A 41,739-nucleotide genomic window follows, 5' to 3' on the forward strand; every position below is an offset into this window, starting at 1 on the left:
CGCCCGGTTACATTCCGAACCCGGAAGCTAAGCCTCACAGCGCCGATGGTACTGCAGGGGGGACCCTGTGGGAGAGTAGGACGCCGCCGAACAATCATTCTAGAGAAGCCCCCGCCGGGTGAACCGGTCGGGGGCTTCTCTGTTGTAGGGTCAACATGCAATTGTCGTCATACGGGACAGGAGGCCCCCGGGTGGAGGTCCAGGAGACGCGGGTCCAGACCGATCGCGTCCTCACCATCCCCAACATGCTGAGCATGGGCCGGCTGGTCGGTGTTCCGCTCTTTCTCTGGCTCATCCTGTGGCCGGTCTTCGACGGGCCCAACAATGATGGTTGGGCACTGTTGATCCTGGCGCTGAGCGGGGTCAGCGACTACCTGGACGGAAAGCTCGCCCGCAGGTGGGGGCAGATCAGCCGGGTGGGGCAGCTGCTCGATCCGCTGGCCGACCGGCTCTATGTGCTGTCCACGCTGGTCGGATTGACCTGGCGTGAGATTCTGCCGTGGTGGCTCACCGCGATCCTGTTGGCCCGTGAGGTATTCATCGCCGCGCTGCTGCCGATTCTGAACCGGCACGGCTACGGACCGCTCCAGGTGAGTTTCCTGGGCAAGGCCGCGACCTTCAATCTGATGTACGCGTTTCCGCTTCTGCTGCTCGGCAGCGTGGACAGCTGGATCGCCCGGCCGGCCGAGGTGGTGAGCTGGGCGTTCATCTGGTGGGGGACGACGCTGTACTGGTGGGCCGCGATTCTTTACGCGGTTCAGGCGCGGCGGATCATCAGGGCGAGCGCCGCGGGCTCCGCGTCCACGGTCTGAGACGTGATCTGAGAGAAGCCCCACGCCTCATCGGTGCGTCGGACGATACCTTCCGGGTAGAGAACCTTCTGGAACGCTTTGATGGACCTGCTGGTCCACCACCGCGAAGGAGGACGCACCCGTAATGAAAGCCGTTGTAATGGCAGGGGGCGAGGGCACCCGACTCCGCCCGATGACCTCCAGCATGCCGAAGCCGCTGCTTCCGGTCGCCAACAGGCCGATCATGGAGCACGTGCTTCGGCTGCTGAAGCGGCACGGCCTCTCCGACACCGTCGTCACCGTGCAGTTCCTGGCGTCGCTGGTCAAAAACTATTTCGGTGACGGCGAAGAGCTGGGCATGCATCTGACCTATGCCCACGAGGAGACGCCGCTGGGCACTGCGGGGAGTGTCAAGAACGCCGAGGACGCGCTCAAGGACGATTCCTTTCTGGTGATCTCCGGTGACGCGCTGACCGACTTCGATCTATCGGAATTGATCGACTTTCACCGCAGCAAGAACGCTCTGGTCACCGTCTGTCTCACGAGGGTGCCGAATCCACTGGAGTTCGGGATCACGATCACGGACGACGAGGGGAGGGTCGAGCGTTTCCTGGAGAAGCCGACCTGGGGGCAGGTCTTCTCCGACACGGTGAACACCGGTATCTACGTGATGGAGCCCGAGGTCTTCGACTACGTCGCGGCGGGTGAGTCCGTCGACTGGTCGAGTGACGTCTTTCCACAGCTGCTGAAGGAGGGCAAGCGGGTCTACGGCTACGTCGCCGAGGGCTACTGGGAGGACGTGGGCACCCACGAGAGCTACGGCAAGGCCCAGGCCGACGTCCTGGAGGGCAAGGTCGACGTCGAGCTGGACGGTTTCGAGATCTCCCCGGGCGTCTGGGTCGCCGAGGGCGCCGAGGTCGACCCGGAGGCGGTGCTGCGCGGTCCGCTGTACATCGGGGACTACGCCAAGGTCGAGGCCGGCGTGGAGATCCGCGAGCACACCGTGCTGGGCAGCAACGTCGTCGTCAAGCGCGGCGCGTTCCTGCACAAGGCGGTGGTGCACGACAACGTCTACGTCGGGCCGCAGAGCAATCTGCGGGGCTGCGTGGTCGGCAAGAACACCGACGTGATGCGGGCCGCGCGGATCGAGGACGGCGCGGTGATCGGGGACGAGTGCCTGGTCGGCGAGGAGTCGATCATCGGGGCGAACGTCCGCGTCTACCCGTTCAAGACCATCGAGGCCGGCGCCGTCGTCAACACCTCGGTGATCTGGGAGTCGCGCGGCCAGGAGCACCTGTTCGGCGTCCGTGGCGTCTCGGGCATCCTGAACGTCGAGATCACTCCTGAACTGGCCGTGCGGCTGGCCGGGGCGTACGCGACGACGCTGAAGAAGGGTGCCACCGTCACCATCGCGCGTGACCACTCGCGTGGTGCGCGTGCGCTCAAACGGGCGATGATCTCGGGGCTCCAGACCTCCGCGATCGACGTCCGCGACCTCGAGAACGTGCCCATGCCGGTGGCCCGGCAGCACACGGCGCGGGGGAGCGCGGGCGGGATCTTCCTGCGGACCACGCCGGGTGTGCCGGACTCGCTGGACATCCTGTTCTTCGACGAGCGCGGGGCGGACCTCTCACAGGCCGGCCAGCGCAAGCTGGACCGCGTCTACGCACGTCAGGAGTACCGGCGGGCGTTCCCGGGGGAGATCGGGGACCTGACCTTCCCGTCCAGCGTCTTCGACTCCTACGCGGGCAACCTGCTGCGGACGGTGGACACCACCGGCGTCCGGGAGGCCGGGCTGAAGGTGGTCGTGGACACCGCGCACGGCAGCGCGGGCCTGGTCCTGCCGAGCATCCTCGGCCGGCTCGGGGTCGAGGCGCTGACCGTCTCCACCGGGCTGGACGAGGCCCGGCCGACCGAGGACGCGGAGGAGCGCAGGGCCGGTCTGGCCAGGCTGGGCGAGCTGGTCGCCTCCTCGCGGGCGGCCTTCGGTGTGCGGTTCGACCCGGTGGGTGAGCGCGTCGCGTTCGTGGACGAGCTCGGCCGGGTGATCGACGACGACCGGGCGCTGCTGGTGCTGCTGGACCTGGTCGCGGCCGAGCGGCGCAGCGGGCAGGTGGCACTGCCGGTGACCACGACCCGGATCGCCGAGCAGGTCGCCGCCTACCACGGCACCCAGGTCATCTGGACCACGACGACGCCGGACGACCTCGCGAAGGCGGCCTCCGCCGAGGGCACGGTGTTCGGCGGGGACGGACGCGGCGGCTTCGTGGTGCCGGAGTTCAGCGGGGTGCTGGACGGCGCCGCGGCGTTCGTGCGGCTGGTCGGCCTGGTGGCGCGGACCCAGCTCACGCTGAGCCAGATCGACGCGCGGATTCCGCAGGCGCACATCCGGCGCCGGGACATCGCGACGCCGTGGGCGGCCAAGGGCATGGTCATGCGCTCGGTGGTGGAGGCGGCCGGCAGCCGTCGGCTGGACACCACCGACGGCGTCCGGGTGGTCGAGGCCGACGGGCGGTGGACGCTCGTGCTGCCGGACCCGGCCGAGGCGGTCACCCACCTGTGGGCGGAGGGCCCGGACGACGAGGCCACCGAGACGCTGCTGGACGAGTGGGCGGCCGTGGTCGACGGAGCGGGGCGGTGACCGTCCGGACCTGAGCGCCGCTGAAGCCCGGAACCACCCCGAACGGCGGGGCGCGCGGTGTGACCCGCGCGCCCCGCCGTCCGTTTTCACACTATTCGGAACAATCCGTCACTTTCCGTCATGTGTGCAGCGTGTGTGCAGCTCAGGGGCCGTGCACGGGGCCCGTCGGCGACATGGGACGATGGTCTCCATGCCAGCGACGCCGACACCGAGTGCCCCGAACGGACGGTACAACCGTCCGGACGCCTCGATGTCCTTGCTGACCAATGTGATGGACCACAGCCTGGACGAGGGCTACGCGGAGGCGGCCGCCGCCCGCGGCGGTGCCCGCGACAGCCGGATACCCCGCACCTGGCAGGGGCTGCTCACGCTCGGCGCCGGGCTGGCGCTGGTCGGCGGGGTGGTGACGGTGGGCGCGGTGAACGCCCACGAGGCCGAGCCGTCGCTGGCCAAGGAGCGGGACGCGCTGATCCACCGGATCAACGACAGCAACACCTCGGCCGACCAGCTGCAGAAGCAGGTGCAGGAGCTGCGACTCAAGGTCGACAGCACCCAGCAGCAGGCGCTCGCCTCGGGCGACGCCGATCCCGGCGGGGTGAGCGGGGCCGTCGGCCTCGGCCAGGTCACCGGACCGGGCGTGAAGCTGGTCCTGGAGGACGCCGCGGGCACGGGCCTCGGCGGCAACGTCGACCCGCGGGCCGGGCAGGGCTTCTCCAACAGCGGACGGCTGCGGGACCGTGACCTGCAGCTGGTGGTGAACGGCCTCTGGGGAGCCGGCGCCGAGGCGATCGCGATCAACGGCCAGCGGCTGACCGCCCTGTCCGCGATCCGGGCCGCGGGCGAGGCGGTGCTGGTGGACAACCGGCCGCTGGTGCCGCCGTACAGCATCCAGGCGATCGGGGACGGCTCGAAGCTCCTCACGGCCTTCGAGCGGGACATGGCCGGGCAGTACCTGCGGCTGCTCCAGGAGCAGTACGGCATCAAGTCGACGCTCTCCGTGCAGAAGAACCTGACGCTGCCGGCGGCGGTGGGGGTGACGCTGCGGACCGCGCAGCCGGTGGCGCCCGACACCTCGCCCACGGCCTCCCCGACGGCCCCGGGCGGCACGCCGTCGGCCGGAGCCGGAACCCAGGAGAGCCCCGGCGCCTCCGTCTCGCCGTCGGCCTCGCCTTCCGCGTCCACCTCGCCGACCGTGCCGGGCGGTACGTCCACCGCCAAGCGGCGTCCGTCGACCGGACCCACCAAGACCACGACAGGGACAGGAGCAGCCAGACCGTGATTGCCGTACTGGGTCTTGTGATCGGGGTGGTCGTCGGCCTCTTCGTCCAACCCGAGGTGCCGGACGCCGTCGTGCCCTACCTGCCGATCGCGGTGGTGGCGGCGCTGGACGCCGTGTTCGGCGGCGTCCGGGCGATGCTCGACGGGATCTTCAACGACAAGGTGTTCATCGTCTCGTTCCTGTCGAACGTGGTGGTCGCGGCACTGATCGTCTTCCTCGGCGACCAGCTGGGCGTCGGCTCGCAGCTGTCCACCGGTGTGGTCGTCGTCCTCGGCATCCGCATCTTCTCCAACGCGGCCGCGATCCGGCGCCATGTCTTCCGCGCCTGAGCCGGGCCGCGAGGCGGCGGTGGAGGAGGAGCGCGAGCCGGCGGTGGCCGAGCAGGCCGTCGGGAAGACGGGCGCGGAGCCGGGGAAGAGCGCGGGCGACGAGGCGGCTGCGAAGCCCGCCGGGAAGGCCGTGGACGCCCCAGTGTCGGAGGCGGACCGGGAGTCCGATCCGGACGGCTCGGAGGACGCCGCCGAGGCTGCCGAGGAGGCCGGGGGGACCCCCGCCGCGGAGGAGCCGGCGGAGAAGTCCGACGCCACGGCTGAGCCTGAGGCCGATTCGGCGCCCCAGCCGACGCTGCGGCTCACGAAGGTCACCGAGCCGGCGCCAGTGGCCGAGGCGCGGGCCGAAGTGAAGGTCGAGTCGAAGGTCGAGCCGAAGGTTGGGACCGGGGCTGCGGCGAAGCCCGAGCCGGCCCCCGCGCCTGCTGCTGAGCCCGAGCCCGTGTCCGAGCCGGAGGCCGAGCCGCAAGCAGCACCCGAGCCCGGGCCCACCCCCGACCGGAACACCGGCCGACGGCGCCTGAAGGCGGCGCTCTGGCCGCCGCGGCTGTCGCGCGGGCAACTGGTGGTGGCGCTGCTGCTGTTCTCGCTCGGTCTGGGGCTGGCGATCCAGGTGCGGTCGACCAACGACCACCACAGCCAGCTGCGCGGGGCCCGCCAGGAGGACCTGGTGCGGATCCTCGACGAACTGGACAGCCGTCAGCAGCGTCTCCAGCAGGAGAAGGCGGAGCTGGAGCAGTCCCTGGCGAAGTTGGAGAACAGCTCCAACCAGGCCAAGGAGGCGCAGGAGCAGACCAGGAAGAAGGTGACGGAGCTCGGTGTGCTGGCCGGTACCGTCAAAGCCACTGGTCCGGGCATCGTACTCACGGTCGATGATCCCCAAGGGCAGGTGAAGGCAGATATGCTGCTGGACACCCTGCAAGAACTTCGAGCGGCGGGGGCGGAGGCGATTCAGATCAACGATGTGCGCGTGGTGGTCAACACCTACTTCACCGACCTGTCGGCCGGTGGGGTGCAGATCGACGGGAAGAAGGTCTCGCAGCCCTACCGCTTCACGGTCGTGGGGAACCCGCAGGACCTGACGCCCGCGCTGAACATCCCGGGTGGTGTCGTCCGCACGCTGGAGAGCCACCAGGCGCGGGCGACGATCACCCAGCAGCAGAAGGTGGTCGTCGACGCCCTCGTGGACCCGAAGTCGCCGCAGTACGCCAAGCCGGCTTCGAAGTGACGGGGCGCCCGACGAACGGCCCGTCAAGGGCGGGCGGCACCCGCCGGGGGACGCCGCCGTCGCATGGGCGAGACTGGTTCGCACCAGTACGCTCCGGAGCAACAACCGCAGTACCAACCGCCGGAGTACCACTCCGGCGGGCCCGAGCCGCAACGACCGGGCTCGCAGCATGTCCGAGGTTCTCACCCTGCCCCGCGGGCGGGTCTGTCACACGCAAGGGGATTCGCCCGTGAGTTTCTTCTCGAAGTTGTTCGGTCGCAACAAGGGCCGTGACGCGGCCGCCGTCGAGGCACCCACCGCGCGTCACCGCCGACCGGAGGACGAGCCCGCAGTGCCGGGCATGCGGCCGGCCCCCGAGGCCGGGCCGTACGCAGGTCAGCAGCTGTACCGGGACGGCGGCGCCGCCCAGTACGCGGGGAATCCGGCGGGCTACGGCGCGTCGGTTGACCCCTCCGGCGAGCCGCGCATAGGTTTCCCGTCAGGACCCTCAACCTCTGGTGGAGGGTTTGCCCCGGATCCGTACGCCGGGCACAACCCGTCGGGTGTGCCGCGCCAGGAGGCTGTGAACATGGCTGGCCCCACTCCGTGCCCCAGGTGCGGCAACCAGAACCCGGCCTCGGCCCGGTTCTGTTCCAACTGCGGCACGGCGCTGCGCGGCGGCCTGCTCCCGGAGGGGGCGGCGGAGACCACGTCGACCATCTCCATCTCCGGCCTGGAGTCGTACGACCCCACCACCACGACCGGCACCGGCGCCACGCCGGCCCTGTCGGCCGAGGTGCTGTCGGCGATCGACGCGCTGCCGCCGGGCTCGGCCCTGCTGATCGTGCAGCGCGGCCCGAACTCCGGCAGCCGCTTCCTGCTGGACTCGGACGTCACCACGGCGGGTCGCCACCCGCAGGGTGACATCTTCCTGGACGACGTCACGGTCTCGCGCCGTCACGTGGAGTTCCGCCGCACCCCGGCCGGCTTCAGCGTCGCGGACGTGGGCAGCCTCAACGGCACCTACGTGAACCGGGAGCGGATCGACGAGGTGCCGCTGAACAACGGCGACGAGGTGCAGATCGGGAAGTACCGGCTGGTGTTCTTCGCCGGCCACAACCGGGGGTACTGAAAGCGACGTCGGCAGGAGCCCGAGTGAACACGAATACCCCTTCCTCTTCTCTCGGGGCGGCCACCCCCACCCCGTCCGGTCCGTCGGCGGACCGCGGCGGGCGCGGGGTGGTCGCGGGCCCGCGGCAGCCGCTCCGGGGCGAGCGGCCCGCCGGGCGGCGGCGCGGCGGTGACGAACTGCTGAGCATCGGCGCGGTGCTGGCCTTCCTGCGCGACGACTTCCCCGAGGTCACCATCTCCAAGATCCGCTTCCTGGAGGCGGAGGGCCTGGTCGAGCCGCAGCGCACGCCCTCGGGGTACCGCAAGTTCAGCCCGGCCGACGTCGAGCGGCTGGCCTACGTCCTGCGCATGCAGCGGGACCACTACCTGCCGCTGCGGGTGATCCGGGAGCACCTGGACGCCATCGAGCGCGGCGAGAACCCGCCCGCGCTGCCCTCCGCCGCCGACACCCGGCCCGGGCCGCTGGAAGAGGCGGACCGGGAGCTGGTGGCCGCCGGCGAGGTGCCCTCCGGCGTTCGGCTGGGGCGCGCCGAGCTGCTCGCGGCGGCCGAGGCCGGGGAAGCGGAGCTGGCCGAGTGGGAGTCCTACGGGCTGGTCGCCCCGGGCCCGGACGGCGGCTACGACGGCGAGGCGCTCCAGGTGGCCCGGCTCGTCTCGGAGCTCGGCCGGTACGGGCTGGAGCCCCGGCACCTGCGCGCCATGAAGGCCGCGGCGGACCGCGAGATCGCCTTGGTGGAGCAGGTGGTGGCGCCGCTGCGCCGGCACCGGAACCCGCAGACCAGGGCGCACGCCGAGGCCACGGCCCGGGAGCTCGCGACCTTGTCGGTACGGCTGCACGCGGCGATGGTCCAGGCCGGTCTGAAGGCCCGGGGATAGTGGCCGCGGCGTTCCTGCGGCACCGGCCGCACCGCGCTGACCAGCGGCGTCCGCTCTGCGCTTTCATATCCGGGAGCGGAGCCATAGGGTTGCCTGTGTGAATGAGCTCGACGTCGTGGGTGTCCGAGTGGAGATGCCTTCCAACCAGCCGATCGTGCTGCTGCGGGAGGTCGGGGGAGATCGCTACCTGCCGATCTGGATCGGCCCCGGCGAGGCGACCGCGATCGCCTTCGCCCAGCAGGGCATGACTCCGGTGCGCCCGTTGACGCACGACCTGTTCAAGGACGTCCTGGAGGCGCTCGGCCAGCAGCTCACCGAGGTCCGGATCACCGACCTTCGGGAGGGCGTGTTCTACGCCGAGCTGGTGTTCGCCGGCGGGGTCGAGGTGAGCGCCCGGCCGTCCGACGCCATAGCGCTGGCGCTGCGCACCGGCACGCCGATCTACGGGAGCGAGGAGGTGCTCGCCGAGGCGGGCATCGCGATCCCGGACGAGCAGGAGGACGAGGTCGAGAAGTTCCGCGAGTTCCTCGACCAGGTGTCGCCCGAGGACTTCGGCGGCAGCGGTCCCCAGTAGGGGGTCCAGTAGCGGGGGCGCGCGGCCGATTGGCCGACCGTTTTGCGAAAAACCGTCCATCTACCCACACTAGGGGCACGAAAAACCACTCTCCTGAGTGATGTGGTTTGTCTGGCCCGGCGTGGCGATCGTTGACGGGTCATAGGGGACTGCCTACCGTCAGGAGTGGCTGTCCGGGTGGCCGATGCCCGCAGTCGGGTTGCCCGCAGCACAAGTGGACGGAGGCAGGCATGAGCAGCACCGGCGATGACGCGGCCGTGGGAGGCCGGTGCGCCGTGCACATGCCGCGCACCGCTCGCACCGTCACCGATCTCCCCCGGATGGGCAGGTTTCCGGCCGTGCAACCGGGCCAGCCGGCCATCGAGCGGCTGACCCCGACGTCCGACCTGCTCGGTTTCCGCGGCCCGACGGCCTGTGCGGCGGCCGGCATCACCTACCGCCAGCTGGACTACTGGGCCCGCACCGGACTGCTGGAGCCCAGCGTCCGCACCGCGTACCCGTCGACCAGTCAGCGGCTCTACAGCTTCCGCGACATCCTGCTGCTGAAGATCGTGAAGCGGCTGCTCGACGCGGGTGTCTCGCTGCAGAACATCCGGGTGGCGGTCGCCCACCTCCAGGCCGCCGCCCAGGCCGACCTGGCCGGGCTGACGCTGATGTGCGACGGCGCGACGGTGTACGAGTGCACCACGCCGCAGCAGGTGGTGGACCTCCTGAAGGGCGGTCAAGGCGTCTTCGGCATCGCGGTGGGAGCGGTCTGGCAGGAGCTGGAGCTCACCCTCGGCCGACTGCACGCCGAGCGCACCGACACCGGCGAGACCCTGGTCGGGAACGACCCGGCCGACGAGCTGGCCCAGCGGCGCAACCGGGCGGTCTGAGCAGACGTACGACGAGGCCGCGGGCCCGGACGGGGAACCGTCCGGACCCGCGGCCTCGTCGTGTTGCCTGGTTGACGTGATCGAGGGAGGGCACGTGGAGGTCGGCACCGGGATAGCGGGGCTGCTGCGGCGCAGGGCCGGGCTGCTGGGGGCGCGCCTGCGGCAGCGGCGGACGCAGCGCAGGGTGTTCCAGAGCACAGCGGTGCTCTGCTCGCTGGCGCTGGCGCCGAGCGCCTGGGTGTGGTTCGCCGCCGGCGACCGGGTGGGCACGGTGGAGAGCGCGCCCGCCGCGCCGGTCGCCGTGGTCTTCGGCGCCGGGCTGGACCAGGGCAAGCCCTCCCCGTACCTGGAGCACCGGCTGGTCGCGGCGGTGGACCTGTACCGGGAGGGGAAGGTGCAGGCGATCCTGGTGACCGGGGACAACGGGCGGGTCGAGTACGACGAGCCCGACGCGATGTACACCTACCTGATCCAGCACGGGGTGCCCGAGGACCGGGTGGTCCGCGACTACGCGGGCTTCGACACCTGGGACTCCTGCACCCGGGCGCGCCGGATCTTCGGGGTGGACCACGCCGTGCTGGTCAGCCAGGACTTCCACGTCCGCCGGGCGCTGGCCCTGTGCGAGGCGGCGGGCATCCGCTCGTACGCCGTCGGGGTGCCGGAACCGCACGACGCGACCTGGCTGTACGGCGGGCTGCGGGAGGTCGCCGGGGCGGGCAAGGCGGCGGGCGACGCCCTGCTGCGTCCGGACCCGCTGTTCCTGGGGCCCGAGGAGGACGGCATCCCCAAGGCGCTGGCGGCAGGGAGGTAGGGCCCGCCGAGGGCCGTCCGGCCGGGTTCGTACGCACTGTCGGACCCGTACGCGATGATCGGCGGGTGCGATCTCTGCCGAGCATCATCCACCTCGACATGGACGCCTTCTTCGCGGCGGTGGAGCAGGCGGCCAAGCCGAGCCTGCGCGGCAAGCCGGTGATCGTCGGCGGGCTCGGCGGGCGAGGGGTGGTCTCCACGGCCTCGTACGAGGCGCGCAGGTTCGGGGTGCACTCGGCGATGCCGATGGCGCAGGCGCGCCGGCTCTGCCCCAACGCCGCCTTCCTGGCGGGGCGGTTCGAGGCCTACCGGCAGAGCAGCGAGATCGTGATGGGGTTGCTGCGGGAGCTCTCCCCGCTGGTGCAGCCGCTCAGCCTGGACGAGGCCTTCGTGGACCTGGAGGCCGGTCCGTACGGCCCGGCGCTGCTGGAGGCGGACCACGAGACCGGCGAGCGGCTGGTGCTGGCGCTGGCGGAGGACCTGCGGGCGGACATCCATCGGTTGAGCGGGCTGACCGGATCGGTCGGGGCGGCCGGGTCCAAGCTGATGGCCAAGATCGCCTCCGAGCGGGCCAAGCCGGACGGGCTGGTCATGATCGAGCCCGGGCAGGAGCGGGCCGTGCTCGGCCCGATGCCGGTGCGGGCACTGCCCGGGATCGGGCCGGCCACCGAGCAGGTGCTGCGCCGGGCCGGGCTGAACACGGTGGCCGACCTCGCGGAGGCGGGGGAGGCGGAGCTGGTGCAGCTGGTCGGGCGGGCGCACGGCGCCGGGATCTTCCAGATGTCCATAGGACTGGACGAGCGGCCGGTGATCGCCGACCAGGACGCCAAGTCGGTGTCGGTGGAGGACACCTACGAGGTGGACCTGGCCGACCGGGAGCGGGTGCTGCGCGAGGTGGAGGCGCTGGCCGGACGGTGCGTGCGGCGGCTGCGGGCGGCCGGGCGGTCCGGGCGGACGGTGGTGCTCAAGGTCCGGCGGTTCGACTTCTCGACGCTGACCCGCTCGGAAACGCTCGGCGGGCCCACCGACGACGAGACGGTGATCACCGCGACGGCGCGCCGGCTGGCCGAGCAGGTGGACATCACGGGCGGGGTCCGGCTGCTCGGCGTGGGCGTCGCCCAACTCGCCGACTACACCCAGGAGGACCTGTTCGCCCAGACGCTGCGCGAGGAGGCCGCGGAGCACGCCGAGGCGGTGGCCGAGGCCGAGGAGGCCGAGGAGGAGCCGGAGGCCGTCGCGGTGCGGCGCTGGATGCCGGGGCAGGACGTCCGGCACGAGGAGTTCGGCCCGGGCTGGGTGCAGGGCAGCGGCGTCGGGAGGGTCACCGTACGGTTCGAGACGCCGTGGAGCGAGCGGGGGCGGGTGCGGACCTTCGCGGTGGACGACCCGGCGCTCGAACCCTCCCGGCCGCTGCCGCTGCGCCGCCACGAGGGGGCGGACGGTGCGCCGGAGGCGGGGGGCGGCCCGGTGGAGGGCGCCTGAAACGCGAAGCGACCCCACCCGGCGGGGGAGCACCGGGTGGGGCCGATCACCGTGCCGGCCCCGTACGTTCGTGATGCCCTCGCGACGTACGGAGGCCGGGGCCCCGCGCCCTGTCCCTGAGCGCGGGGGCCGGACGCCTCGTCAGGCGTCGGTCTTGACCAGCGCGGGGCTGGAGTCCTGCTGGGCCGAGCCGCCGGCGACCGTCGCGGTGGCGGCCGCCGTGCCGCCGCGGATCAGGAACGGGACGACGCCGGCGACGACGCAGACCACGGCCGCGGTCCAGAACGCGTGCTTGTAGGCGTCCAGGGTGGGCAGGGAGAGCGGGATCTGCGGCGGCAGCTTCATGGTGTTGCCGGTCAGGATGGCGGCCATGACGGCGGTGCCGATCGCGCCACCGACCGTGCGCAGCACGGAGTTCATGCCGTTGGCGATGCCGCTCTGCTCGACCGGCACGGCGCCGTTGATGAAGGCCGGCATCGCGGCGAAGGCCAGGCCGACGCCGAGACCGAAGATCGCCGAGGCGGTGTAGATGTCGCCCTCCTGCCCGTGGCGCACGGCCAGGTAGGCCATCGCGACGGCGCCGAGGACGCCACCGAGGACCAGCGGCAGGCGCGGGCCGCGGCGGGCGATCAGCAGGGCGCCGACCGGGGCGGCGACCATCGAGCCGATGGCGGACGGCAGCAGCAGGAGGCCGGCGTGCAGCACGCTGGCGGTGAAGCCGTAATGGGTCAGCTTCTCCGGGGTCTGGGCGAAGTTGCTGATGACCATGAAGGAGCCGTACATGCCGAAGCCGATGAGCAGGCCGGCCACGTTGGTGAAGGCGACGGCCGGACGGGCCATCATCTTCATGTCCACCAGCGGGTGCGCGACCTTGGTCTCGATGATCCCCCAGACCAGGGCGACCACGGCGGCGACGGCGAACAGGCCGAGCGTCTTGTTGGAGGTCCAGCCCCAGTGGTTGCCCTGGCTGACCGCGACCAGCAGTGCGGAGAGCCAGCCGGCCAGGGTGAGGGCGCCGAGCGGGTCGGCGCCGCCCTCCTTGTCGGTGACCGGGTCGGTCGGGACGCGGAAGGCGACCAGGGCGATCGCGATCAGGCCGAAGACCAGGCCCATCCAGAAGATCGACTTGTAGTCCCAGTGCTCCAGCAGGAGGCCGGTGGCGACCAGGCCGAGGCCGGAGCCGACGCCCATCGAGGCGCTGATGGCGGCGACGCCGCCGGTCACCTTCTGCTTGGGCAGCTCGTCACGGACGATGCTGATCGCCAGCGGCAGGACGCCACCGCCGGCGCCCTGGAGGACACGGGCGACGACCAGCCAGGTGAAGGAGTGGGTGCTGACCGCCAGCGCCGAACCGGCGACCAGGCCGGCCAGCGAGATCAGCAGCATCGGCTTGCGGCCCCGGAGGTCGCCGAAGCGGCCCAGGAGGGGAGTCAGCACGGCTGCGGAGAGCAGGTTGGCGGTCATCAGCCAGGTGATGCTGGAGGCGGAGACGCTCAGTTCCTTGGCCAGCGAGGGCAGGATCGGGACGACCGCGGTCTGCACCACGCTGAACGACAGCATCGCCAGGATGAGGGCCGGCAGGACCCGGGCGCTGCTCTGCTTCTCGGCCGCGGTGGTGGGCTGTGGTGCCTCACTCACGGTTGCTTCCTCCCGTACATAGTGAATGAACTGAAGTAACCATGCAGGGAGATACTTCAGAGTGTCAAATATCGAGTGGTTAAGCTTTGGCAAAGGCGAATGGTCGGGTGCGCGACAAGTGCTGGTCGAGCGCACGACAAGGGCCCCGGACGTGTCCGGGGCCCTTTGTGTCGGGGTGTTGTCGCCGCTGTCAGACGAGTGGCCGCAGGCCGGCGGGGTGGGACGAGGCGGAGGGCGGCGCGGAGGCGGAGAAGGGGGAGGGGGTGGTCGGGGCCGGTGTCGAGGTGGAGAAGGGGGAGGCTGGGGTCGGCGTCGAGGCCGGGGGCTGGGGCTGGGGCTGGGCGGCGGTGGTGTCGTGGACCTCGACGTTCTCGCGGCGGAGTTCCTCCCGGATCACCTCCTCGGTCGTGTACCGCTCGACGACCAGACGGACCCGCTCGATGGGGGCCAGGTACTTGCGGACCACCGGGCGCTCCTCGCGGAGCGTGACCTCCTCGACGGCTTCGGCGATCTCCTTCTCGCTGAGTGTGGCGCGCTCGGCGTCGCTGATCGGCGTCCGCTCGACCCGGACGCGTTCGCGGACCACCGGGACGCGGCGCTCGAACTGCTCGGTCGTCACGTACTTGCGCAGCTTCGCCGTGCCGAGGGTGTGCCACTCGGTGGTGATCTCCAGTCGCTCCTCCCGGCAGGTGATCTCCACCGGGCTGCTGGGGGCGGACGAGGGGGCGCCGGTGTGGGTGGGGGCGGTCGTGGCGGTCGACGCCGGGGCGGGCATGGGGGCGGGCTGCGGCTTCGGCTCCACGACGGGCGCGGCGGCGGGGGCGGTGGCGGCGGCGGCGGGCGCGGTGGTGATGGGCGCGGTGGTGGCGGGCGGCGCGGCGGAGGTGTGCGCGGCCGGCGGGGAGCCGACGGGTGTGACGGGTGTGACGGGTGTGCTGAGGGTCCGCATGTCGGCCTCCGGGGCGGTCCTGGCGGTTTCGGCGATGGTGGGGATGGCGGCGGCGGGGGCGGCGGCAGCGGGGGCCCGCTCGGTGGGACGTTCGGAGGCCCGCTCGGAGGCCCGCTCGGGCGTGTGGAAGGTGAGCGACTTGGCCGGGGACGCCGCGGTCGTCGCGGCGGCGGCGGCCGCCGTGGTGCCGAAGTCGAGGTCGGGCTGCTTGGCCCGGCTCCCGTTCTCGCCGTTCGGGCGGCTGTCCATCGGGGTGTCGAGCCCGTAGTAGCGGTAGAGCTGGAGCTCCTGGGCGGGGGACAGGTGCTGGCCGACGCCGAAGTCCGGCGACTCCTTCACCAGCGACTTGTCGTACGGCACCCGGAGCTCGTCGCCGGCGAACTCGCTCGTGGTCAGTGGGACGAAGGCGTCCCGGCCGAAGATGCCCGTCCGGACCGCGGCCCACTCGGGCCGGCCGGTGGCATCGTCCAGGTAGACCTCGTCGACCGTGCCGATCTTGTCTCCGTTGCGGTCGACGGCCTTGTGGCCGATGAGGTCCCGGGGGTCGATGTCGGTCTGCACGTCTTTCCTCCCGCGCGCTGAACCTGCGGAACTCCCGCAGGGAGGCGGCCGGAGCACCCGATTCCGTCCGCCACTTCACACCAAAAGCCATGAATCGGACGGGCGCGACCCGGGTGCGCCGTACGGGGTTCGCGCTGGACTGTCCGGGGGACGCGCGTAGACCTCACGCGTAGACCTCAACTGACCTGATGCACCCGTGATCGGGCGGCCTCCCGCTGGTACCCTGGGCGGCGACCGCAGAGCCCGCTCGGGAGAGTCTCCGACCGCGAAAAGCGCTGGTCGGAGCGCCGAAGGAGCAACTCCTCCCCGGAATCTCTCAGGCATCCGTACCGTGTGGGGTAGGTCACTCTGGAAAGCAGGGCAGGAGCGTCGGCACGGGAGCCGGCGATCACCACCCTCACCGACGGTGCAAGCCGGCGGAGCGCCCACAGCGCCCCGTGCGGGTGAAGCTCTCAGGTCCCGATGACAGAGGGGGAGGCCTGTCGGGTCCGCCCGCCCAGGCTCGTCCGCTGCCCGCAGCGGCGAAGGCCGGTCGGCGTGCGTACCCCCGCCGGTCCGTGACCAGGAGGCCTCGACCACCATGAACGCCCAGCCGAACGCGGGACGCCCCACCGGCGCCTCGACCCTCACCGAGCTTGAGCTGGCCAGCCCCTTCGAGAACCGCCACATCGGCCCCGACGCCGCCGCGCAGGAGAAGATGCTGGCGTCCGTCGGCTACGGCTCGCTGGACGAGCTCGCCGCCACCGCCGTGCCCGAGGCGATCCGCTCCATCACCGCCCTGGACCTGCCCGCGGGCCGGACCGAGGCCCAGGTCCTCGCCGAGCTGCGCGAGCTGGCCGACCGCAACCAGGTGCTCCAGCCGATGATCGGCCTGGGCTACTACGGCACCTTCACCCCGCCGGTGATCCTGCGCAACGTCATGGAGAACCCGGCCTGGTACACCGCCTACACCCCGTACCAGCCGGAGATCTCGCAGGGCCGCCTGGAGGCGCTGCTGAACTTCCAGACCCTGGTCTCCGACCTGACCGGCCTGCCGACCTCCGGCTCCTCGCTGCTGGACGAGGGCACCGCGGCCGCCGAGGCGATGGCGCTGGCCCGCCGCGTCACCAAGGTCAAGGGCGGCGTCTTCCTGGTCGACGCCGAGACCCTGCCGCAGACCGTCGCGGTGATCAACACCCGCGCCGTGCCGACCGGCGTCGAGGTCGTCGTCGCCGACCTGTCCGAGGGCATCCCGGCCGAGATCGCCGAGCGCGGCGTCTTCGGCGTGCTGCTCCAGTACCCGGGCGCCACCGGCGTCGTCCGCGACCTCGCCCCGGTGATCGAGCAGGCGCACGGCCTGGGCGCGATCGTCGCCGTCGCCGCCGACCTGCTCGCGCTGACCCTGCTCAAGTCCCCGGGCTCGCTGGGCGCCGACATCGCCTGCGGCACCTCGCAGCGCTTCGGCGTGCCGATGGGCTTCGGCGGCCCGCACGCCGGCTACCTGTCGGTGCGCGCCGAGTACGCCCGCTCGCTGCCCGGCCGCCTGGTCGGCGTCTCCATCGACGCCGACGGCAACCGCGCCTACCGCCTGGCGCTGCAGACCCGCGAGCAGCACATCCGCCGCGAGAAGGCCACCAGCAACATCTGCACCGCCCAGGTGCTGCTCGCCGTGATGGCCTCGATGTACGCCGTCTACCACGGCCCGGACGGCCTGGCCGACATCGCCCGCCGCACCCACCGCTACGCCGCCGCCCTCGCCGAGGGCCTGCGGGCCGGCGGCGTCGAGCTGCTGCACGGCGAGTTCTTCGACACCGTCACCGCCGTCGTCCCGGGCCGCGCCGCCGAGATCGCCGCCGCCGCCCGTGCCAACGGCATCAACGTCCACCAGGACGGCGCGGACCGCATCTCCGTCTCCACCGACGAGACCACCACCCGCGAGCACCTGGCCGGTGTCTGGGCCGCGTTCGGCGTCTCCGCCGTCGAGGTCGCCGAGGCCGCCGACGCGCTGCCCGCCGCGCTGCTGCGTGAGGACGAGTACCTGACCCACCCGGTCTTCCACAGCCACCGCTCGGAGACCGCCATGCTGCGCTACCTGCGCCGCCTGTCGGACCGGGACTACGCGCTGGACCGCGGCATGATCCCGCTGGGCTCCTGCACCATGAAGCTCAACGCGACCACCGAGATGGAGGCGGTGACCTGGCCCGAGTTCGGCCAGATGCACCCCTTCGCCCCGATCGACCAGGCCCAGGGCTTCCTGACCCTGATCCGCCAGCTGGAGCAGCAGCTGGTCGAGGTGACCGGCTACGACGCCGTGTCGATCCAGCCGAACGCGGGCTCGCAGGGCGAGTTCGCCGGCCTGCTGGCCGTGCGCGCCTACCACCACGCCAACGGCGACGCCCAGCGCGACGTCTGCCTGATCCCGTCCTCGGCGCACGGCACCAACGCGGCCTCCGCGGTGATGGCCGGCATGCGCGTGGTCGTGGTGAAGACCCTGGTCGACGGCGACGTGGACGTCGAGGACCTGAAGGCCAAGATCGAGCAGCACCGCGACAACCTCGCCGTGCTGATGGTCACCTACCCGTCCACCCACGGCGTGTACGAGACCCAGATCACCGACATCTGCGCCCTGGTGCACGAGGCCGGCGGCCAGGTGTACGTGGACGGCGCCAACCTGAACGCCCTGGTCGGCCTGGCCAAGCCGGGCAAGTTCGGCGCGGACGTCTCGCACCTGAACCTGCACAAGACCTTCTGCATCCCGCACGGCGGTGGCGGCCCGGGCGTCGGCCCGGTCGCGGTGCGCGCCCACCTGGCGCCCTACCTGCCGAACCACCCGCTGCAGGCGGAGGCCGGCCCGGCCACCGGCGTGGGCCCGATCTCGGCCGCGCCGTGGGGCTCGGCGGCCATCCTGCCGATCTCCTGGGCGTACGTCCGGCTGATGGGCGGCGAGGGCCTCAAGCACGCGACCCAGGTCGCGGTGCTGAACGCCAACTACATCGCCAAGCGCCTGGCGCCGCACTTCCCGGTGCTCTACACCGGTCCGGGCGGGCTGGTCGCGCACGAGTGCATCATCGACCTGCGTCCGCTGACCAAGGAGACGGGCGTGACGGTGGACGACATCGCCAAGCGCCTGATCGACTACGGCTTCCACGCGCCGACGATGTCCTTCCCGGTGGCCGGCACGCTGATGATCGAGCCGACCGAGTCCGAGGACCTGCACGAGATCGACCGGTTCTGCGACGCGATGATCACCATCCGGGCGGAGATCGACAAGGTCGGCTCGGGTGAGTGGGCGGCCGACGACAACCCGCTGCGCAACGCCCCGCACACCGCCGCCACGCTGGCCGGCGACTGGGAGCACGGCTACTCGCGCCAGGAGGCCGTCTTCCCGGCGGGCGTGAACCCGGCGGACAAGTACTGGCCGCCGGTGAGCCGGATCGACGGCGCGTACGGCGACCGCAACCTGATCTGCTCCTGCCCGCCGCTGGACGAGTTCGGCGTCTGACCGGACCGGGCCGGACCCTCGGAGGTCCGGCCCGGACGACAGGGCCCCGGCGGAGCATCCGCCGGGGCCCTGCCCGTTGTGCTGTCGAGTGGCGGCTGCCCCCGCCGTACGGCCGGACGGGTGGTCAGGCCGCGTGGGCGACGGGTCGGCGCGGGGCGATCACCCGGCCGTCGGGCAGCAGCTCTCCGGTGTCCTCGAACAGGACGACGCCGTTGCAGAGCAGGCTCCAGCCCTGCTCCGGGTGGCAGGCCACCGACACGGCCGCCTCGCGGTCCTCGGACTCGGCCGACGGGCACTCAGGACGGTGCTGGCACATACGCGTACCCTCGCTTCGCTCTGCGATCCTCCCCGTGGTGCGGTCGCCGGAGGTCGTACCGTCCGGAACCGCCGCGGTGGTCGGATCCTGTCCGCGCGCCGGCCAGGTGTGGACCGGCGCTCAAGTGGGTAGGACAGGTGGTCCTTCCACGCTGGTTCCCAGTGTCGGCATCCCGGGACCCGCGCGCCAGGGATTTCGTGACATGCGCCACAACTCCCGGGCAGAGATCACCCGTTCAGGTGGGGCCGACGGGAACGGGTGCACCAGTGGGTCAGTCGGGGCATGGCCCGATGGGGTCATGCCGGATGGCCCGATCGGGTGGTCGCCGTTCGGATGAGGAGTCGCTGGGGCGAGTGCGCGGGCGTGTGGGTGAGGAGCCACTGGGGCGGGTGCGCGGGGTGCGAGGGCGTGCGGGCGCGGCCTCGGGCCGCCGGGCGGGTGGGTCCGGTGGCCCGAGGGGGCGGCGGGTCAGGAGGAACCGAGCAGCAGCGGCCTGGCGAGCGGGGCGCGGGCGAGCAGCGGCAGCAGTTCGGCGGCCGGGCAGGCGCGGTGTGCGGTGACGCCGAGCGGGGCCGGGGCCAGCGGGATCAGCAGGTCGGCGGCCGGGCCGGCGTCGGGGCTGTGCAGCCACAGCGCCGTCGCGTACTGGCCGGGGAAGGTCAGCAGCCGGGGCTGCTGGCGGGTCCGGGAGGACTGGGCGAGCTGCCAGGCCTCGCGCAGCGCCCGGACCGTCGAGTCGAGGTACGGGCCCGCGGTGAAGTGGGAGAAGGTGTGGCCCTCGGCGCTCTGCACCACCTCGGCGGCGGCGGCCACCTCGGTGCCGTCCTTGATCAGGAAGCGCCAGCCGGTGCGGCGGGCGGCCGTGAGCTCCGGGCGCCCGCCGGTCAGGACGTGCACCGCGAGCGGGTGGGCGGGGAGCAGTGGGCCGGTCGGATGAAGCAGCGCTGCGGCGGCGGGCTGGCGCAGCGCGGTCTCCGAGTCGAGCGCGCCCAGGACGGCGCGCAGCGCGCTCGGCGGGGGCTGGGGGGTTTGCAGAGTCATGGCGGGGTCCGCCTCTCCAAGCGAGATCGGCGTGCGAGTGCGGCATACCGGCGTGGCGGGTGACGCGTCTTCGGTGACGGGGCCCGACCGTGTCCGGTTGTGCAGGATCGCGGTGCCGGCGCGGTCGTCGCCGTCGACGAGGCTTCGGGGCGAGGCGGACCGGCCGGAGCGCTGTACCAATTCGAACAGACGCGCAGGGTGATCTGTTTATCACAGGCTGTGGTGCCGGGCAAGTCTGCAGTTCGCCTGATTTTCCGTCAGATGCCTTGCAATGCAAGCCAGTCCGGGCGATCGGGTATCGATCTTCGCGATGGGCATGATGCTTGCACGGTCGGTCGACCGGGTGCTCGACGGGGTGGCTCTGGAGGAGGAGACCGTGGGCGAGAAGGTCGTGGCGACTCGGGCGGAACTGGCGGACCGGCAGCTGTACCGGCGCAAGCTCCACGCGTGTCTCGAAGCGCTCGGACGGATGCTCCGGGAGGACCGCTTCGACCGGCCGCGGGCGGTGATGGGCCTGGAGATCGAGCTCAACCTGGCCGACGAGCAGGGCCTGCCGGCCATGAACAACGCGCAGGTGCTGAGTGCGATCGGCTCCAGCGACTTCCAGACCGAACTGGGCCGCTTCAACATCGAGGTCAACATCACGCCGCACCGGCTCTGCGGCCACGTCTTCGAGGAGCTGCGCGAGGAGATCGACACCGGGCTGCGCTACGCCGACCGGCGGGCGGCCGAGGCGGGCGCCCGGATCGTCATGGTGGGCATCCTGCCGACCCTGGAGCACGCCCACACCGGGCTGGACGCGATGAGCCACAACCAGCGGTACAGCCTGCTCAGCGACCAGATCCTGGCCGCCCGCGGGGAGGACATCGCGCTGGACATCGAGGGGGTCGAGCACCTCCAGCTGGAGTCCATCACCATGGTGGCCGAGGCCGCCGCCACCTCGCTCCAGCTGCACCTCCAGGTGACCCCGGAGCGGTTCTCCTCGGTGTGGAACGCGGCCCAGGCGATCTGCGGGCCGCAGCTCGCGCTCGGCGCCAACTCGCCGTTTTTGTTCGGGCGGGAGCTGTGGCGGGAGACCCGTCCGGTGCTCTTCCAGCAGGCCTGTGACACCCGTACGGCGGAGCTCAAGGCGCAGGGCGTGCGCCCGATCACCTGGTTCGGCGAGCGCTGGGTGGACTCGGCGTACGACCTGTTCGAGGAGAACCTGCGGTACTTCCCCGCGCTGCTGCCGATCTGCGACGACGAGGACCCGCTGAAGGTGCTGTCCTCCGGCGGCGCGCCCAGGCTCGCCGAGATGAGGCTGCACAACGGGACCATCTACCGCTGGAACCGCCCGGTGTACGACATCGCGGGCGGGGTGGCGCACCTGCGGGTGGAGAACCGGGCACTGCCGGCCGGGCCGACGGTGGCCGACACGCTGGCCAACGCCGCCTTCTACTACGGGCTGGTGCGGGTGCTCGCCGAGCAGCCCCGGCCGATCTGGACCAGGCTGCCGTTCGAGCGGGCGGACGAGAACTTCCAGCAGGGCGCCCGGTACGGCATCGACGCGGTGTTCCAGTGGCCGCGTTCCGGGCGGGCCGGGCGCGGCGGGCTGCAGACCGTGTCCGCCGTCGACCTGGTGCTGAACGAGCTGCTCCCGATGGCCCACCAGGGCCTCGACGAGTGGGGCGTGGAGCCCGCCGACCGGGACCGCTACCTGGGCATCATCGAGCAGCGCTGCCTGCGCCGCACCAACGGCGCGTCCTGGCAGGTCGCGACCTTCCACCGGCTGCGCGAGCAGTACGGGATGGACCGGCCGGCCGCGCTCGCGGCGATGACCAGGCGCTACGCCGAGCTGATGCGCGGCGGCGAGCCGGTGCACACCTGGCCGGTGGGCTGACCGCGGGGACCGGCCTCCCCGCCGGGGCCGGCCGCGGGGGACCGGCCTCCCCGCCGGGGCTGATCGGCGGTTGTGTCAGGATGATCGCTCCGGCGGTCGGCCGACGGCCGGAGCGACCGCCCGTCCGCTGGAGCCCCCGTGACCACCGTCCCGACCGCGCCGGAGACGGCGAAGCCCATCCGTCGGCTGTTCGGCGCGGAGCTGCTGATCGTCCTCGGCCTCTCCCTCGGGGCCAGCGGGATCGGCGCGCTGATCAGCTTCGCCGGCTCGCTCACCGAACCGCTCAAGCTGGGCCAGCAGGTCGCCACGCTGAACGGCTCGCGGGCGCCCGGGCGGCCCTGGCTGGACCTCACCTGGCAGCTGTACTACATCGGGCGCGGACTGATGCCGGTGGCGCTGGTCGGCTACCTGCTGGTGCGCGAGGGGGTCGCGCCGCGGGTGCTGGGCTTCGACCTCGGGCAGAAGCTGCGCGACCTGGGGCGGGGCGCCGCCGTCGCGGCCGCGATCGGCGGGTCGGGGCTGGCGCTCTACCTGGCGTCGCAGGCGGCCGGGTACAACCTGACGGTGGCGCCGTCCGGGCTGCCGGACGTGTGGTGGCGGGTACCGGTGCTGGTGCTGTCGGCCTGGCAGAACGCCATCCTGGAGGAGGTCGTCGTCCTCGGCTACCTGCTGCGCCGGCTGGGGCAGCTGGGGTGGTCGTGGCCGGCGGCGGTGGTGGCGAGTTCGGTGCTGCGCGGCTCGTACCACCTGTACCAGGGGGTCGGCGGGCTGGTCGGCAACATGGTGATGGGCGTGGTGTTCTGCCTGCTGTACCGGCGCTGGGGGCGGGTGATGCCGCTGGTGGTGGCGCACGCGCTGATCGACACGGTGGCCTTCGTCGGGTACGCGCTGCTGGCCGGGCACGTCAGCTGGCTGCCGACCCCTTGAGCGGGACGTGGGTGCGCGGCGGACGGGCGAGCAGTCGCTCGACGTGCCGGCGTTCCAGGCCCTGGCCGGGGTCGACGGGCAGCAGCAGGCGGTCCCGGCGCCACAGGGCGCGGCGGACCAGCCGCGGCGGGATGACGTCGTCCACCCAGGCGAACGGCCGGCCCTCGGCGTAGCGCAGCAGCGGGGCCCACTTGGCGGCGGAGAGCAGCTCCATCAGCGGGACGCGCGGGTCACCGGGCTGCGGGACGTAGCCGGTGAAGGTGACCACGGGGAGCGGGTCCAGCCCGATCGCCGGGGCGATGTGGGTGTTGGCGTGCTCCTCCCAGGTGGTCGCCCACACGAGGTCGTACGTTCCGGCGAGCTCGCGCAGCCAGGCGCCGTGCCGGGCGGACAGCAGGACGGTGTAGCCGAACAGGGTGTGGGCGTCGAACCCGGAGTCCGGGTGCGGGCGGACCGGGTTCAGGACGCCGTCGACGTCCAGGAACAGCAGTGGCTTCGGCACCGGTGGCCTCTCGGATACGGTGGTGTTTCCCGACTGTTCGGACGACCCTCGCACACCTCCGGTTGCTCACGGGTGGGCGCACGCGGGGCGCACGGGGCGCTCAGGGGGTGGGCGCGGGCTCGCTGACGGGCACCGGTGCGTCCGTCGTGCTCCGACGGCTCAGCCGGCGCACCTGCGGATCCAGCAGGACCACCGCGCTGAGCACCAGACAGGCGACGGCGCACGCCCAGAGCGCGCCGGACAGGCCGAGCGTCACGGCGGCGGGGCCGGCCAGCGCGGTGCCGACCGGGGCCAGGGAGTAGGAGCCGAGTTCGTCGTACGCGGTGACCCGGGAGAACATCTCCTCGGGTATCTCCTGCTGGAGCGCGACCATCCAGTTGACGCCGAAGACGGTGACGCCGACGCCGGACAGGAACATCGCGACGACCAGCAGCGGCAGCGGCACCTCGGCGGCGAGGGCCACGGCGGGCAGGCCGAACAGGAAGACCCCCCAGTTGCCGGCCAGCAGGATCCGGCGGGGCCGCCAGCGGGTCATCAGCACGCCGGTGGCCACCAGGCCGACGCCGTAGGCGGACATCGCCAGGCCCCAGGCGCCGGCGCCGCCGAGCCGCTCCTTGGCGGCCGTCGGCCCGTAGACCGACTCCACCGCGTTGACGCAGGCGACCAGCACGGAGAACTGGAGCACGATCACCCGGAGCCAGCGGCGGGAGGCGAACTCCCGCCAGCCCTCGCGCAGGTCGCGCAGCATGCTGCCGCCGGTGGGCGCGGGGCCCCGGTCCGGCTCCAGGAAGAAGCGGAGGGCGGCGGCGACCAGGAAGCACAGGGCGTCCACCGCGAGCACCCAGCCGGGGCCGACGGCGGCGGTGAGGGCGCCGCCGAGGGCGGCACCGCCGATCTGGGAGGCGTTGAGGCCCATCCGGAAGACCGCGAAGGCACGGGCGGCGTGCTCCTGCGGGACGGCCTGCATGATCATGCCGCCGGAGGCGGGGGTGTAGAGGGCGTAGCCGGCCCCGCCGGCCGCGGAGAGCGCCAGCATCTGCCAGAGCCGGACGTCCCCGGTCAGCACCAGCGCGGCCAGGACGGCCTGGGAGAGCCCGCTGAACACGTTGGCGGCGACCATGATCAGGTGGCGCGGCAGCCGGTCGGCGAGGGTGCCGCCGATCACCAGGAGCAGCACGGTGGGCACCAGCCGGGCGGCGGTGACGTAGCCGACCTCGGTGGTGGTGCCGCCGGTGCCGAGTACGGCGAAGGCGGTCGCGATGGGGGCGCCGGCGTTGCCGAGGCCGCTGATCACGGTGGCGGCGGTCTGGACGCGGAAGTTGCGGCTCGCCCAGGCGAAGCGGCGCGGGGTCGGGGTCGGGAGCGGGGTCGGGAGCGGGGTCGGCACCCGGCGACTATGCCGTGGGGTCGTACGGGTGTCCATCGCCTTTCCCCGCACAGCCGCCGGAGCGCGGGGTTTCAGCCGAGGTGGCCCCGGAGGAAGGTGAGGGTCCGGCGCCAGGCGATCCGGGCCTGGAGCGGGTCGTGGGTGCCGATCAGGTTCTCGTCGTTCATGAAGGCGTGCCCGGCCGGGTAGAAGTGGATCTCCGGGCGGACGTCGGTGGCCTCGCCGATCCGGATCGCGGCCTCGTCCACGGCGGTCATCGGGATCGAGCCGTCCAGCTCGCCGAAGTGGCCGAGCACATGGGCGGTCAGACCGCGGTAGTCGAAGTCCGGATCGGGCGGCAGGCCGTAGAACGGGACCACGGCGGCCACCTTGTCGCCGGCCCGGGAGGCCAGCAGCAGGGCGAAGCCGCCGCCCATGCAGAAGCCGACCACGCCGACCGCGTCACCGACCACGCCGTCCAGGGCGAGCAGGTGGTCGACGGCCCCGGCCAGGTCCTCCACCGCCCGGTCGACCGGGAGCTCGCGCTTGAACCGGGCGGCCTCGGAGCCGTCGTGGGTGGTGGCGCCGCCGAACAGGTCGGGAGCCAGGACGGTGAACCCCTCGGCGGCGAAGCGGTCGGCCATGTCGGCGATGTGCGAGGTGAGCCCCCACCACTCCTGCACCACCACCAGCCCCGGCCCGACCCCCTGCGGCGGGCGGGCCAGGTATCCGTGCGCGGTGCGGCCGTTGCTCGGGAAGGTGACGTTCTGCCGGGAGCCGCCCTGGTCAGGCATGGCTTCCTCTCGGTGGGTCGGGCCGCGTGCGGCGGGGGTTCGGCGGGGCGGGCCGGGTCAGCCCATCTCTTCCAGGGCACGGCCCTTGGTCTCCTTGATGCAGAAGACCACGAACGGGACGGAGAGCAGGGCGAAGGCCGCGTAGATGACGTACGTCGCCGAGAGGTTCCAGTCGGCGAGGTCCGGGAAGCTGACGGTGATCGCCCAGTTGGCGATCCACTGCGCCGAGGCGGCGACGGACAGCGCCAGCGCGCGGATCCGGTTGGGGAACATCTCGCCGAGCAGGACCCAGACCACCACGCCCCAGGAGAAGGCGAAGCAGAGCACGAAGACGTGCGCGGCGATCAGGGCGACGGTGGCGTGGGTGTTGTCCAGGGTGGCGGTGTCGCCGGTGCCCACCCGGTAGGAGAACGCCCAGGCGGCGGTGCCCAGCGCGGCCGCCATGCCGATCGAGCCCGCCAGGGCGAGCGGCTTGCGGCCGATCCGGTCCACCAGGGCCATCGCGATCACCGTGCCGATCACGTTGATGATCGAGGTGGAGAGGCTGATCAGCAGCGAGTTGGACTCGTTGATGCCGACCGACTGCCACAGGAAGGACGAGTAGTAGAAGATCACGTTGATGCCGACGAACTGTTGGAAGACGGAGGCGCCGATGCCGACCCAGACGATCGGCAGCAGACCGAAGCGCCCGCCGAGCAGGTCCTTGAGCCGGGGCTTGTGGGAGGACTCCAGCACCGCGCGGATCTCCGCCACCCGGGCGTCCAGGTCCACGCCCTCGCCCTCCACCTCGACCAGCACCTTGCGGGCCTGCGGCTCGCGGTGGTCGGCGATCAGGAAGCGCGGCGACTCCGGGATGGCGAGCGCCATCAGCCCGTACACCAGGGCCGGGATGGTCTCGACGCCTAGCATCCACTGCCAGGCCTGGACGCCGCCGAGGTGGTTGGTGGACTCGCCGCCGGCCGCCTGGTTGAGGGCCCAGTTGGCGAGCTGGGAGACGGTGATGCCGAGCACGATCGCCATCTGCTGGAAGGAGGCGAGCCGGCCTCGGTAGGCGGTCGGGGCGACCTCGGCGATGTAGGTGGGGGCGATCACCGAGGCGATGCCGATCGCGATGCCGCCGACGACGCGCCAGGTGGCGAGGATCTCGATGTTCGGCGGGAACATCGAGCCGATGCCGCTGGCCGCGAACAGCACGGCGGCCAGCAGCATCGTGCGGACCCGGCCGAGGTGGTCGGCCAGCCGGCCGGCGATCACCGCCCCCACCGCCGAGCCGAGCAGGGCGATGGCCACCACGAAGGCGGTGGTGCCGTGGCCGACCCCGAAGTGCTTCTGGATGCCCGTCACGGCGCCGTTGATCACCGCGCTGTCGTAGCCGAACAGGAAGCCGCCCATGGCGGCGGCCGCCGAGATGAACACCACGTGGCCGAGGTGGGCCTCGCCGGCCGCCCGTTGGCTGTTGACCGATGACACGCGCGCTCCCGGGGGTCGACGGGCCCGCTCCGACGCCGAGTGGGCAGGGCTCGTCTCACATTCGATCAGCGCGGCGGCCGCCGTGCGCGGGTTGGCGGCCGACCGGGTGATCCTGGGTCAGCCGGTGGTGCGCGGTCCGGTGGCGCGCGGGGCGTCGGTGCGCCGCCGGTGACGGCGGAGCAACTGGGCACGGGCGGCGGCGTACTGGTCGCGGCCGCGCCCCGGGCCGTCGGCGCGCTCGGCGAGCCGGTCGGCGATCGCGTACTGCGCCTCGGCCGGCTTCTTGTCGTCGTACTTGAACTTGGCCCGCACCTCGTCGACCGTCAGCCGGAGCCCGCGCAGTCCGGGCAGCTGCCGGGCCAACTCGCCCTCGCCCGGTACCACCCGGACCTCCGGCGTCTCGGGCTGGAAGTGCGCCAGCTGACGGTTGAGGATCTCCGCCTTGCCGGCCGCGGACTCCACCACCTCGGCGGTGCAGTGGAAGTGGACCGAGGCGTAGTAGCTGGTGGGTGTACCCGGTGCGCCGCGCCAGTGGCCCGGGGCGAAGGCGTAGCCGTCGGTGACCGCGAGGGTGACCTTCGGATCGGCTCGGACGGCGGCCAGCAGCGGGTTGGGCGCGGCGAGGTGGAGCAGGATCTCGCCGCGCTCGACGTCCAGCAGGAAGTGGGTCGGGACCAGCACCGGGCCCTCGCCGGGGCCGCCGTTGGCGGCGAGCAGGCCGAAGTCGCGGCCCTCGGCGAGCCAGGCGCGCCACTCGGCCTCGTCGCCGCGGTCCCAGGATCGGATCAGCACGGAGGTGCCTCCCGTCAGCGGGGGTAGCCGCGCAGGTGCGCGGGGAGCGGGACGGTGGTGCCGGGGTGCGGCTCGGGGGTGCCGTGCACGGTGGTGACCGGGATCAGGCCGGACCAGTGCGGCAGGCCGACGTCCTCCGGGTCGTCGTCGGCGGCGTCATCGCGGGTCTTGGCCGAGACCTCGTCCAGCTCCAGCCGGAGGACGGCGGTGGCGGCCAGCTCCTTGGCGTTCGCCGGACGGACCTCGGCGGAGCGCCCCGGCACCGCGTGGTCGACCAGCGCGGCGAGCGCGACGTCCAGTTCCTCGGGGTCGGTGACCTGGTGCGCGGTGCCGTGGGCGACCACCGAGCGGAAGTTCACCGAGTGATTGAACGCGGACTTGGTCAGCACCAGTGCGTCGACCTGGGTGACGGTGACGCAGACCGGCATGCCCTGCTCGCCGGAGGCGTTGCGCATCGGACGGCTGCCGGTGGAGCCGTGGACGTAGAGCCGGCTGCCGACCCGGGCGAAGATCGTCGGCAGGACCACGGGGGCGCCGTCGACCACGAAGCCGAGGTGGCAGATGTAGGCACTGTCGAGGATGGCGTGGATCGCCTCCTGCTCCCAGGTGGCCCGCTCCCGGTAACGGGTGGGCGTGGTCCTGGGGGTGCGGGAGTAGGCGGGCGAACCTTCCGGACTGGCTGACATGACATCCTCTACGTACTAGTGCATAATTTGCTTTGTGCTAGGAGACTATCCGCTGAAAGGGCGACGCGCCAGCGAGATCGCGGCCCACATCGAGCAGGGCGTGAGCAGCGGGCAGCTCTCCCCCGGCACCGCGCTGCCCCCGCTGCGCGATCTCGCCGCCGAACTGGGCGTCAACCCCAACACCGTCGCCGCGGCCTACCGGCTGCTGCGCGACCGCGGCGTGATCGAGACCGCAGGACGCAAGGGCAGCCGCATCCTGCCCAGGCCCGCGCTCACCCCGCGCGACCAGATCCGCATCCCCGTCCCGCCGCACGCCCGCGACCTGTCCACCGGCAACCCCGACCCGGCCCTGCTGCCCGACCTCACCCCGGCCCTCGCGGCCGCCGCCGAGGCCGCCCGCACCGACCCGGTGCTGTACGGGCACGCCGCCGTCGACCCGCAGCTGCTCGCGCTCGCCCGCGCCTCCTTCGAGGCCGACGGCCTGCCCGGCGGCCCGATCGCCGTCGCCTCCGGCTCGCTGGACACCATCGAACGGATCCTCGGCGCCCGGCTGCGCCCCGGCGACGCGGTGGCCGTCGAGGATCCGGGCTGGGGCAGCCTGCTCGACCTGCTGCCCGCACTGGGGCTGAAGCAGGTGCCCGTCCGGCTGGACGACGAGGGCCCGCTGCCGGAGGCACTGGCCGCCGCGCTGGCCGAGGGCGTCCGGGCCGTGGTGGTCACCAGCAGGGCGCAGAACCCGACCGGGGCGGCGCTCACCGCGCGGCGGGCCGAGGCGCTGAAGGCCGTCCTGGCGGAGCACCCCGGGGTGCTGCTGATCGAGGACGACCACGGGCACGGCATGGTCGACCAGTCGTACCACCCGCTGGTCGGCGCCGGCACCCGGTACTGGGCGGTGGTGCGCTCGGCGGCCAAGGCGTACGGGCCGGACCTGCGGGTCTCGGTGGCGGTCGGCGACCCGGAGACGATCGGACGGGTGGCCGGCCGGATGCGACTGGGCGCCGGCTGGGTCAGCCACCTGCTGCAGCGCACCGTCGCGGAGCTGTGGCGCGCCGACGCCGCGCCGGCGGACCGGGTGGCCGCCGCGTACCGGGCCCGACGGGACGCGCTGCTGGGCGAGCTGGCGGCCCGTGGGATCGCGGCGCACGGGCGGAGCGGTCTGAACGTCTGGGTGCCGGTGCCGGACGAGACGTCGGTGCTGGCGGCGCTGGTGCAGCGCGGCTGGGTCGCGGCGCCCGGCGTGCGGTACCGGATCCAGTCGCCGCCCGGGCTGCGGTTCACCACGGCGCGGCTGGAGGCGGCGCAGGCGCGGGAGCTGGCGGAGGACCTGGCGGCGGTGCTCGGGGCGGGCGGGGGCGGGTCGCGGCTGGTCTGAGGCCCGGGTGGGGGAGTTCCGGGGCGGGTGACGGGTCCCGGGGCGGGTGAGTTCCGGGGCAGGTGAGGGGTCTCGGGGCGGGTGAGTCCTGGGGTGGGTGGGGCAGGTGTGGTGGGTGTGAACCGCGGGCGGCGTCCGGTCGTCGCCCGCACGCCTGGTCTGAACCCGGCGGTAACAAATGCGGAAACCTCCCGCAGACGCCTAGCGGTAGCCAGCGCGAGCATGTCATGTTCTTCGCGCCACCGGCCGGCGGCCCACCCTCACCCTGGCGTCTTCCCGTTCCCCATGCCTCGGGAAGACCGAGCCGCAGGAGTTCCGCAGTGCCCGAGAACCGTTCGAGCATCACCCGCAGTACCCCGCGAACCTCCCGACGGCTGCTCGCCGCAGCCCTCGCCCTCCCGCTGGCCGTCGCGGGCCTGGCCGTCGCTTCCCCGGCCTCCGCCGCGACGTCCGCGCCGGCGGCCGTGCCGCCCGGACCCACCGCCAGCGTCACGCTCGGTGACAGCTACATCTCCGGCGAGGCCGGCCGCTGGAAGGGCAACTCGGCCGGCACCAGCGGCAGCCGCAACGGCACCGACCGGGCCTGGACCGGCAGTTCGTACGACGCCTCGCGGGTCTACGGCGCCACCGCCGCGAGCGGGTGCGACCGCTCGGACGTCGCCGAGGTGCTCAGCGCCTCGACCGGGGCCCAGAGCGAGATCGACCTGGCCTGCTCCGGCGCCGTCAGCGCGAACGTCTTCCGCGCCTCCAACGGCGGCCAGTCGTTCAAGGGCGAGGCGCCGCAGGCCGACCAACTCGCCACCGTCGCACGGCAGAACAACGTCAAGCTGATCACCCTGTCGATCGGCGGCAACGACCTGGGCTTCTCGGACGTCATCGCCGACTGCGTGAAGGACTACCTGATCTGGTACTCCTACTGCCACTCCTCCGCGCAGTCCCAGATCGACGACAGGATGCCTGCGGCGATGGCCGGGGTCGGCAAGGCGATCGACGAGGTCCGCGCGGTGATGGCCGACGCCGGCTACGCCCGGTCCGACTACCGCCTGGTGCTGCAGTCCTACCCGTCGCCGATCCCGCGCAGCGCCGAGATGCGCTACCCGGAGAGCGGCTGGACCCGCTCCAACACCGGCGGCTGCCCGTTCTGGGACGGGGACGCCGACTGGGCCCGCGACTCGATGGTGCCGCAGATCTCCCAGGCACTGGCGGGCGTCGCCGCCGCCAAGGGCGCGCAGTTCCTGGACCTGTCGGACATGCTGCAGGGCCGCGAGGTCTGCTCGACGGCCACCAGGCAGCCGACCACGAGCGCCGGCCCGTCCGCGACCACCAGCGAGTGGGCGCGGTTCCTGGACGGCGGGCTCAACTCCACCCAGGGCGTGCTGCAGGAGTCGATGCACCCCAACTACTACGGCCAGCAGGCGGCCGGACGCTGCCTGACGCTGCTGTGGGCGCGTCCGAGCGGTGACTACGCGTGCCACAACACGGCCGGGCAGGACGCGAGCGGGATGTACCTCACCGCGCGGTGACCACGGTGACCGTCCGGTGACCGCGTGATCCGGCGCCCCCGCGGCCTTGGCGGCGGGGGCGCCGTACGGCTGCGCTCAGCCCTTGGCGAGCAGCGACTGGGCGTGCGCGCGGACCTGATCCTTCGTCAAGTACGCGTCGGTGTACTCGAAGTCCTGCAGCCGGGCGGGCTGGCGGGCGAGGAAACCGGTGCGGACGAAGTCGTCGCCGGCGGTCGCGTTGAGCAGCCAGTTGGCGCCCACCCGGAACTTGGCCGCGTTGGTGCGCATCGCCATCAGGTGGTAGCCGCGCGCCACCAGCTGGGCGGGCACCCCGCGCAGCTCCACGCCGAGCGGCTTGGAGACCGCGTCCTTGCCGCCGAGGTCGACCACCAGTCCCAAGTCCTTGTGGTAGTACGGCTCCAGCGGGCGGCCGTGGAGCGCGGCGATCACGTTGTTCGCCACCACGCGGCCCTGGCGGGCGGAGTGCTGGGCGGTCGGCGGGCAGACCGCGCCGTCGCCCTTGGCGAGATCGGGGACGGCGGCGGCGTCGCCGAGCGCGAACACGTCCTCGAACTGGGGCACCCGCATCTCCGCCGTCACGGCGAGCCGGCCGCGCACCGTCTCGGCGTCCAGGGTGCCGATCAGCGGGCTCGCGGCCACGCCGGCGGTCCAGATCAGGGTGCGGCAGGGCAGCACCCGGCCGTCGGTGAACTTGACGGTCTCGGCGCCGACTTCGGCCACCGAAACGCCCAGCGACACCTCGATGCCGCGGTCGCGCAGCACCTCCAGGGCGGCCTCGCCGAGCGGGTCGCCGAGCTCCGGCATCAGCTTCGGGGCGATGTCGATCAGGTGCCACTTGATCTGCCGCGCGTCCAGGCGCGGGTAGCGGTAGGCGGCGGCGGTGGTGAGGCGCTGGAGGCAGGCGGCCGTCTCGGTGCCCGCGTAGCCGCCGCCGACCACCACGAACTGGAGCCGGGACTCGCGTTCCTTCTGGTCCAGGGTGGCGGAGGCGAGGTCGAGTTGGGCGATCACGTGGTCGCGGACGTAGGCCGCCTCGGCGAGCGTCTTCATGCCGCGGGCGTAGTCGGTGAGGCCGGGGATGTCGAAGGTACGGGTGACGCTTCCGGGGGAGAGCACCAGGTAGTCGTACTTCTGCGCGACCACCTCGTCGGTGATCTTGCGGACGACGCACACCTTGGAGGCCGGGTCCACACCGATGGCGCCGCCGGGGACGATGTGGGTGCGGCGAAGCGTGCGGCGCAGGGAGACGGCCACGGACTGCGGGGTCAGGACGCCGGCCGCGACATGGGGGAGGAGGGGGAGGTAGAGCTGGTAGCTGAACGGCGTGACCAGCGAGATCTCGGCCTCCGACGGTGACAGCTTGTGTTCGAGGCGGCGGGCGCACTCCAGGCCGGCGAAGCCACCGCCCACGATCAGGATCCGAGGTCGTTCCATCGCTCATCCCTTTGCCGTGAAGGTCCCCATTACTGTCCGCCACACTCGCACGGAGCAGCGGGGGCTGCCACCGGGGCGGGGCCGTGGGGGTGGGGAGGGCGAAGGGGGCGGGGAGGGGTTGGAGGGGCGGGGCTGCCACCGGGCGGGGCCGTGGGGGAGGGGAAGGGGGACGGGGGACGGGGCGGGATCGGAGGGGCGGGGCTGCCACCGGGCAGGGGTCGCCGGGGTGGCGAGGGAGGTGGGGCGGCGGCGTCGGGGCGGTGACACCGATAAGCTGTCGGCCGTGCTACCCGAGGTGACGGCGATCCGGTACGTGACGCCACTGCGAGAAGGCGGCTCGATGCCGGGCCTGGTCGAGGCCGACGATCGGCGGCTGTACGCGCTGAAATGGGTCGGCGCTGCGCAGGGCCGCAAGGCACTGGTCGCGGAGGTGCTGGCCGGCGAGCTCGGTCGGCGGCTCGGGCTGCCGGTGCCGGAGCTGGTGACGATCGACCTGGACCCGGTGCTCGCGCGCAGCGAGCCGGACCACCAGATCCAGGACCAGATGCGGGCCAGTGGCGGGACCAACCTCGGGATGGCCTTCGTCAGCGGCGCGCTCAACTTCGACCCGCTCTGCTTCGAGGTGGACCCGGAGCTCGCCGGGCAGGTGCTCTGGTTCGACGCGCTGATCGGCAACGTCGACCGCTCCTGGCGCAACCCCAACCTGCTGGTGGCGACCGGCGGGCTGCGGCTGATCGACCACGGCGCGAGCCTGATCTTCCACCACAACTGGCCGGGCGCGGCCTCCTGGGTCCGCCGTCCGTACGACGCCTCCGACCACGCGCTGCTGCGGGCCCGGCCGGACCTGGCGGCGGCCGACAAGGAGCTCGCGCCGCTCGCCGAGGCGGCGATCGAGGGCGCGGTGGCGCAGATCCCCGAGGTCTGGCTGGTGGACGAGTTCGGCTTCGACTCGCCCGACGAGGTGCGCGCCGCGTACCGCGCCCAGCTGACCGAGCGACTGGTCGGTCCGCGGGACTGGCTGCCGGAGGTGCCCGCATGACCGACCACACGCTGTCCACGCCGTCCCCGGTGTCGGCGCTGCCGGCCACCGTCGAACTGCACGACTACGAGTACGCCGTGATCCGCGCGGTGCCGAGGGTCGAGCGCGGCGAGTGCGTCAACGTCGGAGTGCTGCTGTACTGCCGGCAGAGTTCGCACCTGGCCGCCCGTACCCACCTGGACCAGGCCCGGCTGCTGGCGCTGGACCCGGTGGCGGACGTCCAGGGCGTGCGGCGGGCGCTGCACGGGATCGAGGCGGTCTGCCAGGGTGGCCCGCAGGCCGGTCCGGCGGCGGGGGACAGCGCCGGGCAGCGGTTCCGCTGGCTGACCGCGCCGCGCAGCGCGATCGTCCAGCCGGGGCCGGTGCACACCGGGCTGACCGCGGACCCAGAGACGGAGCTGCGGCGGCTGTTCGACCAGCTGGTGCTCTGACGCCGGGGGGCTCCGGGGCGGCTCGTCGACGGTTGCCGTGGTCAAAGCTTGAGTTGCTGAAGGACCTGGCCGTACCCTGGCCCCATGGGTTCGACAGCGACGACGACCGTACCGACCAACGCCGAGTTGATGGAGGCGTTGGCCGCCGTCGGTGCCGCGTACTTCCAGGACTTCGCGGCGGCCGCGGCCCGGCACGGGCTCTCCTCCTCGCAGGCCAAGGCGCTCGGCGCCGTGCAGGAGCCGGTGCCGATGCGGGCGCTGGCCGGCCGACTGGGCTGTGACGCGTCGAACGTCACCGGGATCGTGGACCGGCTGGAGTCGCTGGGCCTGGCCAACCGGGAGGCGGCGGCCGGTGACCGCCGGGTGAAGATCGTGGTGATCACGGCCGAGGGCAGGGAGATCCTGAACCGCATCCGCGGCGAGATGGCCCGGACCCACCAGGCCTTCGAGGCGATGGACGACGAGCAGCGGATCGCGCTGCACTCCATCTGCGTCCAGGTGCTGCCGGTGCTGGCCGGCCGTACGGGCGGCGCGCAGTAGGTGCGAGCCCGCTGCCCGCGCCGCCCGCGTGTGCTGCCGGTCAGAGCAGCCCGGCGAACTCCGGTGGCAGCGGGCGCCGGTGGAGCAGGGTGAGGGAGCGGGTGGCCCGGGTCAGCGCGACGTAGAGGTCGCGCGGCGCGAGTCCGGCCGGCTCGACCACGACCACCGTGTCGAACTCCAGCCCCTTGGCGTCCGCGACGGTGAGGGCGCCCAGCTCCGCGGCCAGCGCATCCGGGGCGATCACGCCCGACGTGCCGGGGCCGCCGGGCAGCCGGGTGAGCGCCGCGGCGAAGTCGCCGTCCGGGACGGGGACGGCGCGGGGCCGTTCGGTGCCCGGGCGGATGGACTCGGGCGGTCGGTGGCCGGGGACGGCGGTGCGCAGGACGGCGGTGGCGAGGGCCATGACGGGCTCCGGCGTGCGGTAGTTGACGGTCAGCCGCTCCTCGCGCCAGCGGCCGGGCAGGTGCGGGTCGAGCATCTCGGCCCAACTGCGGGCACCGGCGGGCGATCCGGTCTGGGCGAGGTCCCCCACGATGGTGAGCGAGTTGGTCGGCACGCGCCGCAGGACGGCGCGCCAGGCCATGGCGGACAGCTCCTGCGCCTCGTCCACGACGACGTGGCCGTACGCCCAGGTGCGGTCGGCGGCGGCGCGTTCGGCGGTGGAGCGGTACGGGCCGTCGTCGCGGAAGCGCTCGGCCAGGGCGGCGGAATCCAGCAGGGCGTCGCCGGTCTGCCCGGTGATGGTCAGCACGCCCTGGGCGAAGGCGAGTTCGTCCGGGTCTTCGTCCGTCGGGGTGGACTCCCGTGCCGTGCCGAGGAGTTCGGCGGCCTCGTCGAGCAGCGGGACGTCCTCGACCGTCCAGTCGGAGCCGGGCGGACGGAGCAGGGCGGCTGCCTGCTCGGGGGCCGTCTCGGTGAGCAACTCCCGGTCGGTGAGCAGCCGTTCGAGCAGCTGTTGGGGGGTGAGGCGGGGCCAGAGCGGGTCGAGCGCGGCGCGGACGTCCGGCCGTTCCCACAGCTCGCGCGGGGCGTAGTGCGCCTCCTCGTCGTCGTAGGGGCGGCCGAGGGTGAGCGCCTGGGCGATGGCGAGGGCGTCGAGCAGGGTGCTCAGGTAGAAGCCGCGGGCCCGGTTGTGCGGCAGCCGCAGGCCGCGGGCGGCGTCCCGGGCCTCGGCGCAGGCCCGGGCGGAGACCCGCAGCCCCTCGCCGAGGTCCAGGCCGTCGGCGGGGGCCGTCTGGTGGGCGGCCAGGGCGCGGCGCAGGACGCCGGCCATCCAGGGGCCGCCCTTGGCGAAGGCGGTGGCGGGCGCGTCGGTGCCGGTGGAGGCGAGGCCGGGGACGAGTTCGCCGACGGTGCGCAGCACCACCTCGGTCTCGCCGAGGGCGGGCAGCACCTGGTCGATGTACCGCAGGAAGCCGGGGTTGGGGCCGATCACCAGCACGCCCCGGCGTTCGAGTGCGGCGCGGTGGGTGAACAGCAGGTAGGCGGCGCGGTGCAGGGCGGCCAGCGTCTTGCCGGTGCCGGGGCCGCCCTGGACCACCAGGGCGCCGGGCAGCGGGGAGCGGATCACCCGGTCCTGTTCGGCCTGGATGGTGGCGACGGCGGTGCCCATCCGGCCGGTGCGCTCGCGGCCGAGGGCGGCGAGCAGTGCGGCCTCGCCGACCAGGCCGCGCCGGCCGGACTCGTCCAGCCCGGCGAGGTCCAGCGCCTCGTCGTCCAGCCCGGTGAGGGTGCGGCCCCGGGTGTGCAGGTGGCGGCGGCGCACGACGGGGCCCGGCCGGGCGGGGGTCGCGGTGTAGAAGGGGCGGGCGGCCGGGGTGCGCCAGTCGAGCAGCAGCGGCTCGTAGGACTCGTCGGTCAGGCCGGTGCGGCCGATGTAGTGGACGGTGCCGTCGCGCTCGTCGAGCCGGCCGAAGCACAGGCCGCGCTCGACCGCGTCCAGCCGGGCCGCGTGGCGGGCGGCCTCGCGGGCGCGCACCTCGCGCTCCAGCCGGGCCTGGTGGGTGCCGCCCGGGGCGGCACCGTCGTGGGCGCCGTCGGCGGTGCGGCGGGCCCGTTCGCGCACGGTGTCCAGCCGGGCGTAGAGCCGGGTGAGGTGGGCCTGCTCGGTACGCAGGGCCGCGGCGAGGGCGTCGCCGGGGTCCTGCGCGGCCGCTGGAAGTTCGCTCATCGGTGTGGTATCCTTGCGGTGAGAAGGCTGTGGAGTGTCATCTGAAAGGCGCTCAAGTGACCGAGCCTACCCCATCCGCCGACGTTCGGCGTGACCTCGGCTGTTACTCTTGCGAAGCGTGAGCGCGAAGCCCCAGATCCCCAATGTCCTGGCCTCCCGGTACGCCTCGGCGACCCTGGCCCAGCTGTGGTCCCCCGAGCACAAGGTGGTCCTCGAGCGCCACCTGTGGCTCGCCGTCCTGAAGGCCCAGCAGGACCTCGGCGTCGAGGTTCCGGCCAATGCCGTCGCCGACTACGAGCGGGTGATCGACCAGGTCGACCTCGGCTCGATCGCCGCCCGTGAGCGGGTCACCCGCCATGACGTGAAGGCCCGGATCGAGGAGTTCAGCGAACTCGCCGGGCACGAGCAGATCCACAAGGGCATGACCTCCCGGGACCTGACCGAGAACGTCGAGCAGCTCCAGATCCGCCAGTCCCTGGAGCACGTGCGCGACCGCACGGTGGCCGTGCTGGTGCGCCTGGCCACGTTGGCCGCCCAGCACTCCGAGCTGGTCATGGCCGGCCGCTCGCACAACGTGGCCGCGCAGGCCACCACCCTGGGCAAGCGGTTCGCCTCGATCACCGACGAGCTGCTGGTCGCCTTCCGTCGCCTGGAGGAGCTGATCGCCCGCTACCCGCTGCGCGGGATCAAGGGCCCGGTCGGCACCGCCCAGGACATGCTGGACCTGCTCGGCGGCGACACCGAGAAGCTGGCCGAGCTGGAGCGCCGGGTCGCCGGGCACCTCGGCTTCGATCACGTGCTGACCAGCGTCGGCCAGGTCTACCCGCGCTCGCTGGACTTCGAGGTGCTCACCGCCCTCGTCCAGCTGGCCGCGGCGCCGTCCAGCCTGGCCAAGACCATCCGCCTGATGGCCGGCCACGAGCTGGTCACGGAGGGCTTCAAGGAGGGCCAGGTCGGCTCCTCCGCGATGCCCCACAAGATGAACACCCGCTCCTGCGAGCGCGTCAACGGCCTGGCCGTCATCCTGCGCGGCTACGCCTCGATGACCGGCGAGCTGGCCGGCGACCAGTGGAACGAGGGTGACGTCTCCTGCTCGGTGGTGCGCCGGGTCGCGCTGCCGGACGCGTTCTTCGCCTTCGACGGCCTGCTGGAGACCTTCCTGACCGTCCTCGACGAGTTCGGCGCCTTCCCCGCCGTGATCGAGGCCGAGCTGGACCGCTACCTGCCGTTCCTCGCCACCACCAAGGTGCTGATGGGCGCGGTGCGCGCGGGCGTCGGCCGGGAGACCGGGCACGAGGTCATCAAGGAGCACGCCGTCGCCTCCGCGCTGGCGATGCGCGCGGGCGCCCGGGAGAACGAGCTGCTGGACCGGCTGGCCGCCGACGAGCGGATCCCGCTGGACCGGGCCGCGCTGGACGCGCTGCTGGCCGACAGGCTGTCCTTCACCGGCGCGGCCGGTGCCCAGGTCGCCGAGGTCGTCCGCCAGGTGGAGGCCGTCGCGGCCGCCTACCCGGAGGCCGCCAAGTACGCGCCGGCCGACATTCTCTGACGGGCAGCATTCCCTGACGTCCGGTCAGTTCTGGGTCGAGGGCCCCGCCGCCGAACCGGTGGCGGGACCCTCGCGCGTCGTGGGGACGTGGCCCGGGTCGAGCGGCGGGGCGGTGGGGCCGCACGGCCAGTCGCAGTTCGGCTCGGCCACCGGCTGCTCCTCGGGGGCGAGCACATTGCCCCGTACGGTCGCGGCGGCGATCAGCCCGCCGGCCACCAGGAGGCCCGCGCAGATCAGCATCGCGGTGTGGAAGGCGGAGTCGACCGAGGAGGGCACCCGGTAGGCGTCCCCGCTCAGTCCGGCCAGCGCCGGCAGGGCGGCCACCGCGAGCAGGCCGGCCGCGCGGGCGGCGGCGTTGTTGACCCCGCTGGCGATGCCGGCGTGCCGGACCTCGACGGCGGCCAGCACGGTCGCCGTCAGCGGTGCGACCAGCAGGGTCATCCCGCAGCCCATCACCGTGACGGCGGGCAGCACGTCCACCCAGTAGGAGGAGTCGGGGCCGATCCGCAGCATCAGCAGCACCCCGGCGGCGCACAGCATGGGGCCGACGGTCAGCGGGATGCGCGGGCCGATCCGCTTGCCGAGGCGTCCGGCGCGCGCGGACAGCAGCAGCATCAGGATGGTGATCGGCACCAGCGCGAAGCCCGAGACCAGCGGCGAGAAGCCGGACACGATCTGGAGCTGCACCACCAGCAGGAAGAAGACGCCGCTGAACGCCGCGTACACGCACAGGGTGACCAGGTTCACCGCGGTGAACAGCCGGGAGGAGAACAGCCCGAGCGGCAGCATCGGTTCGGGCGCGCGGCGTTCGACGACCACGAAGAGGACGCCGAGCACGACCCCGATCAACCCGCTGACCCAGACGGCGGGGGACAGGCCCTCGCCGGCCGCGGTCAGCGCGTAGGTGATCGCGCCGAGGGCGAGGGCGGCGAGCGCGGCGCCGAGCACGTCGAAGCGGCCGGTGGCGTCCTCGTCCCGGCTCTCCGGCACCGACCGGCCGGTGACCGCGATCACGGCGGCGGCGAGCGGCAGGTTCAGCAGGAAGATCCAGCGCCAGCCGGGGCCGTCCACCAACCAGCCGCCGAGGAAGGGGCCGACCGCCGCCGACACCCCGCCGAGTCCGGACCAGAGGCCGACCGCCGCCGAGCGGTCGTCGGGGTGGAAGACCGCCTGGAGCATGGCCAGCGAACCGGGGGTGAGCAGCGCCCCTCCGATGCCCTGGACGGCGCGGGCGGCGATCAGCACGTGGATGTTCGGTGCGGCGGCGCAGGCCGCGGAGGCGATGGCGAACCAGACCACGCCGATCAGGAAGACCTTGCGCCGCCCGTACCGGTCGCCGAGCGCGCCGCCGAGCAGGATCAGGCCCGCCAGGGTGAGCAGATAGGCGTTCAGGGTCCATTGCAGGGACGCCAGGGAGGCGCCGAGGTCGGCGCCGATCCGGGGCAGCGCGACGTTCACCACGGTGCCGTCGAGCATCGCCATGCTGGAGCCGAGCACCGTCGCCAGTAGTACCCAGCGACCCTGCGCGGTGCCCAGGCGCAGGGTGCCGGCCTCGGAGGTGGCCACGGGCGAATCCTGCGCTGCCGGGGCGCACGTGACAAGGGTCACCGGTGGGTGTGTTGACGATCCGCCGTGCGTGAACGGATGGATGCGCAGCGTCGCCGATCTCGGCGCAGGGTCGTGGATCAGTGGCGGGGGGTGAATGGATTGTGTACGCACTGTGGGCTCGGGCCTGCGGAGGGTCACGGGGGCGGGGGGGATGGTTGCCGTTTCAAGAGATCGACATTGCTTCACCCGAACGGATGGGTTTTAGTTCAGCGACCGCCCGGCCAGTCCGGACGGATCCACCGGGTGGAACGCCGAGTCCTGCCGCTGCCCGGTGGTTCGAAACGAACTCTGTACGGCAGGAGCGGGGGACCCACAGGTAAGTCGCCGGACCGGAGTTCGCGCCTCAGGGCGCGGGCGTCCAGGACCGGCTAGGGGTGAAGCCGCGCATGCGGCCGGGCAACTCCAGCCCGAACCCGACAGCTCACCTCGCAGGCGTCGGAGAGGAAACTTCCATGCCTGCTCAGGCTCGTCGTATCGCCCTGCCCCGCGCCGCCCGCATCGGCATCGCCACCGCCGTGACCGGTGTCTCCTTCGTCCTCCCGCTCGTCACCGCGGTGAGCGCCCAGGCCCACACCACCCCGGCCGCCCCGGTCGCGCAGGCCGCCGCCCCAACCGACGCCAAGCCGGCCGCCCCGGCCGCTGCCCCGGCCGCCCAGGCCGCGCAGGAGAGCTACCGCGTCGTCAGCGGCGACACCCTGTCCAAGATCGCCGACGCCAAGAACGTCGAGGGCGGCTGGCAGGCGCTGTACGAGCAGAACCGCTCGGTCGTCGGTGCCAACCCCAACCTGATCTTCCCGGGCCAGCAGCTCGCACTGTCGGGCCACGCCGCCGCGCCGTCCGCCGACGCCGCTCCGGCCAAGCCCGCCGCTCCGGCCAAGCCGGCCGCCCCGGCCAAGTCGACCGCCCCGGCGACCCAGGCCGCCCAGCCGCAGGCCCAGGTCCAGGTGAAGACCGAGGCCGCCAAGCCGTCCGCCCAGCTCCAGACCCAGCTGCAGGTCGCCGCTCCGGCCCCGGTCGTGACCGCCACTCCGGTCGCCGCCGCCACCTCCGGCTTCGTCGCCCCACTGGCCAACCCGAAGCTCGGCACCGCCTACGGCGTGGCCGGCTCCATGTGGGCCTCCGGCCACCACACCGGCCAGGACTTCGTCGCCGCCACCGGCACTCCGCTGCGCGCCGTCGCCAACGGTGTCGTGGTCAAGGCCGGCAACGGCGGTGCCTACGGCAACGAGGTCGAGATCAAGCTCGCCGACGGCCACTACGCCGAGTACGCGCACCTCTCCTCGATCGGTGTGAAGATCGGTCAGACCGTCACCGTCGGCCAGCAGATCGGCCTCTCCGGTGCCACTGGCAACGTGACCGGCCCGCACCTGCACTTCGAGATCCGCAACGGCTCGGAGTACGGTTCGGACATCAACCCGGTCACCTACCTGCGCGCGCACGGCGTCGCGCTCTGACCCGGGGCCGCTGAGCTCCGAGGGTTTCAGGAACCACCGCTGCTGCGGGGCGAATCGATCCTCCGGGATGGTCATGTCGGGTGACCGCTCGACCGGATGATCGCCGCACGGCGGACATGGGCGCGGGTCGTCCAGCAGCACCACGCTGTACGGGCGGCGGCGGACGGCCTCGGTGAGCTGGCCGCCCTCCTCGTAGCCGACGTACCCGGGCGGAGCGCCGAC

The 41,739-nt window shown here is 72.8% G+C and carries 34 protein-coding genes, 1 rRNA gene, 2 pseudogenes and 2 riboswitches; of the genes and pseudogenes, 22 read left to right on the forward strand and 15 right to left on the reverse strand.

Features of this window, described 5'->3' with window-relative positions; genetic code table 11:
- The 12 genes from rrf to ABZ449_RS33325 all read left to right on the forward strand — a co-directional run.
- Positions 1-92, forward strand: a 5S ribosomal RNA gene (gene rrf / locus ABZ449_RS33270); the annotation flags it as partial.
- A 99-nt stretch (positions 93-191) separates the two neighbouring features.
- A complete protein-coding gene (locus ABZ449_RS33275) occupies positions 192-812 on the forward strand; it encodes a CDP-alcohol phosphatidyltransferase family protein (protein WP_360353590.1) in 621 nt (206 codons plus the stop codon).
- A gap of 124 nt (positions 813-936) precedes the next feature.
- Positions 937-3,432, forward strand: a complete 2,496-nt coding sequence (locus ABZ449_RS33280; protein ID WP_360353591.1) for a mannose-1-phosphate guanyltransferase — start codon at positions 937-939, stop codon at positions 3,430-3,432.
- 190 nt (positions 3,433-3,622) lie between these two features.
- Positions 3,623-4,711 carry a DUF881 domain-containing protein gene (locus ABZ449_RS33285; RefSeq protein WP_360353593.1) on the forward strand — a complete coding sequence of 363 codons (1,089 nt, stop codon included), beginning with the start codon at positions 3,623-3,625 and terminating at the stop codon, positions 4,709-4,711.
- Positions 4,708-5,040: a small basic family protein gene (locus ABZ449_RS33290; RefSeq protein WP_030062488.1), complete on the forward strand. Its 333-nt coding sequence runs from the start codon at positions 4,708-4,710 to the stop codon at positions 5,038-5,040. The genes ABZ449_RS33285 and ABZ449_RS33290 overlap by 4 nt, the downstream gene beginning before the upstream one ends.
- A 442-nt stretch (positions 5,041-5,482) precedes the next feature.
- On the forward strand, positions 5,483-6,268 hold the full coding sequence (locus ABZ449_RS33295) for a DUF881 domain-containing protein (RefSeq protein WP_360353637.1): 786 nt from the start codon (positions 5,483-5,485) through the stop codon (positions 6,266-6,268).
- A gap of 229 nt (positions 6,269-6,497) precedes the next feature.
- Positions 6,498-7,379 (forward strand): FHA domain-containing protein, encoded by an 882-nt coding sequence (locus tag ABZ449_RS33300; protein WP_360353595.1) that lies wholly within the window; start codon positions 6,498-6,500, stop codon positions 7,377-7,379.
- 176 nt (positions 7,380-7,555) lie between these two features.
- Positions 7,556-8,254, forward strand: coding sequence for a MerR family transcriptional regulator (locus ABZ449_RS33305; protein WP_360353639.1), 699 nt, complete (start codon positions 7,556-7,558; stop codon positions 8,252-8,254).
- Between the two features lie 97 nt (positions 8,255-8,351).
- A complete protein-coding gene (locus ABZ449_RS33310; RefSeq protein ID WP_030303568.1) occupies positions 8,352-8,828 on the forward strand; it encodes a bifunctional nuclease family protein in 477 nt (158 codons plus the stop codon).
- A gap of 230 nt (positions 8,829-9,058) precedes the next feature.
- Positions 9,059-9,703, forward strand: a complete 645-nt coding sequence (locus ABZ449_RS33315; protein ID WP_360353596.1) for a MerR family transcriptional regulator — start codon at positions 9,059-9,061, stop codon at positions 9,701-9,703.
- Positions 9,704-9,860: 157 nt separating this feature from the next.
- Positions 9,861-10,514 carry an ElyC/SanA/YdcF family protein gene (locus tag ABZ449_RS33320; protein WP_360353641.1) on the forward strand — a complete coding sequence of 218 codons (654 nt, stop codon included), beginning with the start codon at positions 9,861-9,863 and terminating at the stop codon, positions 10,512-10,514.
- Positions 10,515-10,579: 65 nt separating this feature from the next.
- Positions 10,580-11,995, forward strand: coding sequence for a DNA polymerase IV (locus tag ABZ449_RS33325; RefSeq protein WP_360353597.1), 1,416 nt, complete (start codon positions 10,580-10,582; stop codon positions 11,993-11,995).
- 141 nt (positions 11,996-12,136) lie between these two features.
- Here ABZ449_RS33325 and ABZ449_RS33330 read toward each other — a convergent pair whose 3' ends face one another.
- From ABZ449_RS33330 to ABZ449_RS33340, 3 genes and pseudogenes are all read right to left on the reverse strand, one after another.
- Positions 12,137-13,633 (reverse strand): MFS transporter, encoded by a 1,497-nt coding sequence (locus tag ABZ449_RS33330; RefSeq protein WP_360353599.1) that lies wholly within the window; start codon positions 13,631-13,633, stop codon positions 12,137-12,139.
- Positions 13,634-13,823: 190 nt separating this feature from the next.
- Positions 13,824-14,831, reverse strand: a complete 1,008-nt coding sequence (locus tag ABZ449_RS33335; protein WP_360353643.1) for a YsnF/AvaK domain-containing protein — start codon at positions 14,829-14,831, stop codon at positions 13,824-13,826.
- Positions 14,832-14,840: 9 nt separating this feature from the next.
- Positions 14,841-15,143, reverse strand: a pseudogene (locus tag ABZ449_RS33340) (PRC-barrel domain-containing protein); the annotation flags it as partial.
- Between the two features lie 238 nt (positions 15,144-15,381).
- A riboswitch (glycine riboswitch) is annotated at positions 15,382-15,485 on the forward strand.
- Positions 15,486-15,723: 238 nt separating this feature from the next.
- Here ABZ449_RS33340 and gcvP point away from each other — a divergent pair.
- Positions 15,724-18,624: an aminomethyl-transferring glycine dehydrogenase gene (gene gcvP, locus ABZ449_RS33345; protein WP_360353601.1), complete on the forward strand. Its 2,901-nt coding sequence runs from the start codon at positions 15,724-15,726 to the stop codon at positions 18,622-18,624.
- A 124-nt stretch (positions 18,625-18,748) separates the two neighbouring features.
- Here the strand turns inward: gcvP and ABZ449_RS33350 are convergent, their stop codons facing one another.
- Both ABZ449_RS33350 and ABZ449_RS33355 read right to left on the reverse strand, forming a co-directional pair.
- The gene (locus ABZ449_RS33350; protein WP_030256473.1) at positions 18,749-18,940 is read right to left on the reverse strand and encodes a DUF5999 family protein; all 192 of its coding nucleotides are present in this window, start codon (positions 18,938-18,940) and stop codon (positions 18,749-18,751) included.
- A 468-nt stretch (positions 18,941-19,408) separates the two neighbouring features.
- Positions 19,409-19,981 carry a hypothetical protein gene (locus ABZ449_RS33355; protein ID WP_360353603.1) on the reverse strand — a complete coding sequence of 191 codons (573 nt, stop codon included), beginning with the start codon at positions 19,979-19,981 and terminating at the stop codon, positions 19,409-19,411.
- A gap of 376 nt (positions 19,982-20,357) precedes the next feature.
- On the opposite strand from ABZ449_RS33355, the gene ABZ449_RS33360 reads away from it, so the two are divergent.
- Together ABZ449_RS33360 and ABZ449_RS33365 are read left to right on the forward strand one after the other, a co-directional pair.
- Positions 20,358-21,860, forward strand: a complete 1,503-nt coding sequence (locus ABZ449_RS33360) for a glutamate--cysteine ligase (RefSeq protein ID WP_360353644.1) — start codon at positions 20,358-20,360, stop codon at positions 21,858-21,860.
- Positions 21,861-21,998: 138 nt separating this feature from the next.
- Positions 21,999-22,787 (forward strand): CPBP family intramembrane glutamic endopeptidase, encoded by a 789-nt coding sequence (locus ABZ449_RS33365; protein WP_360353605.1) that lies wholly within the window; start codon positions 21,999-22,001, stop codon positions 22,785-22,787.
- Here the strand turns inward: ABZ449_RS33365 and ABZ449_RS33370 are convergent.
- The 6 genes from ABZ449_RS33370 to ABZ449_RS33395 form a co-directional block, all read right to left on the reverse strand.
- Entirely contained in the window at positions 22,765-23,289 is a 525-nt protein-coding gene (locus tag ABZ449_RS33370) for an HAD domain-containing protein (protein WP_360353607.1), read from the reverse strand. The genes ABZ449_RS33365 and ABZ449_RS33370 overlap by 23 nt on opposite strands.
- A 100-nt stretch (positions 23,290-23,389) precedes the next feature.
- A complete protein-coding gene (locus tag ABZ449_RS33375) occupies positions 23,390-24,676 on the reverse strand; it encodes an MFS transporter (protein WP_360353609.1) in 1,287 nt (428 codons plus the stop codon).
- Between the two features lie 71 nt (positions 24,677-24,747).
- A complete protein-coding gene (locus ABZ449_RS33380; RefSeq protein WP_360353611.1) occupies positions 24,748-25,449 on the reverse strand; it encodes a dienelactone hydrolase family protein in 702 nt (233 codons plus the stop codon).
- A 57-nt stretch (positions 25,450-25,506) separates the two neighbouring features.
- Positions 25,507-26,919 carry a sugar porter family MFS transporter gene (locus ABZ449_RS33385; RefSeq protein WP_360353613.1) on the reverse strand — a complete coding sequence of 471 codons (1,413 nt, stop codon included), beginning with the start codon at positions 26,917-26,919 and terminating at the stop codon, positions 25,507-25,509.
- Positions 26,920-27,036: 117 nt separating this feature from the next.
- A complete protein-coding gene (locus tag ABZ449_RS33390; RefSeq protein ID WP_360353615.1) occupies positions 27,037-27,711 on the reverse strand; it encodes an FMN-binding negative transcriptional regulator in 675 nt (224 codons plus the stop codon).
- Between the two features lie 14 nt (positions 27,712-27,725).
- The gene (locus ABZ449_RS33395) at positions 27,726-28,397 is read right to left on the reverse strand and encodes a pyridoxamine 5'-phosphate oxidase family protein (RefSeq protein ID WP_360353617.1); all 672 of its coding nucleotides are present in this window, start codon (positions 28,395-28,397) and stop codon (positions 27,726-27,728) included.
- 34 nt (positions 28,398-28,431) lie between these two features.
- Here ABZ449_RS33395 and ABZ449_RS33400 point away from each other — a divergent pair, with 34 nt between their 5' ends.
- On the forward strand, positions 28,432-29,769 hold the full coding sequence (locus ABZ449_RS33400; RefSeq protein WP_360353619.1) for an aminotransferase class I/II-fold pyridoxal phosphate-dependent enzyme: 1,338 nt from the start codon (positions 28,432-28,434) through the stop codon (positions 29,767-29,769).
- Positions 29,770-30,089: 320 nt separating this feature from the next.
- Positions 30,090-31,292, forward strand: coding sequence for a GDSL-type esterase/lipase family protein (locus ABZ449_RS33405; protein ID WP_360353621.1), 1,203 nt, complete (start codon positions 30,090-30,092; stop codon positions 31,290-31,292).
- Between the two features lie 75 nt (positions 31,293-31,367).
- On the opposite strand, the gene ABZ449_RS33410 is transcribed toward ABZ449_RS33405, so the two are convergent.
- A complete protein-coding gene (locus ABZ449_RS33410) occupies positions 31,368-32,726 on the reverse strand; it encodes an NAD(P)/FAD-dependent oxidoreductase (RefSeq protein ID WP_360353622.1) in 1,359 nt (452 codons plus the stop codon).
- A gap of 283 nt (positions 32,727-33,009) precedes the next feature.
- On the opposite strand from ABZ449_RS33410, the gene ABZ449_RS33415 reads away from it, so the two are divergent.
- From ABZ449_RS33415 to ABZ449_RS33425, 3 genes are all read left to right on the forward strand, one after another.
- Positions 33,010-33,765, forward strand: a complete 756-nt coding sequence (locus ABZ449_RS33415; protein WP_360353624.1) for a HipA family kinase — start codon at positions 33,010-33,012, stop codon at positions 33,763-33,765.
- Positions 33,762-34,196, forward strand: a complete 435-nt coding sequence (locus tag ABZ449_RS33420; RefSeq protein ID WP_360353626.1) for a DUF3037 domain-containing protein — start codon at positions 33,762-33,764, stop codon at positions 34,194-34,196. Before ABZ449_RS33415 ends, ABZ449_RS33420 begins: the two co-directional genes overlap by 4 nt.
- Positions 34,197-34,280: 84 nt before the next feature.
- Complete coding sequence (locus ABZ449_RS33425; RefSeq protein WP_360353628.1) at positions 34,281-34,736, forward strand: MarR family transcriptional regulator; 456 nt, start codon at positions 34,281-34,283, stop codon at positions 34,734-34,736.
- A gap of 40 nt (positions 34,737-34,776) precedes the next feature.
- Here the strand turns inward: ABZ449_RS33425 and ABZ449_RS33430 are convergent, their stop codons facing one another.
- The gene (locus ABZ449_RS33430) at positions 34,777-36,906 is read right to left on the reverse strand and encodes an ATP-binding domain-containing protein (RefSeq protein ID WP_360353630.1); all 2,130 of its coding nucleotides are present in this window, start codon (positions 36,904-36,906) and stop codon (positions 34,777-34,779) included.
- A 118-nt stretch (positions 36,907-37,024) separates the two neighbouring features.
- Here ABZ449_RS33430 and purB point away from each other — a divergent pair, with 118 nt between their 5' ends.
- The gene (gene purB / locus ABZ449_RS33435) at positions 37,025-38,455 is read left to right on the forward strand and encodes an adenylosuccinate lyase (RefSeq protein WP_360353631.1); all 1,431 of its coding nucleotides are present in this window, start codon (positions 37,025-37,027) and stop codon (positions 38,453-38,455) included.
- Between the two features lie 24 nt (positions 38,456-38,479).
- Here the strand turns inward: purB and ABZ449_RS33440 are convergent, their stop codons facing one another.
- Positions 38,480-40,021, reverse strand: a complete 1,542-nt coding sequence (locus tag ABZ449_RS33440) for an MFS transporter (protein WP_360353633.1) — start codon at positions 40,019-40,021, stop codon at positions 38,480-38,482.
- A 354-nt stretch (positions 40,022-40,375) separates the two neighbouring features.
- Positions 40,376-40,513: riboswitch (cyclic di-AMP (ydaO/yuaA leader) on the forward strand.
- Between the two features lie 2 nt (positions 40,514-40,515).
- On the opposite strand from ABZ449_RS33440, the gene ABZ449_RS33445 reads away from it, so the two are divergent.
- Positions 40,516-41,517: a LysM peptidoglycan-binding domain-containing M23 family metallopeptidase gene (locus ABZ449_RS33445; RefSeq protein ID WP_360353635.1), complete on the forward strand. Its 1,002-nt coding sequence runs from the start codon at positions 40,516-40,518 to the stop codon at positions 41,515-41,517.
- A 126-nt stretch (positions 41,518-41,643) separates the two neighbouring features.
- On the opposite strand, the pseudogene ABZ449_RS33450 reads toward ABZ449_RS33445, so the two are convergent.
- Positions 41,644-41,739, reverse strand: a pseudogene (locus ABZ449_RS33450) (AAA family ATPase); the annotation flags it as partial.

The sequence above is a fragment of the Kitasatospora sp. NPDC005856 genome (genome assembly GCF_040629945.1).
In the GTDB taxonomy this organism is placed as follows: Bacteria; Actinomycetota; Actinomycetes; order Streptomycetales; family Streptomycetaceae; genus Kitasatospora.

What these genes read in the sequence shown, in the direction of transcription:
- ABZ449_RS33280 (WP_360353591.1), top strand. Translation starts at nt 937, where the DNA reads ATGAAAGCCGTTGTAATGGCAGGGGGCGAGGGCACCCGACTCCGCCCG.
- ABZ449_RS33285 (WP_360353593.1), top strand. Translation starts at nt 3,623, where the DNA reads ATGCCAGCGACGCCGACACCGAGTGCCCCGAACGGACGGTACAACCGT.
- ABZ449_RS33315 (WP_360353596.1), top strand. Translation starts at nt 9,059, where the DNA reads ATGAGCAGCACCGGCGATGACGCGGCCGTGGGAGGCCGGTGCGCCGTG.
- ABZ449_RS33335 (WP_360353643.1), bottom strand. Translation starts at nt 14,831, where the DNA reads ATGGACAGCCGCCCGAACGGCGAGAACGGGAGCCGGGCCAAGCAGCCC.
- gcvP (WP_360353601.1), top strand. Translation starts at nt 15,724, where the DNA reads ATGAACGCCCAGCCGAACGCGGGACGCCCCACCGGCGCCTCGACCCTC.
- ABZ449_RS33350 (WP_030256473.1), bottom strand. Translation starts at nt 18,940, where the DNA reads ATGTGCCAGCACCGTCCTGAGTGCCCGTCGGCCGAGTCCGAGGACCGC.
- ABZ449_RS33355 (WP_360353603.1), bottom strand. Translation starts at nt 19,981, where the DNA reads ATGACTCTGCAAACCCCCCAGCCCCCGCCGAGCGCGCTGCGCGCCGTC.
- ABZ449_RS33380 (WP_360353611.1), bottom strand. Translation starts at nt 25,449, where the DNA reads ATGCCTGACCAGGGCGGCTCCCGGCAGAACGTCACCTTCCCGAGCAAC.
- ABZ449_RS33395 (WP_360353617.1), bottom strand. Translation starts at nt 28,397, where the DNA reads ATGTCAGCCAGTCCGGAAGGTTCGCCCGCCTACTCCCGCACCCCCAGG.
- ABZ449_RS33410 (WP_360353622.1), bottom strand. Translation starts at nt 32,726, where the DNA reads ATGGAACGACCTCGGATCCTGATCGTGGGCGGTGGCTTCGCCGGCCTG.
- ABZ449_RS33420 (WP_360353626.1), top strand. Translation starts at nt 33,762, where the DNA reads ATGACCGACCACACGCTGTCCACGCCGTCCCCGGTGTCGGCGCTGCCG.
- ABZ449_RS33425 (WP_360353628.1), top strand. Translation starts at nt 34,281, where the DNA reads ATGGGTTCGACAGCGACGACGACCGTACCGACCAACGCCGAGTTGATG.
- ABZ449_RS33430 (WP_360353630.1), bottom strand. Translation starts at nt 36,906, where the DNA reads ATGAGCGAACTTCCAGCGGCCGCGCAGGACCCCGGCGACGCCCTCGCC.
- ABZ449_RS33445 (WP_360353635.1), top strand. Translation starts at nt 40,516, where the DNA reads ATGCCTGCTCAGGCTCGTCGTATCGCCCTGCCCCGCGCCGCCCGCATC.